This window comes from Streptomyces sp. MS06 (assembly GCF_047200655.1).
In the GTDB taxonomy this organism is placed as follows: Bacteria; Actinomycetota; Actinomycetes; order Streptomycetales; family Streptomycetaceae; genus Streptomyces.
In genome coordinates, this window is the sequence record NZ_JBJZOJ010000046.1 from 1 (window position 1) to 57,671 (window position 57,671).

Consider the following 57,671-nt stretch of genomic DNA (forward strand, 5'->3'; position numbering starts at 1 on the left):
CCCCCACCCCCCACAACAACACCCCCCCTACTCCACACGAGCTACACACACCACCACCAAACCCACCCCAACCAGCAATTCCGACACACCCTCGAGATCGAGCGAACCGCCAGCAACATGGCACGGGCCCCACCGGCCGACGCGGCCGCTCTCTCACCGGATCAACCAGCGCGCCGAAGGATCTCGACGCACCTCTCCCACGCGCGCCGTCGGCACCGCCCGCATCTCCCTGACGGCTCGGTGCCGCCCTTCCGGCGGTGTCGCCACGGGGCCGGGCTCCGCACAGGCATGCGGGCCGCACGAGGGCCCGTCGCACTGCCGAGGCGTCGGGGTCGGTACGGCGGCGGCGTTCCGGTCGGCGCGGAACGCCCGGTCGTTGACATCCGGGCGCCGGACCGGCCACGTGCGAGGGGGCTCGTGTGTGTGGCCCGGGAGAGGCGGCCCCGGGAGTGGCGTGCGTGCTGTCGGCGCCCCTGGTGCGATCGCACCAGGGGCGCCGGCTGCGCCCGGCTGCCAGGCCGCCCCTCTACGGGCAGGGCCGAGCCGATCGGGGCCGGGCGTGCGGCTGAGCCGCCCGTTCGCCGGGCCCGGGGCCGGCCCCGTCCTCAGCAGTACCCGACCGTGGTCTGGTGGTCCACGAGCGAGGAGTGGATGTAGTACTGACCGCTCACGTACGGCGTGCCGACCTTGAACCAGCGATCGGAGGTGTAGTCGGAGTCGGGCGGCGACACCGTCTGCCCGGTGATCCAGCAGTACATGTGCAGGGGTGTGCCGTTGTACAGGTAGTTCATCTTCTGCCCGCTCAGGTTCGGGGCGGCGCGCCACCAGGCGCCTCCGGAGTTGGAGGCGACGACAGAGGTGTAGGGCACGTCCGCTGCGGCCGGAGTTGCCACCACGGCGGTGGTGATCACGGCCGCCACCGCCGCGGGGAGCGCGAACCGGAGCAGCCTGTACGGCGTCCGGGAGGGCCGGGCGGCGCGCGCCGTGGTGCCGGCGCTCTCGCTTCCGGTGCTGGGCGCCGACCGGGTGTCGGCCGGGTGATCGGGGGCGACGCCGAACCCTGCCCGGCGACGCGCCGCGCTGAGCAGAGTCCTGGTCCCGGCCTTGGTCCTGGCAGCGTTCACTGGATGTCTCCTTGAGTCTTGTGGCCGAATGCGGCAAGGGAGTGCGGGATGGGAAGGGAAGAGCGAGTGGGCGGGCGCTACGTCGCGGCCGCTGCCGCCCGGTTCGGGGCGGCACCCGATGCCGCCTTCTCGTAGTCGATGTCGATGATCCGGCCGGCACCGGGCCGGTTGACGATCGACCGGGCGAGATCGCGGGCCACGAAGCCGCGCAGCAGCCACCGGTCCCGGCCTTCCCCGTGCCGAATGAAGGACGTACGGCCGTGGAAGGCGCTGTGGTTGTCGACCAGCAGCAGGTCGCCGGGGCACAGGCGCACCGCGTGCGCCGAGGCGCTGGCGGCCTCGTGCAGAGCGCTCACCGCCTCTCGCGCCAGGGGGTCGGTCCCCTTCGTCTCGGCGAAGTCGCATCGCATCCTCGGGTGGTCCGCGCTTCCGCCCAGCAGACTGATCGGCCCGACGGTCACCGGGCCCGGGATGCCCGAGCCACGCAGGAAGGAGCCGTCGACAGTGGTCACGAACCGCGGTTCGCGCAGCAGTTCCACGGTGGCCGGCGCGAGCCGGGCCAGCGACTCGCGTACCGGGCTGACGAGTGTCGCCGCGCGCCGCTCCGGGTCCGCGCGCAGACACAGCAGCGCGACGAAGTCGGCCCGGGACTCGGTGAACGCCGTCTCGCAGTGCAGCTCCAGCAGTGCTCGGCTCGATATCGAGTGCTGGGTGTCCTCGAAGCCGCTGACGGGCAGGATGTCCTGCACGATCCGGCCGGACAGTTCGGGCAGGAATCCGAACTGCTCGCCCACCACGCCGACCACCAGGCTGAGCACGTGGGCCGCGAGGAGACGTAACCCCCCGCCGCGGTCGGCGTCTTCGGGGGTGGGGGGCACCTGGCCCAGCGGCAGGCCTCGCAGCAGGATCCCGCCGCGTGCGTCCCCGTCCTGGCGGAAGCGGAGCAGCGCCGTGCGGACGCGTGCGGGCAGTCCGGCCGCCAGCAGCTGGGCCTGCAGGACGTACCGCCCGACCTCCGTGTCGGGATCGGTACCCGACAGTTGTGCCGCCAGGTGCTCGATCACCTTACGGTCCGCCGGGGAAAGGCGGACCGTCGCGAAGTCCCGCGGGGCACACTCGTTCACGGCGGGACGGTGTGCAGTGGGCCGGGGCCGCGTCGGTGGTCCGAAACTCGCTTTCGACATGCCCGTCATCGCCAACTCCTCCGGCTGTCAGGGACGGTTCGTCGACACGAACCGTGTGCGTTCCAGGAAGGTAGGCCGGGCCCGGGTGCCCCGGGCGCTTTATTGCACGCCGGCCCAACTCCTCGCACTTCGCCACAGTCCAACCCAACACGCGCCGAACTGCCTACAATCGCCCCATGGACGGGCGTGGTTCAGCGCGGGCTCCGAAGCGGCGCGGGCGGCCGCCTCGCGCGCACCAGGCGGACTCGGGCCCGGGAGCCCTGGCTCCGCGGCTACGGGGCGCCTGGCTGCTCAGGGTGAACCGGCTGCATCGCGAGAAACCCGCCTGGCCGAACCTCACGGCCTTCGCGGCGGCGTTACCGGCAATCGGCGCTCGCCGCCCGCACGCGGCGACCGTGTCGAGATGGGAACTGGGTACCGCTCCCGTACCGTACGACGCGGTCATCGGCTACGAGACGCTCCTGGAGCTGCCGCCGCACTCGCTGAGTTCGGTGTTCGACACGGTGCTGCGCTACCACGCGCCGACGGTGCGTGCGGGCCTGCCGCTGGCGCGATCGCATCCCGCGGAACGCATCGCCTGGCCCAGGACCGAGGGACTCCTGCGGCAGGCCGCGCAGGGCGCGCCCATGAACGGCTCCGGCTGGGACGAGCTGACCGCTCTGGTGACGCACGGGCCGCGTTTCTCCTACGGTACGGACGACCTCTGGGCGGCGGCGGCACATCGCCTGCTGACCGAGGTCATGGTGGCGGACGGCGTGTCCTGGATGCGGCGCTTCGAGGCGTTCAACCGCCTGCTCGCGCACCCCGTCCTGCAGATCGAGGCGCTGGCCGCGGTGCGTGACGCGGTAGCAGACCGCACGGTGCAGAGCCTGGTGGGCACCGCCTGCATGTTCGACTCCTGCGCGCACGCCGAGGCCACCACCCAGGTGCTGCGCCAGCTGCGCTCTCCGGGCGACGACCGGGTCTTCAAGGGCTCGCTCATGGCCTGTGTGCGAAAGATCGACTACGGCCATTTCACCCCCCATCACCTCTCCACGCTGTCGCACTCCCTCGCCGACGTCCTGTCGGGCGGCGCCGGCGACATCGGTCCGGACGGCCTCGGGGAGGACACGCTCGCGCTGGCCCGTTCGGTGCTCCGGCAGATCCCGCCGCGCCTTCAGCACCGACAGGCGGCGAAGCTGTTGCGTGCGTTCGCCACCCGCGATCTGGAACGGCACCACGCTGTCGTGAAGGAGAACCGGCTGGCACCGGAGGCAGGCGCCCGCATCGTGGCCCGGCGTCTGGCTCACGAGACCGCTGCGCGCCTGTCCACACCCGCCGACGGCTACGTCGACGACGTACTGCCCGTGCTGTTCGAGGAGACGCTGTTCCACCCCGTGTTCGACGTGCGCCTGTACGCGGCCTCGCTCCTGCATGCCAGCCCCTACCGGACGGCGGCGGCCAGGGTGCTGGCGGAGGAGCTGACCTCGACATGGCGGGCAGGGGAGGAGATGTGGCTCACCACGCTGCTGGAAGCGCTCCGCAAACTGGGCGGCGACCACGAGCGACGCAGTGTCGAGCCCCTGGTCCTGCACCCGTCGGCCCCGGCCGCGATCGCCGACGTCGCCGCGTACGCGCTCGGTCACATCGGGGGCACCAGCCCGCACCGCTTCTGGCAGCGGGCCGTGACCCGGCACGCCACGGCATGGGTGGCCACCCGTCGGCCCGCCCACGCCTCGGTCCTGGACCGCCTCGTGTACGCGATCGGCAGAGCCGGCCACCGCGGGCTCCTAGCGGAGGTGCGGGACGATCCGCGGTTGCCGGCACCGGTCAGGTCGTCCGCACGCTGGTGGCTGCGTCATCCCGGCGTACAGGACTGATACGGCGCTCCGGACACGCGACGGCGGTTCCGCGTCTGCGGAGGACACTACGGGGACGCCGGTCGGCCGTCCTCTTTGCGGCATCGCGTCGTGAGGGCCGCGCGGCCCTGCCCCGCAACCGGAGGCCGTGATCGCGTGACGCAGCAGGGAAGCCCCTGTGCCGGCGGTCACGTAACTCCCCCACTGCTGTGGTCACACAATTCCCCAGGTAGTGGGCCGTCGTGTTGCATGCTGTGGAGCGGGTCCGCTTGCTTGTGGCTGCTCCATCGTGGCCCCTGCCGCCGCCGGTGGCGGCTGTCGCGGCAGCGGTCTGAGAAGTAGTCCGAGTCGGCACGGGCCGTTTGGCGGGACATTAGAGGTGCACCGCGACGATCATCCGGTGCATCTTCCGACCGCGCTGTCGCCGGAGCGGGTCGCTGAGATCAACGAGACTCGGGCTGGGCGAACCGATCCGCACCCAGTCCGCGGGGACCGATCACAGAACGACGCTATCGAGTGTGCTCCCGCGGCCGTCAGGTGACCCGCAGTGTCTGCTTGGCGAGTTCGTACGCGGGCAGCATCGCCTCGTGTTCCTCGCTGTCCAGCCCGCCGAGGTGCAGGACGACCGGGCCGTCGGGCGTGGCGACCGCCAGCGCGCGCTGCTTCCTGGTCTCGTCCAAGAGCTTGCTCGTCGTGACGTATTCCGCCTCGACGCCGGACAGACCTGTGGGTGTCGTGAAGGTGTGGTACCTCTCCTTGCTGACGTCCTCCTCGGCCGCGACGAACGCGCGCAGCACGGCGCGTGCGTCCGTGTCGTCCGGCCCGCCGGTCCACACTCGCAGGAAACCGATGTGGCCGGCCGGCTTGGCGTCGATCTCGCAGGCGGCGGTGACCGGCCCCTGACGGAGGAAGAGGTCGGCGAGCGATGCGGACAGATCGCCATCCGGCCCGCTCGAGGCCTTCGCCAGTTCCGTCTCCGCGTCGACGCCCTTGGCCTTCCAGTTCTTGGCGAGGGCGAAGGTGACGGGCAGTTCGCAGGAGGAGCCGGCAGTACCGACCGTGCCCCCGCTCGCTGCCGTCCGTACCATGGCCGAGGCGCTCGGGTGCGCCCTGCCGTCCGGCGCGTGCGACCCGTCAGGTCCGGCGCACCCGCTCAGCACCGCCGCCAGCAGTGCGGCACCCGCAGCGGTGCCTCTCGCCCTGTTCTCCACGATCCCCACCTTGACCTGCACTGTCCTCTCCCCATCGGTCCGGCCCGACACTCTAGCCGAGCGGCCGCGCGGGCGTGCCCATGGTGGCCTTGGGCCTGCCCGCGCCGCGGGCGGGAAAGCTCGCCCGGGTCAGGTGCGCAGGCGCGAGAGCCAGCAGCCGCCCTTCTGGTCGGGCACGGTCTGCTCCTGGTCCTGGCCGGTGGCCGTCGGCGGTCCTTCCGCGCGGTGGTCACCGCGTGGTGCCCGCAGCCGTTGCAGAGCTGCGGGTGGAAGTCCTTCGGAGTGCCCCGGTCCGTCTTCTACGACGCGTCCCACCGTGCGTCGGTGAACTTCGCCCCGACCGATGCAGACGGGGGGCGGGCCTCGCGTTCTGCTGCCTTCCTCGCTGCCTGCTCCTGCGCCGCGCGCCGTAGCCGTGAGTGCGCCATTCTCCAGGCTGAGGGCGCCGGAGACGTAGGCGGCGATGTTGTCGCCCTGCGCCGGTCGAGGCAGCCGCCGAGCCCGCAACCCGCGGTCGCCCCGCGGATGGCCACGGGGCCGACGCCGTGCTCCAGCGGCCGGAAGGATCGCGGATCGGCGGCCGGGGGAGGCTGGCGGCCCACTCCGACGACGGCGACCGGTTCGACGGTCGGGACCGGTTCAGCAGGCCCGCACGCCCCGGGCTTGCCGGGGCCGATGCCGTCGAAGGAGAAGCGAAGCCCTTCGACGGCATCGGGCCGCACCGCTGACAGGATCTGACGGCCCATGTCCGCGTCCCCCCTCTCTGTCTCGACCGCCTCCTAGCCTGAGTCGCGCCGTGTCGGTGGCTTCGCGGAGATTTCCGGGAACCCGCACTTCACGGGAGGGACAGGGTCCTCGCGCAACGGGCGCCGCGGGAAGCGATGGTGGGGTGCCCAGCCGTCACGGGGCGGCAGCGGACGTCCCGGCTCGGGGAGTGGACGCTACCGGACCACGGTCTCGTCGCTCCTCCCCGCGATGGCCTCGCCGGCCGTCGCGTGGGCGCTGCTCGTCGTGGCGGAGTTGATCAGGTAGCAGATGAGAGCGGCGCCGGTGAACAGCGCCATCGACAGGGAGCGGACCTCCTTGCCGCTGTCGACGAAGGCGGCGCCGCTCAACGCCGCACCCACCATGCACAGCAACCCGAAGACCGAGGTACCCATCAGCAGCGGCCGGTTGGTGCCTCTGGCGGTCATGAGCGTGTGGAGGGCACCGCCGACGATCACCAGGCCGAGCCAGGCATGAATGACCAGCGCGGCAGGCGTGCTGGTCAGGGCGTGCCCGAAGGCGTTCCACATGCCGTTTCCGGTGGGCGGCCGCCCATCGTAGGAGTTGACCCACATCCCGAAGCCGTACTCGACCACGAGGACCACGGCGATGCCGAGGCTGGTCCGCCGCAGCGCCGCCAGGGCTTCGCCGGGGGTGCGGTCGCTGCCCATACCCATGCTCATCACGATGTCTACGTCCTGTTCCGTGTGATCGACTGACGGGTGTTCACCGGCAGTGCGGTCCGGTTGCCTCCCACGGCCCGGATCGCCCGCTGTGCCGGCAGGGGATCGGCGAGACGGGCCGTGCTCAGGTGCGGCGCCGGTAGGCGCGTACGGCCAGCGGGGCGAACACCAGCAGGGCACCGGCGGACCAGGCCAGCGTCAACAGCACCGGCTGCTCCACCGCGCCGCCCAGCAGCAGTCCGCGGCAGGCGTCCATGGCATGGGTGGCCGGGTTGATGTTCACCCACGCCTGGACCCAGCCGGGCATGCTCTCGGTCGGCGTCAGCAGGTTGGTGCCGAACGCCAGCGGGAAGATCGTCAGGATCGCCACGCCCTGCACACCGCTGGGCTCGCGGATGACGACGCCCGCCAGCACGTAGCCCCAGCTGAAGCAGAACGCGAAGACGGCCACGAGCAGGCACGCGGCCAGCGCGTGCCAGCCGGCCGCGTGCATCCGGAAGCCGATCGCGTAACCGAAGCCGAACAGCGCGGCGAGCGCGACCGCATAGCGGATCATGTCGCCGAGGACCGAGCCGATCAGCGGCGCCGAGCGCGCGATGGGCAGGCTGCGGAAGCGGTCGAAGACGCCCTTCTTGATGTCCGCATTGAGGTTGATGCCGGTGGCCATCATGCCGGCCATGACCACGGTCATCACCATCGCCGCGGGGAAGATCGTCTCCAGGTAGTCGTGCGTCGAGCCGGAGACCGCGCCTCCGATCAGGTAGACAAACATCACCAGGAAGATGATCGGCAGGAAGATCGCGTCGGCCAGCCCCTCGGGTGTGCGGGCGATCTTGGTCATGCTGCGGCCGGCGAGGACCAGGCTGTGCCGGACCAGCCCGCCGGAGCGCTGGGCGGCCGGCTCGGGCCTCGTTGTGACCGCGCCGCTTTGCGCCGCGGCGTCCACAGCCCCGCCGGAACCCGCCGGATGCATCGCCTCGGTCATGCTGTGCTCCTCCTTGTTCCCCTCTCCGCCCGGCCGGCGGACGTCCCGGTCGCCTACCGTGCCGGCCGCGGCCGGCACGCGCTGCCTCCTCATGGGGCCTCCTGCGTCGCGGCCTGCTTGTCGGTGTGGCGGCCGGTGAGCGCGAAGAACACCTCGTCCAGGCTCGGCAGCCGCAGGGCAGTCTCGACGACCTCGATCCCGGCCTCGCCGACCCGCTGCATAACCTCGTGGAACATCGCCTCGCCGTCGGCCGGCGCGATCACCGCCCCGGCGCTGATCTCGGCGTCACGCCGGGTCACCTCGCCGACAATGCGCGCGGCGTCGCCGACGCGCCCGGTGTCGGCGGGCCGCAGCGCGATGGTCTGTCTGCCGGCCCGCCGCTTGAGCTCCGCCGGCGTCCCCTCGGCGATGACCCTGCCCTGATCGATCACGGTGATGGAGTCGGCGAGGGCATCCGCCTCCTCCAGGTACTGCGTGGTCAGCAGCACGCCGACACCGTCGTCGGCCAGCGAGCGGATCAACCGCCACAGATCACCCCGCTTGGACGGGTCCAGCCCGGTGGTCGGCTCGTCCAGGAAGATCACCGAGGGGTGGCCGACCAGACACGCCGCGAGGTCCAGTCGGCGCCGCATGCCACCGGAGTACGTCGCCACGCGCCGCCCGGCGGACTCCCCCAGCCCGAACTGCTCCAGCAGTTCCTCGGCCCGCGCGGCGGCCTGCGATCTACGCAGGTCCAGCAGCCGGCCGATGAGCACCAGGTTCTCGGTACCGGTCAGGTCCTCGTCCACCGAGGCGTACTGCCCGGTCAACCCGATCATGCGCCGTACTTGCGGCGCCTGCCGTACGGCGTCCAGACCGCACACCGTGGCGCGTCCCTCGTCAGGGCTCAGCAGTGTGGCCAGGATCCGCACCGCCGTCGTCTTCCCGGCGCCGTTGGGGCCGAGCACGCCCAGGACGGTACCGGGCGCGGCTGCCAGATCCACGCCGTCGAGCGCGGTCACCTTCCCGAACCGTCTGACGAGGCCTTCGGCACGAAACGAATATTCCATGCACCGCAGCCTCGTCCCTCCCGCTCACAGACCGCACACACACCGCTCCCAGTCGGCCGGCACCCGCTCACTCAGGATGTGTGCGGAGTTGCGGTGTACGTTTGCCGCGCACCGCCCACACCCCTCCACAAACGAGGTGATACGCCGCTACGACCTCACGGAGGTGGGGCGTCTGGAGCGGGCCGCAGGGCTGCTCGAGGGCACCACCGCTGACATTGCGTTCGCCCCCGTTGGGCGAGACGACCTTGCGTTGGACGACGGAGAAGTAGATCTCGATCTGGTTTAGCCAGGAGGCGTGGACCGGGGTGTGCACCATGACCGCGTTCGGGAAGGCTGCGGTCAGCCGGTCAGCGTCCTTCTTGCCGTGGTGGGAGGAGCCGTTGTCGACGATCCAGTGCACGCGTTTGGCACTGGCGTAGGGCTCTTGCGTCATGCCCTGGGCGACCAGGTTCGTGAAGGGGTCGATGCCGGTGGTGGGCTCGGTGTGTCCGAACACCTTCGCGGCGTGGACGTTCGTAGGCGGCCAGGTAGGCGAGCGCGCCGCCGCGGCTGTAGGTGTGGTTGACGCGCATGGCTCTGGCCTGGCCGGGGGCCAGGGTGGGGTGGCAGCGGGCCTGGATCGAGGTCTTCTCGTCGGCGCTGATGACGTACTCGTCGGGGCTGAGCGGCTGGCCTTGCCAGGTGCGGGCGTACAGGTCCAGCACGCGCTGGGCCTTGGGGCGGAAGTCGGGGTCGCTGATGAAGATCAGGACTGGTGCTGCCAGGACTTGATCGCGTCGTCCTTGAGCCAGCGGCGCAGGGTGGAGGCGGAGATCGAGCCGGCGATCGCCCGGGCGACGGCCCTGCCGGCCAGTTCGGGGCACGTCCAGCGCGCGAGTGGCACGCCGGTCTCGGCGGGGAGCTGACAGGCCAGGGCCTTGACCTGGGCCGCCTGCAGCGCGGTGAACGACGTCAGCCGTCCCGACCGCTCGCGGTCGGTCAGGCCGCCCAGACCGTGCTCGGCGAACCGGCCACGCCAGCAACGGACCGTGTCCGGGTGCAGGCCGGTCTCGCGGGCGATGCGCGCGTTGGAGCGTCCGCGCGCGGCATGCAGTACCACCTGTGCACGCGTCCGCAGCCGGTACTCGATCTTGTGGCCGAAGGCCATCTTCTTCAGCCGCTCGCGCTCGGCGGTGCGCAGGGCTATCGGGCGGGCGGCGGCAATGGGCAAGGCATGCAGGCCGATCGGGAGAAGTGGATCACGACAGACCGAAGCCTGCCGTAACCGGGGACCGGCCTGTCGGGCAGGACGGGCGCCATGCCCACGCCTTCGGAACACACCCGGCTCCCACTGGAGGCGCGCCTCGGTGAGCACGCCCGCACCGCCTGGCCGCAGCTGGAGCAGCTGCACGTCCGCCACCGCGGAGCCTTCGCCTACGTGGAGGCCGAACTGGCCGACGGCGAACGGGGCAAGCTGATGCGCCTGCGTTACACCGGAGCCGTCGGCAGGTGGGGCTTCGCCCTCCACTGCGACAGCAGTGATCGCCACGAGGGCTCCCTGCTGCCCACCGGCAGCCCCACGGGCACCGCCGCAGACGCACTCGACCGTGCCTGCCGGCTCCGCCTCGCCGCCCCGGGCATCTGACCAGCTACCAGCCATGGCGCCGCCTCCGCACTCAGCCCTGAAGGACCTCCGGAGCTGACCACTAATGTGATCGCTATGGATCTGACTCAAGTGCGTTTGATAGTCGAGGACTTCACCTCCTGCTTCCGCTTCTACCGGGACGTGCTGGGGCTCAAGCCGCAGGTGGACGACGAGAACGGCCCGTACGGCAAGCTCAGCCTGCCGGAGGGGACGGCCGCGATCGCGTTGCAGCAGCGCCACCACCTCGTACAGGAACTGCCCTGGTGGAGGTCGGGCACCGGCGACCGCGCGCTGGTGGTGCTCAAAGTGGCCGACATGGACGAGGCGGTACGCGGCGTCCGCGAGCGCGGAGGGGAGATCGCGGACGGGCCGCGCACCCAGTGGGAGCGGCTGCGGGTGGCTTACTTGCGTGACCCGGAGGGCAATGTTGTCGAACTGCAGCAGTGGCTCGCGCCGCGCACCTGACGGCTGACTGATCACCCACGCGGAGCCGGTTGTCGGAGTAGTCGGCGACGTGGCGAGCGCCCCGAAGCCGCCCTGGACTGCATCTGCGGCCTCGACCTCGCCATCCCGACACCTGGCCAAACGGCATTCAGGACAGAAGCTCCCAAGTCAACCCCGAAGGACTTTCGGAGCCGACCACTAAGCTGTAGCACCAGTCGGGTCACCGGGCAGACGTCAATGGGCACGCACACGCGGCCGGCCCCCGCCGCAGCCGGTGGGCGGAGCACCGGCCGCGGACGACGGGGGTACTTGCGATGAGGATCGACATCCTCGGGCCTTTGCGGGTGGCCGTGGACGACCGGCCGGTGAACATCGGCGGTACACGGCTGCGGACCCTGCTGGTCCGGCTCGCACTCAGCGCCGGCCGGGTGGTGGCCGTGGAAACCCTCTCCACCGCACTGTGGCCGGACGGAGGACCCGCCGACCGGGCACACGCCCTGCAGTCACTCGTGTCCCGGCTTCGCCGCGCGCTCGGCGGCCCGGCACCCCTGCGGTCGGTCGCCGGCGGATACCGCCTCGACATCCCCGCCGACGACGTGGACGCACTGCGCTTCGAACGGCTGACCGTACGCGGCCGGCGACTGCTGCGCGAGGGCGACGCACGCAACGCCGAGGCCACACTGCGCGAAGCACTCGGACTGTGGCGCGGTGATGCACTCAGCGGCCTGACGAACGCACCCTTCGCCGCCGAGGCGGCCGCGCGCCTGGACGAGATCCGCATCAGCGCCACCGAACACCGCATCACCGCCGAACTGGACTTCGCCGGAGACCTCGGCCACACCGTCCCCGAACTGCAAGCGCTGATCACCCGCTTCCCGCTGCGCGAACCGCTGCGCGTGCTGCTGGTGCGCACACTGCACGCGGGCGGCCGACAGGCCGAAGCGCTGGCCGCGTTCGAGGAGTATCGCCTGATGCTGGCCGAGGAGTTGGGCACCGACCCCGGCCCGGACCTACGCGACGCCCATCTGGCCGTGCTGCAGGGCACCCTCACGCCCCGATCCGCCCCGGTGACCCGCCCGGTGGGCAATGTCCGCGCCTCACTGGACAGTCTGATCGGGCGCGCCGAAGAGACCGCACAGGTCACCGCACTGCTCACGCGAGGACGACTGGTCACCCTGGTCGGTCCGGGCGGTGTGGGAAAGACACGCCTGGCCACCAGCGTCGCCTCCAACCTGCGCGACACGGTCGCGGGCGGGGCCTGGCTGGTGGAGCTGGCACCGGTCACCGACGGACGAGACCTGGTGCCCGCGGTGACGGACGCACTCGCACTCCGCTCTCAGACGTCACACGACGCGCACCGCCCGACCGACCCGCTGGAGCGCGTAGTGGAAACACTCTCCGCCGCGGACGCGGTACTGGTACTCGACAACTGCGAACACCTCCTGCCCGAGGCAGCCTCGTTCACACACGAACTACTGGGCCGCTGCCCGCGACTGCGGATGCTCGTCACCAGCCGCGAACCACTCGACGTCCCCGGCGAGTCGCTGTTCCCCCTGCGGCCACTGGGACTACCCGAACCCGGCACCAACGCCACACAGGCACTCACCCACCCCGCCGTACAGCTCTTCGCCGACCGGATCACCGCCGTCCGACCCGACTTCACGATCCATGACGACAACGTCGCCGCAGTGATCGAGGTATGCCGCCGCCTCGACGGTCTGCCCCTGGCCATCGAACTGGCCGCAGCCAGACTCCGCACGTTGCCACTCGAAGAACTCACCAGACGGCTCGCCGACCGCTTCCGCCTTCTGAACAGCGGCAACCGCACCGCGCTACCGCAACACCGCACACTCGACGCAGTCGTCGGCTGGAGCTGGAACCTGCTCACCCCGGACGAACAATGGCTCGCCGCACGACTCGCGGTCTTCCCTCAAGTGATCACCCTCGAAAGCGCCGAAGGCGTGTGCGCCCTGGGCGGCATGGCCACCGAAGCCCCGCTCGACCACATCTCGGCGCTGGTCGACAAATCACTCCTCCAAGTGATCGAAGGCCCCCACGCCCGCTACCGCATGCTCGAAACGATCCGCGAGTACGCCCTCCAACAGCTCACCGAGACCGGCGAACTACAACACGCCCGAGCACACCACGCCAGCTACTTCGTCCACTTGGCCGAACAAGCCGCCCACCCCCTGCGCGGCCCTGACCAGCTCCCCTGGATCGCCCGCCTCACCGAAGAACACGCCAACCTGCTGGCCGCGCTCCACCACCTCACCACCACCGAGAACGCCGCAGACGCCGTACGACTGGCCGCTGCACTCGGCTGGCTGTGGACGCTCCAAGGCAATCACGCCGACGCAGCACAACGAATCTGGCAGGCACTCCGCATCCCAGGCGACACCCCCCTGCCCGAGCGCGCAACGGCCACCGCCCTCCACCTGTTCAACCGCGTACTCGCCGGCGGAGCCGCGACCACCGACCTGGGCCTGGAACAGGCCAGATGGATCGCACAACACGTCCCCGACCACCAAGCCCACCCCGCACGCGCCCTCATCGAAGCAGCACTCGCCCTCACCACCGACGACGCCACCGCCGGCACCCGCGCCATCGACCGCGATCTCCCCGAATGCACCCCCTGGGCGCGCGCGACACTCCTCCTCATGCGCGCCTTCCTCCGCGGCAACCACGGCGACATGACCGGCATGCGCGAAGACCTGGCCCGCTCCGCCACCGCATACCGCATCTCAGGCGAACGCTGGGGACCGTCCGTGGCGCTCACCGCACTCGCCGAGGCAGACGCCGTCCTCGGCGACTTCGACGCCGTCATCGACGAACTCACCCAAGCCATCGCGCTCCTGCGCGAACTCAACCCGCACGACGAGGCGATCCCCCAACGCGCCGCCCTCGCCACCGCACGCGCCAAACGCGGAGACACAGAACAAGCCCGCACCGAACTCAGGCACATGCTCCAACCGGGAACCACCACCGCCCCCCGCCAGCTCCTCTTCGCCCGCATCGCCCTCGGACACCTCAACCGCACCACCGGCGACCTCAACGAGGCAGCCCACCACTACCGCGCTGCACAAGAGGACCTCAAACGACTCCCCGCCGCCCCCCTCCTCCTTCACGCCGTGCTCGACGCCGCACTCGCCCACCAGGCGCTCGCCGAAGGCGACCCCCAACGCGCCGCACACCACACCAAGAAGTCATTCCACCTCGCCAGCTCCATCCCCGACATGCCCGTCGTCGCCCTGGCGACCGTCGCAGCGGCCCGCCTCACCCTCCACCACGGCGACCCCACCACAGCAGCCACACTCCTCGGCGCAGCCGACGCCCTCCGCGGCGCACCCGACACCCACAACCCCGACGTCAAACGACTCCTCACCGACATCACCGCAACCCTCGGCACACCCCACCCCACCACCCACTACATGCACGGACACACGCTCAACCGCACCACAGCACACGCCTACATCCAACAACACCTCCCATGACCCACCCCACACCCGAGCGTGAGGTCGTCGACGTCACGCACCCCACACCCGCCCGGGCCGCCGGCAGACCGCAGAGACCGCCAGGAGCGGAGAGACGGCGCGCCTGTGGTCACCGACTCCCACGCTCACGCCGCGCCCGCCCGGCCCGGTCGGCCGGTGTCGACGTCCTCCCCGCGCAGGGCCGCCCGACGGGCCCGTAACAGCACCTCGCCCGGGGCCACCCCCAGGTCGTCGGTCAGACTCCGGGCGGTGCGCTCGAACACGGCCAGGGCTTCGGCCCGCCGGCCGTCACACCGCAACGCGGACATCAGCGTCGCGGCGACCGATTCGTTCAGCGGCTCCTCCAACGCCAGTGCCGACAGCCCGCTGATCGCCTCCATGCGCCGGCCCAGCCTCAACTCCCAGTCCGCCTTACGCTGAGCCAGAGCGACCCTGCGCTGGGCGAGCCGCAGCCGCTCCGCCTCGGCGAACGGCCCGGGCAGTCCGGCCAGCGGCTCTCCGCGGAACAGTTCCAGGGCCCGGGCACCCAGCCGTACGGCCTCCAGCAGGTCACCGGCGCGCTCGGCTTCCCCGGCCCGGACGACGAGTTCCTCCATACGAAGTGCGTCCACCTCGGCGACGCCCTGGACCAGCCCGTATCCGTACCTGTCACGCCGGATCACCGAGTCCGGGCGCTCGCCCAGTCGCAGGACCTTGCGCAGCCGGTACACGTAGACCGGTACGACGTTGCCGTCCGGCATCTGTCTCCCCCATACGCTCTCCAGCAGCTGCCGCCGGCTGACGGAGCGGTTCCGGCACAGTGCCAGCGCCGCCAGGACAGCCTGCTGCCGCACGGGCCCCACGTCCACCGGCCGGCCCGCGAGCATCGTGTGCAGCGGGCCGAGCAGCGACACCTCAAGCCGGGCACCGGGGGCTGTGCCCGGGCCGTGTCCGGCAGTGCTGCCCGCCACCGGCCCGCGCGGGCCCTGCCCCGGCACCACCAGACCGCAGTCGAAAGCGTGCACGATGGCTGCCGCCCGGTCGCGCAGCCCCAGCTTCCCCAGGACCTGTCCGAGCCGTTCGGCCACCGCTCCCTCGGGCAGGGCCAGGACATCGGCGATCTCGGAGTCCCTCAGGCCGCAGCCGAGCGCGTACAACACTCGGCGTTCCTCGGCGGTGAGGTCCGTGACACCCCGGTCGCACCGCACCACTGTCGTCGTCGGCATGGCCGCTCCCCTGTTCCAGGACCGGCCGATCCCCTCGCACCGGTCGTCCACCTCGATGTCCTCGAGGCTGGCCGCCGTGCAGGGGGCGTGGACAGCGCATTCAACCCGTCATATCTGACCGGTGCCCACGAAGAAGCCCCCGCCTGCAGAAACGCCACAACTCAAGGGCGCGTGCCGTGTCACTGCAGCCCGCAGGTCCGGTGCGGTGCCGCATCGACGAAGACCCCGTCAGAAGCACGGTCGATGGCCACCCGCACTCCGGTTCCCTCGTCCGCCGTCTTCCGGCACTTCGCGATGAACCGCTCGGCGCGCGTCCGCTCGGTCCACGCCGGAGAGTCCCAGTAGCGCAAGGGGTGCGCGATCGTGGCCTGGGTCATCGCCTGTGCCCACTCCTCGTAGGCGGGACCGGAGCAGAGGCCGGCGGCTCGCCGGTCCAGGTGCCGCAGCACGGCGGACCGGGCCATCGTCTGGTCCGGATCGGTGAGCACGCGGCTGACCAGGTCGACTTCGTCCCGGTCGGCGACATGCGCCAGTTTGTCGAGGTAGGCCGCGAAGCGGCTGTGCCCGTCCGGGTCCTGCAGGATGTCGTCGATGTTCATGCCGTGTGCTCCTCGCGCTCCATCGGGGCGCCGTTCTCGAATCGTGGGCCGAGGCGGTCCGAGGACACCGGATGGGCTCCGGCGGTCGCGCGCCATCGTGCCGACCCGGCTCGACCGGCTTGAGCGCCATCGCGGGCGCGGCCACCGGGAAGTGCAGACCCCGCACGCGCTCCGGGCGGGCTGAGCAGCATCGCGGGGGCGGCCGCCGGGCTGTCCGCGCCTCGTGTGGCCTTCGCGCGGAGTTCAATCGGGGGGAGTGTCGGCTGCGCTCCTGGGGGGTGGGCTACCGGCCGACCGTCTCGGGGGTGCCGACCGGGCGGACGGGGTGGGCGGGTCCGGCGAGTCCGGCCGCCCGGTGGACCGACTCGGCTGAGGCGGCCAGCAGCGGCAGCCGGACGGCCGGGCTGGGAATGCGGCCCTGGGCGTGCAGCACCCCCTTGATCACGGTCGGGTTGGGTTCGGCGAACAGTGCGCCGGACAGCCGGGCCAGCTCTGCGCCGAGACTGCGGGCGCGGGCGACGTCGCCGCGCTGCCACAGGGCGATCAGCTCGGCGTAGTCGCGGGTGCGCACGTTGGCCGATGCCAGGATGGCGCCGTGGGCTCCCGCAGCGAGCAGGGGCGAGATGACGGCGTCGTCGCCGCCGAGGACCGAGAAGTGCGGCGGCGGCGAGCCGAGCAGTTGCATCGCGGCCGCGTCGAGCGCGCCGGTCGCGTACTTGACCCCGACGACCTCCGGCAGGCGACCGAGCGTGTCGAGTGCAGCGGTGCTGAGGGTCTGGCCGGTGCGGTAGGGGATGTCGTAGACGACCAGGGGCAGGCCTCCCTGCTCGGCCAGCGCCGTGAAGTGGGCGAGGGTTCCGGCTTCGCCGGGTCGGGTGTAGGGCGGGGTGGGTACCAGTGCCGCGGCGACGTCACCGCCGTCGGCGAGTTCCCTCAGCGACGTGATGGCCGCGGCTGTGTCGTTGGTGCCGACGCCGACGATGAGCGGGGCGCCGTGCGCCCGGCACGCGGCCGAGCAGACACGCACCACGGTCTGCTTCTCCTCGGCGGTCAGGGTGGCGGCCTCCGCGGTGGTGCCGAGGGCGACGAGTCCGCGGGCGCCACCGGCCGACAGCGCCTCGTCGGCCAGTCGGGCGAGTGCGTCGGGGGCAAGACGCAGGTCGTCGGTGAACGGGGTCACCAGGGGAACGAACAGGCCGGTGAAGAGGGCATCGGGCTTCATGCTCCCAGCCTGGCCCACACCAACCCGGTAGATCCATTTCTTATATCTACGCTCATACGTAAGCTCTTCTTATGCTTGATGTGCGACGTCTGCGCCTGCTGCGCGAACTGGACCGGCGCGGCACCATCGCGGCCGTGGCCGAGGCCCTGAACTTCACCGCGTCCGCCGTCTCCCAGCAGCTGGGAGTCCTGGAGCGCGAGGCGGGGATGCCCCTCCTGGAACGCAGCGGCAGAAGGGTGGTACTCACACCCGCGGGCCGCACCCTGGTCGGGCACGCCGACGCCGTGATCGAACGCCTCGAACTGGCGTCCTCCGAGTTGGCCGGGGCCCGCGAGGGCATCGGCGGACCGCTGCGCATCGGCACGTTCCCCTCCGCCGGCCACGCGATCGTGCCCAGCGCGCTCGCTGAACTGGCCAGGTGGCATCCGGCCCTGGAACCGATGGTGCGGGAGATCGACTCGGCGCGGGTCTCGGACGGGCTGCGGGCCGGCGAACTCGACGTGGCCCTGGTCCACGACTACGACTTCGTGCCCGCCTCACCCGACACCACGGTCGACCAGGTCTCCCTGCTGGAGGAGCCGATGTACCTGGCCACCGGGGTCACGCCCGCGACCGGCCCGGCCTCCCGCGGCGAAACGCTGGCCGAACTGCTCGGACCGTGGGCCGCGTCGCCCTGGATCACCGCCCGGGACGGCACGACCGGGCACGCGATGGCCGTGCGGGCCTGCCAGGCGGCGGGCTTCCAGCCGCGCATTCGGCACCAGGTGAACGACTTCCGTACCGTCCTGGCGCTGGCGGCCACCGGGCAGGGCGCCGGGTTCGTACCGGAGATGGCCGCCTCCCGACCTCCCGGGGACGTCACCCTGACGCGCCTGCCGCTCTTCCGGCGCTCCAAGGTCGCCTTCCGCGCCGGCAGCGACACGCATCCGGCGATCGCCGCGTTCGTGACGGCTGCACGCAGCGCGGCGGACGCGCACGTCCATGCCACCGGGCCCGCGTTCCGGGGGCCGCTCGAATAGAGGAGGTCGCGCCCGAAGAGCAGGCCCGGTCCTGCGCTGCCCGTCGTCGGTGCCGACCCTGACGCACCCTGCCGGCCCACCACCGGCTCCGGGGTGAACCACGGCAGGCGCTCAGGCGTGACCCGTCTGCTCCCTCGAACGGTCCTGATCGGGTCAGGTTGCGGGCCGCTCCACGAAGACGCGCTCCAGCAGCACGGACAGCGTTTCCCTCTCCTGCACGTCGAGCCGTTCCAGGCCCGCGACGGTGTGCTGCATCCTGCCGCGGATCGTGTCGATGACCCGCTCACCGTCCGCGGTCAGGGCGACGTTCTTGACGCGCCGGTCGGACGGGCTGGGTTCGCGGCGCACCAGGCCCCGCTTCTCCAGACGGTCGACGATTCCGGTCATGTTGGACGCGTCGCAGGTCAGGGTGGTGGCGAGAGCGCTCATCGACGCGGCGCCCCGGCGCAGCACGGTGAGGGTCTTGCCCTGACTGGCCGTGAGGTTCTCGCTTGCGGCCGCGACCGTGAACTCGCCGTAGTAGGAGGCCAGCGAGACGGACAGCAGCTCCATGAGCTGGGCCGTGTCGGTGCGGGCGGTTCCTGTCATGCGCGTCACCCTACGCCAGGAAACTTGACCATCTCAAGCAATGGTGGCTACGGTCCCGATTGCTTGATGTTCTCAAGTATCAATGTCCTCAAATAGTTGATCCGGGTTCTGAAGAGGCTCACCGGATCATGAACAGGGAGACTCTTCGTGTCTCAGGCACAGCAGACGGTGCCTCCACGGCGTTCTGGAGACACCGTGGTCGTCCTGGTGCTCGGGCTTGCCGCCATGGTCGTCTCGATGATGCAGACCCTGGTCGTGCCGATCCTCGGCATCATCCAGCACGACCTCCGGGCGACGACCGCCGACGTCAGCTGGGTGGCCACGGCCACGCTGCTTTCGGCGGCCGTGTTCACCCCGCTCTTCGGGCGTTTCGGCGACCAGCACGGCAAGAAGCCCACCCTGGTCGGCGTCCTGCTGGTGATGGTGGCGGGTTCCGTGCTGGCCGCCACGACCACCTCGCTGACCTGGCTGATCGTCGGCCGGGTGATGCAGGGTGCGGCGACCGCGATCTTCCCCCTGGCCCTGTCCATCCTCCGTGAAGAGGTCCGGCCGGAACGGCTGCACGGCGCGATGGCCCTGGTCAGCGGCACCCTCGCGTTCGGCAGTGGACTCGCCCTGGTCGGTGCTGGACTGCTCACCAGGGGCTCCGCCCCGGACTACCACCGGGTCTTCTGGCTCGCCCTGCTGCTCGCGGTGGTGGCACTGGCAGGCGTGCTGTTCGCGGTGCCGGCCTCCCGGACGAAGACGGGCGGGCGCACCGACTGGCTGGGCGCCCTCACACTGGGAGCGCTGCTGGTGCTGCTCCTTCTGCCCGTCTCGCAGGGGCACCAGTGGGGATGGGCCTCCGGTCGCACCCTCGGCGCCTTCGCGGCGGCGGTCGTGATGGGGCTGGTCTGGGTCGCCGTCGAACGCCGTGTCGGGGAGCCGATGGTCGACCTGAAGATGTTCGTCCACCCGCCGGTCCTGTTCACCAACCTGGCCGGGCTGATGCTGGGGTTCGCGATGTTCGCCCAGTTCCTCGGCGTCTCGTATCTCGTCCAGATGCCCGAGGGGCTGGTCGGGTACGGCTTCGGCGCCTCCGTTCTCGAGGCATCCGTGGTGTATCTGCTGCCGACGGCGCTTGTTTCGCTGGTGGGCGCGCAGGTCGGCGGCGTGCTGGTGCGCCGTCTCGGCGCGCGCGTCACCCTGGCCGTCGGGGCCTGCTGCGGCGTGATCGGATTCACCTGGCTGAGCGGCGCGCACGACACCACGGCTTCGGTGATCGGAGCGGGCATGGTCATCGGTCTGGCAATCAGCTTCGGCTACGCCGCGATGCCCGCGCTCATCGTGGCCGGCGTCCCGCCCCACCAGACGGGCATCGCCAACGGCATCAACTCGATCTCCCGCTCGGTCGGCAGCGCCGTGGCGAGCGCGGTGATCACCTCGCTGCTCGCTTCCAAGACCGTCCCGCTGCCGCACGGCATGCCCGCGCTGCCCGTCGAGAGCCGGTTCACCCTGAGCTTCGTCATCGCCGGAGCGGCCTTCTTCCTGGTCGTGGTCATCGCGCTCCTCGGACTCAGGCCGGACCGCGAGTCCCGCTCCGCCGGGCCGCGTGCTGCCGCTGAGTTCCCGGGGGCGCAGGAACCGGAGGCGGAATCCGCCGCTGCGGCCGTGTGAGCCGTCCTGCCCCGCCGCCGTCCCGCGCCCGCCCCACCCGGCGCGGACGGTGAGACGGTTGAACCACTCCTCACCGAAAGGCATGTGACGTTGAGTATTTCGGAACCTTCCGGCCACCACCCCGTCCGCTCCCAGGTGGACCACCGGGCGGCGGTCGCGGCCGAGACCGCCCGGTTCGTCGCCGCGGTCGAGGGCGCGGACCCGGCAACCCCCGTGCCCGGCTGCCCCGGCTGGACGCTGAACGATCTGATCAGGCACACGGGCAGCGTCCAGCGCTGGTTCTCGGTCCTGCTGCGGAAGCGTATCCAGCAGCCGCCGAGCACGCGCGACGTGGAACTGCACCTCCCGGACCGGGAGGACGAATACCCCGGCTGGTTGGCCGCGAGCGCGGAGGTGGCGGCCGACGCGTTCTCGACCACCGGGCCGGACCTGCCGATGTGGGCCTGGGGGGCCGACCAGCACGCCCGCTTCTGGGCGCGCCGGATGTTCTTCGAGACCCTGCTGCACCGGGCCGATGCCGAGACTGCGCTCGGCCGGCGGCCCGTTGTCGACCGCCCGGCCGCGGTGGACGGAATCGACGAGTTCCTGGTCAATCTGCCCTTCGCCGCCTTCTTCGCCCCCAAGGTGGCCGACTTGAGGGCCTCCGACCGTACGGTCCTCTTCGCCGCGTCCGACGGGGACGAGCGGTGGCTCGTGCGGCTGCGTCCCGACGGCTTCGGGCTCGACCCCGCGCACGCGGCCGCCGATGACGGCGACGCTGTCGTCCGGGGGGCGGCCGCCGACCTGCTCCTCCTCGTCTACGGACGGGTGTCCCTCGACGGCGGACTCGTCTCCGTCGAGGGGGACGGGGAGCTGCTGGAGCACTGGTTCGCCAACTCGGCGTTCTGACGCGGCGCGGTCCGGCCGCGCCGAAGCGCATGCCACCGGTGCCGGACACGGTGCCCGGCTCGGCGCGGACGGGTCGGCGCGGGCGGGTCGGCGCGGACGGGTCGGCGCGGGCGTCGGGTCCGTCGGCGACCTCGGCTGCTCGGGCCCCGTTCGGTATTCGCCATCGGCAGACCGGAGCGGAGCGGTTCCGGCCCGCGCTCCCCCGTACCGGCGGGGGCCCGGTTCGTTCTCCGAGCGCCCCTCGACCAGGTCGGCCCTCACATCACACGTTCGTGTGAAAGAGGGTCTCCGGACATGTCCTGCCGCATAGCCCGCACAGCCGCGGGGATGACTCCCCCAGCAAGCCGAACCCAGCGGGTGAGTGGGGGCCGTCTGTGAGTGAAGTCGTCTTCGTCGCTGATTTCACGTCCGAGAGCCAGTGGGTCGCGGGACACTCCTGGGCCTATCCGAACGGCGGCCCCACCAACCCCGGGGACGACAAACTCGACCACCTGACCGCGGACCCCGGCTACAGCCGCACCGGATGCTTCCGCGCCACCCGCCGGGCCGACGGCTTCTGGGACACGGGTCTGCTCACCACCGAGGAGAGCGCGGACGGCTTCACCGTGCGCACCGGAGACCGCCTGGACGCCAGAGTGCGCCTGCCCGTCGGGGTGGGAGCCTGGCCCGCCATCTGGACGTGGCGGGACGGCGGCAGCGAGGTCGACGTGTTCGAGTACCACCCCGACAATCCCGATCTGCTCGAACTCACCAACCATGTGCACCACGCCGGCCACTACGTCCGGGACGGCGCCGTGCGCCCGGGCGGGGTGATCGACCTGAGCGTCACGTTCGGCAGGCACAACGTCGTCTGGTGGCTGAACGGCGCGGAGGTCTTCGCCGACCACCGGGGCGTCGGCTCGTACTGGCGGGCCTACCTCATCGTCAACCTGTCGGTGTGCGCCGGCCGCTATCATCCCTCGCCGGACACGGACGTGAACGAACTGTCGTACGAGGTGGAGAGCCTGGTGGTCCGACGCCCCTGGTGAAGGCCTCCCCGCACGGTGCGCCGGCTGCCCGGTCGACGTCCCGCGTACCGCTGCGGCTGCGGCTGCGGCTGCGGCTGCGGCTGCGGCTGCGGCTGCGGCTGCGGCTGCGGCTGCGGCTGCACGGGGATCCCGGACCGGGGCTCGCAGGCACAGCTGGATCCAGCTCTTGATCGTCTTGGGCTGCGGCACCTGGTTGAAGTGCGGCACCGGTTCGTCCGCCGGCGGCACCCGGGCCTCGGGATCATCCGGCCGGTCCTCCGGATGCAGCGGGCGGCCCGTCACCCTGTCCCGGAACCGGGCCGGTTCGTAGGCGTCCGCACAGTCGATCGCCACGTTCCGCACTGTCGAGACAGTGCGCGCAGGCCTTCCTGATGTCCACTGCGGACGCCACCTGGTCGCGCTCGTTCTCCACGCGCCACGCCGGACTCCCGACACCCATTCCCTCCCAGGGGCTACCGAGGGGTAACCGGCTTCTCCTAGGCTGCTCCCAACTCAGTACCTATCAAAGGGAGTTGCCAGATGCGCGTGGTTCGTTCGGCAAGACGGTCGGTGGCGCTGCTCGGTGCAGCCGTCATGATGCTGCTGATCCCCGGTCAGGCCGACGCGGCATCGCCGTCGTTCGCCCACACGACGGCCATCGGCACCCACAACGCGTACGAGAAGTCCAAGTACACGTACTTAGCGCAGGCGCTGGACTCCGGTGCCTCGCTGCTGGAACTCGACGTGTACGTGGACAGTCTGAGCCACCGCTGGCGGGTGAGCCACAGCAACCTGTTCGGCAACGACAACAACTGCGAGCACGCGAACACGCCCGACCAGCTCTACAGTCAGCGGCGCAACCAGGACCTGGGGAGCTGCCTGGACAACATCGCGGCCTGGAACCAGCTGCATCCGGAGCACGCACCGATCGTCTTCAAGGTGGAGATGAAGGTCGGCTTCAACGACAGGGGCGGCCTCGGTCCCGACGAACTCGACCGCCTGATCGCCTCCAAGCTGGGCAGCAGCGTCTACAAGCCCTCCGACCTGCTCGGTGGGAAGTACACCTCGCTCGACGCGGCGGCGAAGGCGGACGCGTGGCCCTCGCGGGACGCGCTCAAGGGCAAGTTCCTCTTCGAGTTGATCCCCGGCACCGTGGAGCAGGCCAACCCCTTCGACCACTACTGGACGGACGAGGAGTACGGCGACCACCTGCGCGACCTGTACGCAGCCGGTGAGATCTCCTCCGCCGAGGCGTTCCCGGCGGTGCTGGGCGCGGAGAACGGCGACCCGCGGGTGAGCCGCTACGACGCCTCGATCCGCCCCTGGTTCGTCTTCTTCGACGGCAACGCGGCGACATACGTCGACAACGGCTACGCCACGTCCTTCTACTCCGTGAACCACTACATCCTGATCATGACGGGGGCGGACGGAGTGTCCCCCGCGATCTCCTCCACCGCTCCGACGGACGCCCAGGTAGCCGCCCGGCTGTCCCTGCTGGCCGCCGACCACGCAAGCATCATCACCTCCGACTGGTCGGCCAAGTCGGCACCGGTACTGGGTTCGGTGGCCACGCGGGGCTGAGAGTGCGGCCCCAGGTGCGCGCCGTGGCACCAGCCCCTGTCCGGGGCACCGGTGACGGCGCGCACCGGTCCGTCCGACGCCCACGGTGCGAGCGGTTCTCCTCCGCCGACCTCGGCGAGGCGCAGGAGGACCGTCTCGTGGTGGGGCACGCCGAGTTCGCGGCGGCAGCCCCGCACGGACCCGAACCCGGGCCGGCGCGGATGCGGAGTCGGCATGCCGGGGAACGGACGGTGCTCGATCCGGTGGTCGAGCCCACCCGGCATCGCATCCGAGCGGCCCGCGGCGGGCGTTGCGGGAGGTCGGCGCCCGGTGTCGCAGGAAGTCGGGCCGTTCGTCGCCGGTGAGTGTCCGCATGCCCCCTCGAACGGCGGCGACCGCTTCATCGAGCGGACGGCGCGGTGCGGCGCCGGGCGGCGTCGCGGCCTGGGTCCGCGGCGCCGGCGCCGCCGCTCGCCCGGACGGCGCCTTCAGGGCCCTACCGGGTTCGGCGCTCACCGGATCGGGACCGCAGGTGAGAGGCCGTGATCGAGTTGCCCCCGGCGCGTCGAGGAGGACGCTGGAGCTGTGGGGTGCGTCAGGTGGAGGCGACCGGGAGGCCCCGCACCGGGCGGGCCCCTCCCCCGCCTCCGGTCCCGTACCGGAAGCGCCGTGCACCGCCCTGGTCGCGGCGCGGGGGTGACGCGGTCGCGCTCGGCCCGGCGGCGCGCACCCGGGTTCGCCTCCCCACCAGGCGGACCGGGGTGACAGGCCCACTGCCACCGGCGTCCTCCCACCCTGCTCCGGAGGTGCCCGGCGTCCTCCACCGGAGCCCGGCCTGCTCCGCAGGAGCCTCGTCCGCTCCCCTACCCGCCGGCCGGGATTCCCACGAAGGAGGGCCCCGATGAGCAGCACGTCCATCGCCGCCGCGGAACCGATGACACTGGAGGACGCGCAGGTCCTGGCGCTGGAATCCGGGCCGATCCGGGGTCACACCCTCAAGGTGCTGCTCGTCGGGGACGCACCGGACCGCTCTCCTCTCCCCGCCCTGTGCGACGTGGTCGAGTCCGGGCTGGAGGTGCTGCCGCGCTGGCGGCGGCACCTGGTCCCGGCTCCCGGCACCCCGGCCGGTCTGGCCTGGCAGGACGACCCGCGGTTCCGTGTCGACCGGCAGGTGCGCGAGGTGGGCGGCGGCGCGGTGGACGAGGCCGGTCTGCGGCGGATCGTGGCCGCCGTCATGACCGATGCGCTGGACCGCTCCGAACCCCTGTGGACCCTCGACGTCGTTCCCCGACTGACCGACGGGCGATGGGCGCTGATCTGGAAGGTCCACCACTGTCTGGCGGACGGCATGACGATCATGCACGCGGGAAGCCGCCTGATCTGGGCGTCGAGCCCGTCCGGGACACCGGAGTCCGCCGGCGGGGGCGCAGCCGCGGGTGCGGGCCCGCCCACGGGCGCGGACCCTGGGCGGCCACCGGCAGGCCGGCGGCCTGCGCCGGGCCTGCCCGCGCAGCTACGGGCAGGCGCCCGGCTCGCCAGGGCGGCGGGGTACCGGGGGCTGGCGCTGCGCGAGTTCGGGCCGCTCGGCCGGCTGTCGCCCTTGGCCGCGCCCGTGGGCGGTCGGCGAGTCGTCGCGTTCGCCCGCTGCGAGCTGGCCGATCTGCATCGCATCGGGCGGGCGTCCACACCACACGCCACCGTCAACGACGTACTGCTCGCCGCCGTCGCCGGTGCGCTGCGCAACTGGCTGCTCACACGCGGGCCCGGCACGGCGATCAAGGCCGAGGTCCCGGTGAGCATGCACCACGGGCCGGTCGCCGCCGAAGCGGCGGGGAACCGGGACTCGTTCCTGCTGGTGGGTCTGCCGGTGCGGGAGCCCGATCCGCTCGCGCGTCTGCACGCCGTCTCCGCCGCGACCGGTCTGCGCAAGAACCGGCACGACGCACGAGCGGTCTACGCGCTGGGGCGAGCCGCCGCCCGGGCGCCGTCACCGGTGCGCAGGCTGGTGCAGCACCTGGTGCACAGCCCCCACGAGTACTCGTTGAACGTGTCCAACGTGCCGGGGCCTCGCACGCCGGTGTACGTACTGGGCCGACGGGTGGACGGCCTCTGCTCGATCGCGGAGGTCGCGCCGCGGCACGCCCTGAGGGTCGCCGCCGTATCCCTCGCCGGCACGCTGTTCGTCGGCCTGTGCGCCGATCCGGGGGCCATGTCCGACGTCGACGGGTTCGCACGGGACGTCGAGCTCGAGGTCGGGACGCTGCTCGACGCGACCGGAGCGTGAAGGAGCGCGGAAACCCGCGGAAGAGAGCGGAAAGGCCGGCAGGTACGCCCACCGCCTCGGCGGAGGGCGCGGCACCCGTGCCCCGGGCTCAAGGTTGCCCTCCTTAATCAGACGGACTAGTCTGTTCGATTAAGGAGGTGCTGTCATGGCGACACGGATCAGGAAGACGCAGTCGGAGGAGAGGATCCTCACGGCGGCAGCCGAACTGTTCTACGCGAACGGGCTGCGCGGAGTCGGCATCGATCAGGTCATCGCGGCGTCGGGCGTCGCGAAGTCGACGCTGTACGCGCACTTCCGCACGAAGGAGGAGCTCGTCGCGGCCTACCTGCGCCGGACCGACGACTCCTGGATGGCGCAGCTGCAGGACGCGGCCGCACGCACCGGGACCGGCCCCCGCGAGCAGCTCGTCGGGCTTTTCGACGCACTGACGGACGCCTTCGACCGGCACGGCTTCTTCGGATGCCCGTTCGTCAGTGCGGCCGTCGAGGCGGACCTGGACTCGGAGGCCAGGGCCGTCACCGTGCGTCACACGCAGCGCCGTCAGGAATGGCTGACCGAGCTGGGTGAGAGGGCCGGAGCCGCTGAGCCCGACGCACTCGCACGGCAGATCGGCCTCCTGATCGACGGCGCTCTGGCCTCGGGGCGGCTGCTGCAGGACCGCGCCGTCGTGGAAGAGGCGAAGTCCGCGGCACGTCGGCTCGTCGCCGACCGCACCTGACCGCGTTCGAGCACGCCCGCGGTCCCCGGGCCGCGGCATCCCGCTTTCCGGGCGGCGCTTCCCGCGCCGCACCGGCCCCTGCACATCAGGCAAGACAGAACGGAGACACCGTCATGCGCGCAATGGTCCTCGAGGAGTTCGGCACCCCGCTGGTCTCCCGTGACATCGACACCCCGGCCGTCACCGCCGACCAGGTTCTGGTCAGGGTCGAGGCCAGCGGTGTGAACCCGCTGGACACCAAGATCCGGGCCGGGAAGGCGGCCCACGCCAAGCGCACCCTGCCGGCCGTCCTCGGCCTGGATCTGGCGGGCGTCGTCGAAGAGGTCGGCGCGGACGTCCGCGGCTTCGCCCCGGGCGACGAGGTCTTCGGCATGACCGGCGGAGTGGGCGAGGTGCAGGGCTCGCTCGCCGAGTACGCGGCCGTCGACGCCCGCCTGCTCGCCCACAAGCCGCGCTCGCTCACCCACCGCGAGGCCGCGGCCCTGCCCCTGGTCGTCATCACGGCCTGGGAGGGCCTGGTCGACCGCGCGCAGGTCCGCGCGGGGCAGAAGGTCCTCATCCACGGCGGAGCCGGCGGGATCGGCCACGTGGCCGTGCAGATCGCCCGGGCCCGCGGCGCCGAGGTCTTCGCCACCGCTTCGCCCGCCCGGCTGGAGACCGTCCGGCGTCTGGGAGCCACCCCGATCGACTACACCGCCACCCCTGTGGACCGGTACGTCGCCGAGCACACCGGGGGCGAAGGCTTCGACGTCGTCTTCGACACCGTCGGCGGGTCCGTGCTCGACGCCTCCTTCACAGCGGTCCGCACCTACACGGGCCACGTCGTGAGTGCTCTGGGCTGGGGGACGCACAGCCTCGCGCCGCTCTCCTTCCGCGGCGCGACCTACTCGGGTGTCTTCACCCTGCTGCCCCTGCTGACCGGGCGCGGACGCGAGCACCACGGCGAGATCATGGAGGCGGCGGCAGCGCTCGCCGACGAGGGTGCGCTCAGGCCGCACCTGGACCCCCGGCGCTTCGCCCTGACCGATGTCGCGGCCGCCCATGCGGCAGTGGAGAGCGGCACCGCGGACGGCAAGATCGTGATCGACGTCGGGCGACGGTGACGTCCGGAGCGCGGGCCCGGGCGGCCTCCGGGCGAGCGCGGCGCCCACGGCAGGGGGCGGCGTCGGACGGATCCGGGTGTCACTCCCATTCCCAGCGGATCCCGGCGTGCCCGGGCTGCTGGTCCAGTGAGACGAGATGGGCGCTGGCCGAGGCGCCGAGCCAGAGCCGGTCGCGCACGCGGTCGTCGTCGGCGCCCGGCTCACGTTCGTAGCGGTAGCAGTGGGCCGGCGCGGCGCCCGGGGTGAACTGCACCTGGAGCACGTACTGCCGCACCGGTACGGCGAAGCGGCGACCGTAGCAGGTGGCCGGGCTGTTGGCGGTCAGCCGCACCTCGTATTCGAAGACGGCGGTGTCGCCGAGGCCCAGGGGGACGTCCAGCAGGAGTTCCGCGGCGACTATGCGGGCCTGCGACTGCTGGCGGACCCGGCCGAGGCGGGCGTGGCGCACCGCGCCGATGCGGGGGATCTCGTCGGTGTCCTCGTCCGCGGCGTGGACGACCAGGCAGCGGGACACGCCGTTGGCGGTGGCCCGTACCACCTGGTTCATGCGCAGCACGCACTCACCGTCGTGGGACGACACCTGGAAGGTGTCGTGGATGCCGAGCCGCTCCAGACCGTCGCCGGGGGTCACCTCCAGTTCCTCGCAGACCTCCGCGAGCCACTGCTCCCCGGGCCAGAGATCCGTGGGGTGGAGGCCTTCGGCGGCCGTAGGGGCCGCCGGGGCCATCGCGTAACGGCCACGTGGCCGGGGCGGTCCCAGGAGCGCGCCGAGCGTGCCGGTCGGCAGGTCCAGGATGTCCTCGAGCAGTTCGACGGCGCGCATCGAAGCCGCCCGTTCGGGCTGGCTGCGGCCGCGGCGCCAGTAGCTGAGGGTGGTGACGCTGATGCGGACGCCCCGCCCGGCGAGGGCGTGCCGGATGCGGTCCAGGCTGAGGCCGCTGGCCTCGATCGCATCGTGCAGGACGTCGGCGAAACCGGCCTGGGAGGGCAGACGCGGTCCCAGCGGCTCCTTGAGGTGCTGTGGCGGCGTCATGCGGATCACTCTCCCCGTCGGTGGACTGGCACGGCACCGGTCCTGTTCCGGCCCACGCCACCGAGTTGGATGGACAGTACGCAACGGGAGGCGCCCGCGTCACCACATGCCCAGTATGAGAGTGCTCACGACAAAAAGGGGCACCCGCCGGGGCAGGCGGTCGAAGCCTTCCCCGGCGGGGCGTCGAAGGAGAACGTCAGGAGACGTTCAGGGCGGTGTCGTCGACGACGAAGCTCGTCTGCGCCGAGTAGTCCTCGGTGCCGGTGAACTTCAGCGTGACCGTCTGGCCCGCGTAGGACGACAGGTCGAACGACTTCTGCACGTAGCCGGAGGCCGCGTTCAGGTTGGAGCACGTGGCCAGGGTGCCGAGCACCGAGCCGCTGGAGTTCAGCACCTGCACCCGGAGCTTGTCGTAGGCGGTGCTGCTGGTGTTCTCCGAGGTGTCGACGTGCAGCCAGAAGGAGAGGGTGGCCTGGCAACCGGAGGCGATGGACGCGCTCTGGGAGAGGGTGTCGGTGTGGCTGCTGCCGTAGCCGTCGAGCCAGGCCTTCCAGGAGCCGCTGTGGGCGGCCTCGGAAGCGGAGCTGTCGACCACGCCCGAGGAGGCGGACCACGGGGAGGCGCTGCCGGTCTCGAAGCCGGCGTTGCCGAGCAGCTGCGCCGGGGTGCAGGTGCCACCGCCACCGCCACCGCCACCGCCGGTCCCGCCACCGGTGCCGCCCATCAGCGCGTCGGTGAGGCCGTCGGCGATCGGCGAGCCCCAGCCGGTGACCCGGTCGTAGCCGGTGCTGGTGCTGTAGTCCTGGTTGCCGCCCGAGGTGACGTCGTGCAGCGACGAGGAGTAGCTGCTGCCGGTCGCCACGGCGTAGATCTTCGGGTTGGCCTCGCCCAGGGCGCTCTTGCCGGCGGCCGCGGCCTTCTGGTTGTAGAGCGCCGTGTAGCCGGCCCACAGCGGGGCGGCGGCGCTGGTGCCGCCGTAGACCTGCCAGCCGCCGGCCGTGTAGATGGCGAACCCGGATGCCGGGTCGGCGTCCGAGGCGACGTCGGGCACGGTGCGCATGGTCGCGGTGCCGGTCTGCCAGGAGGGCTTGGAGAAGACGGTGGAGATGCCGCCGCCGCTGGTGCTCCACGCGCTCTCAGAGCTGTAGGACGTGCCCGAGACGGACAGCTTGGTGCCGCCGACCGCGGTGTTGTACGGGCTGGAGGCCGGGAAGTCCACGGCCTTGACGGAGGATCCGCTGGTGCTGCGCGTGCAGTCGCGGGAGCCGTCGTCGCCGGAGGCGCTGAAGATGCTGATGCCCTGCGCGGCGGCCTGCTTGAAGGAGTTGTTCACCGAGGTCATCGAGGAGGACGTGGTGTCCGGCTCGCAGGAACCCCAGGAGATCGAGATCACCGAGGCGCGGTTGTCCGACACGATCTTGGCGGCCATGTCGACCTCGCCGGCGTCCGAGTTGGGCGCCTCGTAGATCAGCTGGGTGGCCTTGGGCGCGACGCCGCGGACGATCTCGCTGTCGAGCTCGACCTCGCCCTGGCCGCCGCCGGGCGAGCTGTCGTAGTTCGCGCCGTCGACCGAGACGGTGCTGACGGACGGACCGCTGAGGCCGAACTGGCTGTCGTAGGTGGAGAGGTTGGTCTTCTTGTAGCCGTCGAACTCCCAGAGCGCGACGGTCTGGCCGGTGCCGTCCGCGCCGAGCTTGTCGAAGCGGTACGCGCCGTCGTACTGGCTGGGGCCGAGGCCGCTGGGCGTCGCGGCGGGGTTGGCGGCCGCGTGGACCGCGTCGTGGTGGCGCACCGTGTGGCTGTCGAGTCCGGAGATGCCCTGGACCACGGCCGCGAGGTCGGACGGCAGCGTGGCCGCCTTGTCGTTGGCGAAGAAGTGGCGGTGCTTGGCGGTGTCGACGTAGTTGGTCTCGCGGGTGCCGAAGGCCGCGTTGACCTTCTTCGCCGAGCCGGTGGCGGACACGACCTGACGGTTGCCGCTGACTCCGGTGACGGTCAGGCCCTGGGCGCGCAGGTAGTGCCGGACCCGCGCCACGTCGGCCTTGGTGGGTGCGAAGCGGGCGGCGAACTGCGCCGGGGTCAGGTAGTGGCCGTACTCGGGCGTCCCGGGGGTGGAGACGGCGGCGAGGAAGCGGTCGAGTCCGGCGGAGTCGCGGAGCTTGAGGCTGACGGAGACGGAGAGCTGCTGCGCGGCGGGGACGTCTCCGACGCGCTGCGAGTTCGCGACCGCGGGGCTTTCGGTCTGGGGAAGCGGGACCCGCGGGTTCGACGCCGCGCTGGCACTGGTGGCGCCGAGTGCCGTGATGCTCAACGGCAGGAGCGCGAAGGCCACCGCTGAGGTGGCGATATGACGGGGTATCACGTGGGGGTTCCTCCTGGGGTGTGCGTCCCGGGGAAGGAGACGCACGGATGAACCTCGCAGAGACCCGCGCTGAACTTGACCATGCACCGACAAGCATTTGCCAAAGAACAGTCAAACGTTCACATACACAGTGTGCCAACATCGCTGTTGGAAGGCCTTGTTGACGTCCGTCCGCAGGGGCACGCGGGACCGGCGGCGCGGAGTCGGCGGACCCGGCGCCTTCTCCCGGCAGGGGATGCCGGGAGAAGGCGGAACCCCTCCCCCGGTCACCGGCCCCTCGGAGTTCCGGCCGCGATCCGGCCGAACGGGTGTCGGGCCCCGAGCACCGAGGGCCCGTCACTTCCAGGTGTCGTCGAGGGTGACCGATCCGGAGGAGCCGGTGGCGTAGCTGCGGTTGTCGCCGCTCTCCCAGGTCACGTCGCCGGAGCCGTCCTTGACGATGTACTTGTACTCGAAGTACGTGTTCGGGGCCATGCTCACGGTCGCGGACCAGACCGGATAGGCCGCGGAGGAGAGCGGGACGGCCTGGCCGGTGTCCCACGTGCCCAGACCCGCGGTGCTGCCGACGACATAGACGTTCTGGCCCGGCACGGTGGCCTTGTTCTCGTCGAACGTGACGCCGACCGGGGCGGTGGACGTGCTGCTCCAGGTGTTGCTGAGCGTGCCGCTGCCGGAAGTACCGGTGGTGGCGGAGTGGTTGGCGCCGCTCTCCCACTCGATCGTGCCGTCCGGGTCCTTCTTGATGTACTTGTACTCGAAGTAGGTGTCCGCGGGCAGCGTGACGGTCGTCGTCCAGTTCGGGGCGGTGCCGCCCATGGAGACGGCGTCGTCGGTGTTCCAGCCGCCGAGTGCGGGGACGGAGCCGACGAGGTAGACGTGCTGCCCGGTCCGGACGCTCGCCTGCTCGTCGAAGGACTCGCTGACCGTGGTGCTGCCGCTGCCGGAGCCGTTGTATACGTCGGTGAGCGAGGCGGTGCCGCCGGATCCGGTGGTGGCGCCGTGGTTGTCGCCGGGCTCCCAGGTGACGCTCCCCGAGGAGTCCTTCTGGATGTACTTGTACTCGATCCCGGTGTTCTGCGGCAGGTCGACGGTGACGGTCCAGGTGGAGCCCGACTTTGTCATCGGGACGGCTGCCGAGGGGGACCAGCCGCCGAGGCCGGGGACGGAACCGGCCAGGTAGACGGGGGAGCTGCCGGGGGCGCCGTTGACGGTGAACGTCTCGGCGACCCGGCCCGCGGTCGGGGAGGAGGAGGGGGAGGGGGTCGGGGAGGGGGTCGGGGAGGAGGAGGGTGTCGGGGAGGGGCTCGGGCCGCCGGCGACGACCCCGTAGAGCGCGACCGCGTCCTCGGCGGCGACGGAGACGGTGGCGTCGCCGGCGCCGTCCACGGTCACGGTCGGGCCGCTGCAGGTCCCGGCCGCCGCGTCGTAGTCGCCGTGGATGACGTCGCAGTAGGTGCCGGCGGGCAGGCCGGTGGCGAAGGTGTGCGTCCGTGCGGCCGCCTCGTTGTTGATGGCCACCCAGGCCCTGCTGCCGCGGGAGAACGCGATGAGGTTGCTGCCGTCGTCGTACCAGTGGGCGACCGGCCGACCCATGGCGGCGTTGTGCCAGGCGACCATGTTGGCGATGCCCTGGTCCCGGTCGGTGCAGGTCCAGGCGCTGCCGCAGACGGTGTCGGTGACGTGGCCGTCGGCGCTCGCGGGCGGCGAGTCGTCGTTGGTGTCGAAGGTGAAGGCGGAGTAGACCTGCGGGGTGCCGTAGTCCCAGGCCAGTTCGAAGATGTTGGCCAGGGTGTAGGTGTCGCCGTTCTTGTAGCTGAGGGTCTGGCCGTTGCGCTCGGTGTCGTGGTTGGTGACCATCACGGTCGACAGGTCGCTGGGCTCGAGGTTCCAGCTGCTGTCGCCGAAGGTGCGCAGATTGGCGATGCTGCCGGTGAACTGGTTCTTGAGCTGGTTGGCGTAGGTGAACTCGATGACGCTGCCGTTGCTCTCGAACGCTCCGGGCGACAGGTCCGGGTTCTGCGTCGGTATGACCTCCTGGGAGATGTACGGGCGGGCACCCCACAGGGTGTCGTCGAGCTTGTCGAGGACGGCGGCGAAGTCGGTCTGCGCGATGTGCTTGGCGGCGTCGATGCGGAAGCCGTCGACGCCGATGCCGATCAGGTCGTTGAGGTAGCCGGCGATCGTGGTGCGGACATGCTCCGACTCGGTCCTGAGGTCGGCCAGGCCGACCAGGTCGCACTCCTGCACCTGCCGGACGTTGTCCCAGTCGTCGATCGCCAGGTCGGCGTTGGGGCAGTCGGCCGGGTAGCTGTGGAAGTCGGCGGGCGTGTAGCCGATGGAGGGGTAGTCCAGCGCCGACTCGTCGAAGGAGGCCCCGCCGTAGGAGTCGGTGCTGGTCTGGTTGGTGCCGGCGGTGTGGTTGACGACCGCGTCCACGTAGACCTTGACCCCCGCGTTGTGACAGGCCGTCACCATGTCGACGAACTGCTGCCGGGTGCCCATGCGGCTGTCGAGGTCGTAGCCGACCGGCTGGTAGACCTCCCACCACGGATGGCTGGACCGGTCCAGGCGGATCGAGTCCTGCGGCGGGGCGACCTGAACCGCTCCGTAGCCCTTCGGGCCGAGCACCGTGGTGCACTCCGCGGCGACCGACGGCCAGTTCCACTCCCAGAGGTTGGCGATGACGTCGCCGCCGTTGGGCGAGCCGGCGTGCGCGGTACCGCTGGTGAGGGTGAGCGGCAGCAGCGTCCCGGCGACGAGTGAACCGGCGGCGGCGAGCAGGGTGCGTGTACGTCGCGGCCGGCCGCCGGACCGCGGGCTTCGGGTACGACCGAACTGGGGCATGGCGCGACATTCCTCCATGGGTACGGCCACCGGGACCGGGGGCAGGCGCGCGGGCGCGCCCGACGGGGGCCGTTGCCGGCAGCAGGCGGGGTGGGACGGGGATTGCGGCGATCGTCAGATGCCGAGATCACGGTGGTCGCGCGTCACCACCGCCCGGCCGTCCACGGTGCCGTTCGGACACCACGGCCGCCACGGTGCAGCCGCCCCCGGGCCCCGGAGCAGCTGCGCGGCATGACCATCCCCCCTGGGAAAGCACGCGTCAAGAGACTGCGCAGGCAACGATTGAAAATTGCTGCAATTCCTTGCTCGACAGGGCCGCCAGAGCGGGGGAAAACGGACCGGATGCTGCCGCTGACGCGACGCCAGGCGCGACGCCTCCGCAGCAGACGAGCACCCGCCCTCCTGCTCGACCTGATGAATGAGACCTGCCACGACCTGCTGTGCTTCGGCCCAAACCCAGGCCCGGAAGGGCGTACCGCCGGCGCCTCCCCTGGCTCCTCAAGCCGCCCTGCAAGTCAGCGAAAAGAACTGCAAGAGGGTTGACTCGGATCCCCGCGAGCGGGATCGTCTCGCCCACGGAACGGGTTCGTCGACAGGCCGTTCCCACTCCCCTCCTCCCACCGGCCCCGGTACCGAGGTGTCGGTCGCGGTTGCGCGCAGCCGCAGGTCGGTGCTCGGGCATGTCCAGGAAGCAGTCCTCATGAGCCGCAGACCCCACTTCCGTCACCGTCGCCACCGAACGGCCGTGCTCGCAGTGGCAGTCGCGCTGCTGGGCTTCGGCACCGTCTCACTTGCCGTCCCCTCCGCGAGCGCCGCCACCACCGCGGTCAGCCTGCCCGGCACCTTCGACACCGAGATCGGTTGCGCGGCGGACTGGCAACCCGACTGCTCCCAGGCCGAAATGGTGCAGCGCGCGGACGGCAGGTGGACCGCCTCGCTGAACCTCCCCGGCGGCAGCTACCGGTACAAGGTCGCGATCAACGACACCTGGGCCGAGAACTACGGTGCGGGCGGCGCTCCCGACGGCTCCGACATCAGCATGACCGTCCCGTCCGCCGGCGAACGGGTCACCTTCGTCTACGACCCCGCCACCCATGTCGTCACCGACGACTCCGACCGGCCGGTCGTCACCGCCGTCGGTGACTACCAGTCCGAACTCGGTTGCGCCGGGGACTGGTTGCCCACCTGTCCTGCCACCGAGATGTCGGACCCCGACGGAGACGGCGTCTACACGTACTCCACCACCGCGGTCCCCGCCGGAAACTGGAACACCAAGGTCACCATCGGCCGGTCCTGGACCGTCAACTACGGTGCCGACGGGGTCGCCGCCGGTGCCGACATCGGCTTCGACGTCCCCTCCGACGGCGCCACCACCACCTTCTCCTACAACTCCGCCACCCATCTGATGACCGTGGTCAGCGTCAGCGGACCCACCGCTCCGCTGAACACCCTCGGCGCCCTGTACACCCCCACCGCCACCACGTTCCGCCTCTGGTCGCCGGACAGCTCGAACGTCACCGTGAACGTCGACGGCGCCGGCCACCCGCTCACCCCGACCACGCTCTCCGGGTACTCCGACGTCTACCAGGCGGTCGTCGGCGGTGACCTCAAGGACCGGACGTACCAGTTCTACGTCGGCGGAGTCGCCGTCCCCGACCCCTATGCGCAGATGGTCGAGCCCGGAACCACCCGGGGTGTGGTCGTCGACACCGCCGCCGTCCTCCCCACCGACGGCACCTGGTCGCCGCGCCCGGCCCTCGTCCACCGGGAGGACTCGGTCGTCTACGAGCTGAGCGTCCGGGACTTCACGATCGACCCCAGTTCCGGTGTCGAGCCGGCCGAGCGAGGGAAGTTCCTCGGTCTCGTCCGGAGCGGGACCACCTACGACGGAGTGAAGACCGGCATCGACCACCTCAAGGAACTCGGCGTCACGGCAGTGCAGCTGATGCCCTCCTTCGACTTCGGCAGCACGGTACCGAACTGGGGCTACGACCCGGTGGACTACAACGTCCCCGAGGAGCAGTACTCCCAGTTCAGCCAACCCGAGGACCGCATACGCGAGTTCAAGGACATGGTCAACGAGTTCCACAGGAACGGAATGCGCGTGATCATGGACGTGGTCTACAACCACACGCACAGCAAGAGCGTGTTCGGCGACATCACCGGCAGGTACTACACCGCCACCGACCTCTCCGGCACCGGCGACTCGATCGACGACGGCACCCCCATGGTCGCCCGGATGATCCGGGACTCGCTGGAGCACTGGGTACGCGACTACAACGTCGACGGCTTCCGCTTCGATCTGGTCGGCGTCCACCACTACGACAACGTCGCCTCCTGGGCCGACTACCTCAACACCGCCTACGCCGGACGCAAACTGCTGATGTACGGCGAGCCCTGGAACGGCGGCGCGTCGGACCCCGACGAGGCGGCGAAGGTCCGCTACGGGACGGTTCCCGCCCTCGCTCCCGAGCACTTCGGCGTCTTCAACGGCGTCTATCGGGACGCCATCCGCGGTGGCACCGACTCCGACACCATGGCCTACATGGGAGGTTCGGGCAATCCGGGCGCCATCGCCTTCGGCATGCGCGGTTCACCCACCGACGCGGACAGCACGGCACCCCTCTCGGACCTGTGGAGCCCGGCCTTCGCCGAGGACCCCGAACAGACCGTGAACTACGCCTCGATCCACGACAACCTGAACCTCTACGACAAGATCACGTACTCCGGCGCCGGTGGTGGAGCGACCGGCACGGCCGGCCGGATCGACCGCTTCGCCACCGGAATGGTGCTGACCTCCCAGGGCATCCCGATCATCGCCGAGGGCGACGAATTCCTCCGCTCCAAGGTCGTGAACGGCGACTACACCACCGCCATGAACTCCTACGACGCACCCGACGCCGTCAACGCGATCCACTGGGGCGACAAGGTCGCCCACGCCGATGTCTTCCGCTACTACCGGGACGCGATCGCCTTGCGGAAGTCCACCGCGGCCCTGCGCCTGACGACCTGGGGAGCGGTCCACCACCAGCTGACCACCCAGGTGGACGGAGCCGTCGTGATCGGACGCATCAGCTCCGATCCCGACGACCCCACCGGCTACGACACCGTGGTCGTCGACAACCCCACCGGCAGCACCTACGGCGTCGCGCTGCCGCCCGGCACCTGGACCAAGGTGCTCGACTCCTACGGCTCCACCGCGACGACGGGCTCGGACTGCGGCCCGCAGGCGGTGAGCGTCTTCCGCCGGAGCTGACCCGCCGGCCGCCCGGGCGGCGCCCGGGCGGCGGGCCCTGCACACGGGCCCTGCACAGGCGACAGGGCTGTCCCCGTGGACTGCGGTGACGTCGGAGGGTCCGTGGTCCGCGCCGGTGCTGCGGCACTCACTCCAGGTACCGGGCGAGTTGCTCCAGCGAGGAGGCCATCCCGTCGGCGTGATCCTGCGCGCTCACCGCGTCGGGGACTCCGGCGGCGGTGACGTCGACGCGGGTTCCTCCCTCGACCGCGGTCATCTCCCAGGTCATGGTCATCGGTTCGGCGTAGGCAGGGTCCTCGGAGACGAAGTCCACCGCCTGGACGACGCGTGCTCCCGGTACGAGTTCGAGGAAGCGCGCCTCGACGACGTCCGCGTTCGGAGCCGACTTGCCCCGGGATCCCCGGGCGTCCGGCGCGTCCGGCGCGTCCGGCGCGTCCGGCGCGTCCGGGTAGGTGAGCACCATGCGGTAGGAACCGCCGGGACGCGCGTCGAACCGCTCGACCGAGCCCGACATGTCCCCCGGCGGCAGCCATGCCTCGAGGGCTTCGGGGTCGAGGAGTGCGGCATAGACCCGCTCACGCGGGGCGGCGATGAGCCGGGACGCCTTGTCGGTGCGGGGCATCGGCCGACTGTAACGCGGCGTCACGCCCCGGTGCCGCCCCGCAGCACGCCGTGTAGGCCGTTCGGTCGCACCGGGTTCGAGGCGGGCCGAGCCGTCACGCGGCCGGAGCGGCGGCGAAAGTGGAGCGACCCGGGCGTCCCCGGCCCGAGGCCCACCGGCTGCGGGCTCAGGTGCCCGGGATGATGCGGCGGGTCTCGTAGGCCCACATCGCGATCTCCACGCGGTTGCGGGCGCCGAGCTTGGCCATCAGGCTCGCGAGATGGGTCTTCACCGTGCTCAGGCTGATGTGCAGGGCGTCGGCCGTCTCGGTGTTGGTCAGTCCGCGGGCGACGGCGAGCAGCACTTCCTCCTCGCGGGGGGTCACCGGGGAGATCGGCTGCGCTGCGGGCCGGGCTGCCGGAACCTCCGCGAACGCCCGCAGCAGGCGCACGGTGACACTCGGCGCGATGAGCGCCTCCCCGTCGGCGGCCGAGCGGACGGCCTGCGCCAGCAGTTCCGGTCCCGTGTCCTTGAGCAGGAATCCGCGGGCCCCCGCGCGCAGCGCGCCGTAGACGTACTCGTCCAGGTCGAACGTGGTGATCACCACCACGGCCATCGGGTCGTCCACGTCCGGACCGGCGATCAGCCGAGTGGCCTCCAGTCCGTCCAGCCGAGGCATCCGGATGTCGAACAGGCAGACGTCGGGGAGCAGGTCGCGGGCGAGGCGTACCGCCTGCCGGCCGTCGGCGGCCTCGCCGACCACCTCGATGCCGGGCTGGGCGTTCAGCATGATCTGCAGGCCGGTACGGATGATCGCCTGGTCGTCAGCGACGAGAACTCGGATGGGCACTTCTGTCCGCCCTCCCCCGTGGCAGCTCGGCTTCGACGCTCCAGCCCCGGTCGGCGCCCGGGCCCGCCTGCAGCCGGCCGCCGAGCAGGGCGGCGCGTTCCCGCAGTCCGGCAAGACCATACCCGTCGCGCCCGCGGGCGGTTCGCGCCCCGTCGTCCCGCACGGTGACCCGCACGCCGTGCGGCTCGCCGGTGACCCGGACGACGATCTCGGTCGCGTCGACCGCGTGCCGCCTGGCGTTGGTCACCGACTCCTGCACGATGCGGTAGACCGCCGCGTCCACGGCCGGCGGGAGCGCGTCGAGTTCGCCGTCGAGCCCGAGATCGATCCGCAGTCGGCCGACCGGCACGCGCATCAGACGCTCGAGGTCGGAGATTCCGGACAGCGGCGTGAGTTCGGCGGCGCCCCCGCCGTCGCGCAGAGCGGCCACCATGGCCCGCATCTCCTCCAGTGTGCGGGCGCCCTCCTCCTCCACCCCCAGCAGCGCCTCGACGGCCGCGACCGGATCCCCGGCCGCCTGCACCCGGCCGGCCTGTGCCCGGATCACCATGGCCGAGACGTGGTGGGCCACGGTGTCGTGCAGTTCCCTGGCCAACTGCTCGCGCTCGCGGGAGCGCGCCCGGTCCAGCCGCCGCTCCCGGGCGGTCGCCCGGAACCGGACGGTCGCCCCGATCAGCGCGGGCAGGAGCAGGAAGGCGAAGCCGACGAACTGGTCGACGGCCGCGGTTGGGTCGGCGAGGGCCGACAGCGTGAACGCCGCGAGGATCAGCGCGCTCCCGAGGACGATCTCCCTTCCCGATCCCCACCGGGGCAGCGCGTACACCAGGACGAGTACGACGACCCCGGTGTACAGGCCGACCGGCTCGGGCGGCTCGGCCACCAGGGAGGCGATCTGGAGCAGCGCCATCGCACCGAAGGCGAGTGCGACGACGGCCAGCGGGCGGGTCCGGCGCCACAGCGGCAGCACGCACAGCCAGAGCGTGAACACCACGGCCACCGGCCGCCAGACGACGTCCTCCCGCAGGGTGCCCTCCAGGACCGCGCCCACCAGGGCTGCGGCAAGCAGCATCCAGTCCCGGCGCACCCTGACGGGTGCGCCGGACGGGCGTGGTTCGCTCCACAGGGCTCGCAGGTCGTCTCGCAGCACGGCTCCCAGCCTAGAGAGCGCTTCGCGCCGCACATCGGTCAAAAGTAGGGGACGCCCGTCGTCCCCCGGGCGGACGGACCGGCGGCTCGCGGGCCGATGTCCGCGGGCGCCGCCCCGGCGAACCTCTCTGCATCGGCCGGCCGTGCAGAGGCGGCCGGCGAGGCGGTTGGAGGACCGATGCTCTCGAAAGCCCTCTCCCGGGTGGGCGCAGGCGCCGCTCGACACCCCTGGCGGGTGATCGCGGCATGGCTGCTCGCTGCCGCCGTCGCGCTGGCCGCGGCGCTGCTCCTCGGGGGGCGGACCTCCGACTCGATGTCCGCCCCCGGACTCGACTCCCAGCGGGCCGCGGAGCTGATCGAAAGGGCCGGCACCGGACAGGACGGGATGACCGCGCAGGTGGTCCTCACCCCCGTCGGCCAGGAGGCCACGTTCTTCGGCGACGGCGCGGCACGCGCCGCCCTCGGTCGGGTGGAGGCCGAGATACGGCGGCTGCCGCACGTGCTCGGTACGGGCGACCCGGCCGGGGCACTCGAGTCGGACCCGGACGGCGCCGTCCGGGAGAACCTGGTGTCGTCCGACGGGCGGGTCGCCGTCGTCCGGGTGCAGTACCCCGACCAGAGCCGGCTGTCCGACCGAGACCTGCACGACCTCGTCGACCTGGGCGACCGGCTGCGCGGCGAGGTGCCGCTGCGGATCGAGATGGGCGGGGACCTGTTCTACGCGTTCTCCGACTCCGGCGGCGGGGCGGGCGAGCTGATCGGCATCCTCGCCGCGGCCGCGATCCTGTTCCTGTCGTTCGGCTCGCTCGTCGCCGCCGCGCTGCCGATCGGCATGGCGCTGTTCGGACTCACCGTCGGAAGCGCCACGATCACGGTGCTCGCGGGAGTGACGGAGATCCCCGCCTTCGCACCGGTCCTCGGCGCGATGGTCGGGCTCGGGGTGGGGATCGACTACGCGCTGTTCGTGCTCGCCCGGCACCGCGAGCAGCTGGCGTGCGGCGTCGGGCCCCGTGAGGCGGCCGGGCGGGCGGTGGCCACGGCCGGGCGGCCCGTGGTGGTCGCCGGCGGCACCGTCGTGGTGTCGATCCTCGGCATGGCGGTCGCCAACGTGCCGTTCCTGACGGTGGGCGCGATGGCGGTCGCGATCGTGGTCCTGATCATGGTAGTTGCCTCGGTGACACTGCTGCCGGCCTTCCTCGGCGCCGCGGGCCCGCGTCTGGTCCGGCCCGGACTGCTCGGCCGGGCCCGCCGTGCGGGGAGAGCGGGACGGCGCGTCCGGCAGGACGGGCTCGCCCGGCAGGGGGCCACCGGCGGGGCGGACTCCTCCCGGGCGTCCCGGTGGCGGGGCTGGATCACACACGTCAACCGGCATCCGGTGGCGTACACGGTCGCCGCGACGGGGCTGCTGCTGGCCGCGGCGCTGCCTGTGCTGGGGCTCCGTGTGGGGCTGCCCGACGACGGGTCGCTGCCGCCCGACCGCACCGAGCGCCGCGCCTACGACCTGGTGGCCCGGGGATTCGGCCCGGGAGCCAACGGCCCCCTCGTCATCGCGGCGGACCCCGCCGGTGATGCGGGGATGGTGGAGCGGCTCGCCGCGGCCGTCTCCCGGGATCCGGGCATCGCGTCGACCGCACCGGCGCGCGTCGACCGGGCCACGGGAATCGCGACCCTCGTGGCCTTCCCGACCACCGGCCCGCAGGAGCGGGCCACGGCCGACACCGTCGCGCGACTGCGCGCCGACGTGCTGCCGTCCGCGGTCGGGGACGGTCCGGGGACGGCCCATGTCGGCGGTGCCGCGGCAAGCCTGTCCGATGTGGGCCGGCGGACCAGCGAGCGGCTTCCGGTGTTCGTCGCCGCCGTGCTGGTGCTGTCCTTCCTCCTGCTGATGCTGGTCTTCCGGTCGGTCCTGGTGCCGCTGAAGGCCGTGCTGCTGAATCTGCTGAGCATCGGCGCGGCGTTCGGCATCCTGGTCGCGGTGTTCCAGTGGGGCTGGGGCGGTGCGCTGATCGGGCTGGAGGCGACGGTGCCGATCGTGTCGTTCATCCCGATGTTCCTGTTCGCGATCCTGTTCGGCCTGTCCATGGACTACGAGGTGTTCCTCCTGTCGCGGGTGCGCGAGGAATATCTGCGCACCGGCGACAACGGTGCGGCGATCGTGCGGGGCGTCTCGGGCACCGCCCGGATCATCACGTCGGCGGCTCTGATCATGGTGGCGGTGTTCCTGTCCTTCGCCGTCGCCGAGGACCCCTCGACGAAGATGTTCGGGTTCGGTCTGGCCACCGCGATCTTCGTCGACGCCACCGTCGTGCGGATGGTCCTGGTTCCGGCGACCATGACGCTCCTGGGGCGGGCCAACTGGTGGCTGCCGGGGTGGCTGGACCGGGTGCTCCCGCGGGGACCGGTCGGTGCCGACTCCGCCGCGGTGACCGGGCCCGCGGACGGGGACGGCCCTGCCCGGGCCCCGCTCCCCGGCGCCGGTGCTCGGCTCGGCGGGCGCACGGCAGAGCGGACCTGAACGACGCGGGCGGCGGGGCGGAGCCTGCGTCGACCGCGGGATCGGCGGTCCCGGCCGGTTCTGCTCTTGGGCCGGCTGACTGCGGCGGCTGCGGCGAGGCCCGGCCGCCGCAGCCGTCAGGCCGTCGGGCGGGCCGCCGGCTCGCCCTGCTCCAGCAGTTCGCGGATGGGCCCCAGTGCACTGTCCACGCTGACCCGGCGCGCCACCACGTCACGCGCCCTGGTGATCAGGTGCCCGCTGCGGAACATCAGCCGGGCGAGCTGGCGGGAGTTGTCCTGGGCGCTCTCCACGCGGGGCCGCTGCCCGCGCTCGTAGGCACGGAACGCGGACGGGACAAAGTCCGCGTCGGCCGCGGCCAGTTCCCGGGCCAGCGCGGCCGCGGACTCCATGGCCATCGCCGCGCCGACGCCCGCGGTGGGCAGGAAGCCCGCGGCGGCGTCGCCGAGCAGGACCACTCGTCCGTGGCTCCACGCCGAGGCACGGACGTCGGACATCTTCCAGTAGTAGGCGCCCGGTGTGTCGGCGACCGCTCGCAGCGCCCCGGCGCACCGCTCGTCGACGGTACGCAGGCTCTTCCGTACCCGTTCGGCGAACGCGGCCGGCCCCTGGTCGGTGAGTCGGTGGGGTCCGCCGACGAAGACGCCCGTGCGGTCGAGGACGGGGTAGAGGCCGACGAACGAGCCGGCCCCCCAGGTCTCCTCGTAGCGGCTGCTCGCGTCGCCGGTGTCGGCGTCGGTCCAGGCGACCCAGCCGCCCCAGCCGGTGTCGTAGGTGTGCACCCGGCCGGGGTCGAGCACCAGCGAGCGGGTGGCCGAGTGGAGGCCGTCGGCGGCGATCACGGCGTGGACCTCGATGTCCACGCGCTGCCCCGCCTCGCTCAGCGTCACGTGCACCCGGTCGCCGCTCTGGACGAGGCCGGTGACCGTGGTCCGGTGGGCCACCGGCGTCTCCTGGACGCCGAGTACGCGGAGCAGGTTCGCCCGTTCGATGCCGCGGTAGTGGCCGAACCGGCCGATCGCCTCGTCCAGGGAGTACTCGTTGAGGATCGCGCCCGACGCACCGCGCAGGCGGTACTCGTGCATGGCGACACTGGATTCCAGGTAGTGGTCCAGTACCCCGAGGTGGCGGAGCACCGGGTCGACGAAGGGCATCAGGCCCAGCATGTAGCCCTCGTCCCCGTCCGGGCCCGCCCGCTCGACCAGCAGCGGATGCAGGCCGTCGGCGCGCAGCAGCCGCGCGGCGGTCACGCCCGCCACCCCTGCGCCGACGATCAGCACCCGGAGGCGGTCCCCCCGGGCGCGGTCGAGTTGCGCCTTCACGTCCAGCGTTGTCCGCATCCGCCACCCCACATGTTGTACCGGCTGGTCCACAGCGACCGTAGCAGGGTTGGACCGGCTGGTACACAACGGGTAGGCTGCCTCGCATGCCAGCAGGTGAACTCGCGCCGGACCGCCGCCGACGGCTGCTCGAGACCGCCGCGCGGGAGTTCGCGGCCGAGGGGTACGAGCACGCCTCACTCAACGCGATCATCCATGCCTGCGGAATGGGAAAGAGCTCCTTCTACCACTACTTCGGGTCGAAAGCGGTGCTGTTCGACACGGTGGTCGGCGAGGCACTCGGCGAACTGGCCTCCATGCTCGACATCCCCGCCCCCCGGGACCTGGCCGGCCCGCACTTCTGGGACCGGGTCACCGACCTTCTCCTCGACCTGCTCGGCATCGCCGGCCGGGGCACCTGGCACGCCGAGGTCGGCAAGCTCTTCTACCTGCCCGACGCACCCACCGGCCACAGTCCGGCGCTGCGCGAGGCGTGGGAGTCGATCCGCTCATGGCTCGACCGCACGCTGGCCACCGGCCGCGAGTGCGGCGCGATCCGCGCGGACCTTCCGCCCTCCCTGCAGGCCGCGCTGATCGGCGAGGTGCTGCAGTGCCTCGACCGCTGGTCCCTGCGCCACCTGCACGAGTACCCGGCCCGGGAGCAGGAGGACCTCGCCCGGGCCCAGGCCGACGCGCTCCGTCGCCTCCTGGCGCCGTGAAACGCCCTGCGGTGGCGCCCGCCCGGTCGCACGGGCGGGCACTTTCCGCGGCACCCCGCCTCCCGGGGTGGACCGCACGGCCGCCGTCCCAGTGAGGAGCGCGCGGCGGCGGGGGCGCACTCCACCGCTCCGGAGACGGAAGTCCCGTTCCACGCCCAGCGCCTGACGCCATGTCGGGCGTGCCGTCGCCGCCGGAGAGCTCGAGTCTCCGCCTCCCCTTCCCGGTGCCGACGCCGACGCCGGCACCGGCCGCGGCGCGAGACGGGCGAGGGTGACGGCGAGCGAGCCGTGTGCGCTGTAGGAAGGGGGAGCCCGGCAGTCACTCTGTGGCCCCTGATGGCCAACGGGACTATTTTTGGCTTTCGTTACGTATGTTAGGTAATAAAATTGCTGTAAGTCACTGGGGTGCGACCGGAGAACGGCAGTACGGTTCCGGCACTCGGCAGTAGGAGTTCTTGTGCGGCCGTAGGGGCGGTCGCCACTCACGCCGAAGAAGCCGGAGACAGTGCATGCGTGTGTATTCCGCACGGCGCAGACCGCGCCGCAGCGCGGAGAGGAGCGGTCGGGCGGCTCTCGCCGCCGTCGCTGCGGCACTCCTGATAGCGGGGACGGGACATGTCACCGCCTACGGGGCTGACGAAACGGGATCCGGGTCCGGCCGCCACGACGTGGCCGGCGAGGAGTCCCACGAACTGATGGAGTCGCTCGACGCGTTCGACGAACCGAGGCTCTCCCCGAGCGGGCAGATCGACTCGGGGGCGTACGCCGACGCCTGGGCGCACATCACCCACATGCCGGTGGCGTCCGGCAGTTGGAACGAGGTCACCACCTCCCCGTACAACGAGGACGCGCTGCACTACCGCGACCACTCGGCCTCCAACTCGGGTGGCGGCGCCGGACATTCCGCAGGTCGCATCGCCGCGCTGGCGACCGATCCCACGCACCGTGGCGTGGTCTACGCGGGCGCCGCGGGCGGAGGCGTGTTCCGCTCCACCGACGACGGCAGCACCTGGGCGCCGATCGCCGACCGGTTGCCCGCCCTGTCGGTGGGCGCCCTCGCGGTCGCCCCCGACGGCTCGCTGTGGCTGGCCACCGGTGAGGCGACCACCGCGTCCGACAACTACCTGGGCAGCGGCGTGTACCGCCTCGCCGACCCGGTCACGGGCACCTTCAGCGAGAGCGACAAGGTGGGCGGCACGGAGCTGGACTCGGCCTCCATCCACACCGTCACCTTCGACGAGGCCGCGGGATACGTCTTCGCGGCCTCCTCGCACGGCGTCTTCCGGCGCGCGCTGTCGGCCGGCCCGTCCACCGCGTGGACGAAGGTCCTGGCCCCCTGCGCAGGCGTCGGCATCAGCGGCGTCGGCTGCGGGGTGGACGGCCACTACGCGGACATCGCCAACGACATCGCCGTACGGCCCGGCAGCGACGGAACCGCGCTCCTGGCCAACGTGGCCTGGCGCAGCGGCGCCGACTACAACGGGTTCTACTACTCGGACGACGCCGGCACGACCTGGAAGCGGGCCAACCCGACCGGCGCGATCAACCCGGCCGAGATCGGCAACGCCTCCTTCGCCTACGCGGCCGACGGCAGCAAGCTGTACGTGTCGATGGAGTCGCCCAAACTCCTCAACAAGGCCTCCGGATCGGGTGTCTACTCGGTCCTCGCCGGCGTGTACGTCAGCGGCAACGGCGACGCCGCAGGACCGTTCAAGCAGATCGCGACCTCCTCGTCCCTGTCGACGAGCGGTTCCGCGATGAAGGTCAGCGAGATCGGCACCGGCTACCAGCCCGGCACCCAGTCCTGGTACGACCAGGTCATCGCGGTCGATCCGAGCGATCCCGACCACGTCTACCTGGGCCTCGAGGAGATGTTCGAGTCCCGGGACGGCGGGGCAACCTGGAAGTCGATCGGCCGGTACTGGGACTTCGGCATGCCGTGCTTCTCGTACGACCCGGCCGAGAACTCCTGCGACGGCGACGTGATGCACTCCGACCAGCACGCCCTCGCCTTCTCCGGGTGGAAGGGCGGCACGCCGGAGGTGTTCGTCGGCAACGACGGCGGCGCCTACGCCCGCCCCACCGCGCAGACCGGCACCGGCTGGCGCAACCTCAACGCCTCGGGCACCCTGCGCGACCTGCAGTACTACTCGGTGCGTGCGGGGAGGATGACCGACGGCAGCGGCGACGCGGTCTGGGGCGGCCTGCAGGACAACGGGGTCTCGCTGCTGGCTCCCCGTGGCGCCACCTACCAGGGCCGGCAGCTGAATCCGAACGGTGAGATGGTCTCCCCGTTCGGCGGGGACGGCGGCGACCAGCTCGTCAACCCCGACAACGGCTGCCAGACGGTGGGCGAGTACGTCGACCTGGCCCTGCAGATCACGAACAACTGCGGCTACACGGCCAGCGACGACGGGTCGGAGGACGTGATCACGGACATCGCGCCCGGCGACCCGGGGGCCCGGTTCATCGCGCCGTTCAGCGCCGACGAGACGGACCCGAACGGCCTGTGGGTCGCGGGCGGCCGGTACGTCTGGGGCAACACCAAGACCTGGGACAGCACCTCGGGCGCCGACTGGACCAAGCTGTACGACCTTGGTGCCGGCCACTCGGCCTCGGCCGTCGCCAGCCGGAACCACGTGACGTGGGCGGCCTGGTGCGGCCCCTGCTACACGGTCACCGAGGCCTTCGGGCGCGGCATCGCCACCGACTACGGCGGCACCTGGCACCAGGTGAGCCTTCCCGAAGCCTTCCCGAACCGCTACATCTCCAGCCTGGCCATCGACCCGTCCGACGCCTCCGGCAGCACGGTCTACGCGGTGGTCAACGGCTTCTCGCGGCACTGGAACGAGGGCCCCGGCGCCGGCTACGGCCACGTCTGGAAGACCACGGACGGCGGCAGCACCTGGGCCGACGTGAGCGGAGACGCCTCCGCCTCCGACTCCTTCCCCGACGCCCCGGCCAACGCGGCGCTGATCTCCGGCGACGGCACCCTCGTCGTCGCCACCGACCTGGGTGTGTTCACCAGCACCTCGGCCGGCCACTGGGCCCGCCTGGGCACCGACCTGCCGACCTCGCCGGCGGTGTACCTCTCGCCGAGCCCGGACGGCTCCCAGGTGTACGTCGCCACGCACGGCCGCGGGATCTGGAAGACCCGGATGCCGTAGCACGGCGCGAGGCACCACCCCGGCGTCCGCCGGGACGCAGCCCGGGTGCCCCCGGACCGGGACCGGTCCGGGGGCATCGGCGTCCGCCCGGCCCGTACGCTGCCGCGCAGTACGGTGGTTCACCACCTCCTGGCGGCTGCGCGGATCCGGTCGCGGACCGCGGCGACGTCCGGGTTGGGCGAACCGCCCGGCCGCTGCACCAGGTAGGCCGTGTTGATCGGCGGGTCCTCGGGCTCGTGCAGCAACTGCACCTCCCCGGAGGCCAGTTCGGCTCGGCAGAGATAGCCGGGCAGGACGCTCCAGCCCATCCCGGCGACCACCGCGGCGACGACTCCCCGCAGATCGGGGACGGTGACCGCGGCCTGGCTGCCGAGGCGGCGGCCGAAGACATGGCGCCAGTAGCGGCGCGCGATGGGCAGATCCTCGGCGTAGGAGACCAGGGGCGCGCTCTCGAGCGCCACCGGCAGGTCCCGGCCGCTCAGGGCCTGCGCCCAGCGGGGAGCGGCGACGAGGACGAACTCCTCGTCGGCCAGGGGCTCGGACTCGAGGGTCCGGCCGCGGGGACGCTGAGTCGCGACGACCAGGTCGTGGCGGCCGGCCCGGAGTTCTTCGAGCAGCGGCTGGGTCAGGCCGGTCGCCACACGCAGCCGCACTCCGTCGGCCACCGGGGGCCCGAGTGACGGGAGCAGGACGGTGCACAGGAACTCGGCGGGGCCCGCCAGCCGCACCGGCTCCGCGGCCCCGCCCGACGCCCCGGCGGTGAGCCCGGTCAACCGGTCCAGGGCGCCCGCCACCTGAGCGGCGACGTCGCGGGCGTACGGGAGCGGGGCGACCCCTCGGGCGCGGCGCTCGAACAGTTCCCGGCCCAGGCGCTCCTCCAGGGAACGCACCTGCGTGGTCACCGTCGACTGGGACATGCCCAGTTGCTCCGCGGCGGCGGTGAACGAGCCCGACCGGTACACCGCCAGGAACGTGCGCAGCCAGTTGAGGTCCACCGGCCGTGGCACGGGGGCAGCGCGATCGTCCATGGCGGCGAGCCTACGGGAACGCGGCGTTCCGCCCCGCACCCGCACCGCCGGTCGCCGCGCCCGGGCGGGGTGCCGGACGGCGGCCGGCCCGGGGAGCGGGATGCCGCCTCGCACCGGCCGGCGCCCGTGCCGGCATCGGCGCCCCACGTCCGCGTCGGCGCCCCAGGTCGGCGTCCGCACCCCGCCGGGCCCGGCAGTCCGGCGAAAGCGCAGGTCGGCGCCTGGAGGTGTGGCCCGGCCTCAGGCATCGGCAGGCCGATACCTCGTATCGGTGTGCTCATTGGTCGCCTCGCCGGGAGCGGGTCTACGGTCGATCACACGGACGCACTGACGATCCGGGTTCGGAACGTCAGTCCGTCAAGCACCCGACTCGGAGAGACCCCACCATGGCCAAGAAGATCCTTTTCGTGATGACCGGCGCCGACCACTGGACGCTCAACGACGGTACCAAGCACCCGACCGGCTTCTGGGCCGAGGAGGCCGTCGCCCCGTACGAGGCGTTCAGGGCCGCGGGCCACGAGATCACCGTGGCCACGCCCGGCGGCGTCGTACCGACGGTGGACAAGGGCAGCCTGGCGCCCGAGGTCAACGGCGGCGACGAGGGCGCACGGAGGATGGCCGACGCCCTCGCCTCCCTCACGGAGCTCGCCTCCCCCGTCCGGCTGGAGGACGTGAGCCTCGACGACTGGGACGCCGTCTTCTACCCCGGCGGGCACGGCCCGATGGAGGACCTCGCCGTCAACGCCGACTCCGGCGCGCTGCTGGCCGAGGCACTGAGGTCCGGCAAGCCGCTGGGCGTGGTCTGCCACGCGCCCGCCGCGCTGCTGGCCGCCGTCGACGAGGACGGGAGCAACGCGTTCGAGGGACGCAGGGTCGCCGCCTTCTCCAACGCCGAGGAGACCCAGGCAGGCCTGGCGGACAAGGCGAAGTGGCTGCTGGAGTCCCGCCTCGTCCAGGCCGGTGTGGACGTGCAGGTCGGTGAGCCCTGGGCGCCGAAGGTCGTCGTCGACGGCAACCTGGTGACCGGCCAGAACCCCGCCTCCTCGGCCCCGCTGGCGCAGGAGCTGCTGAAGAAGCTGGCCTGAGATGCCCGTTGCCGATCGCACCGACGAGGTCCTCGACGCCGCCTACACCTGCCTGACCCGGTACGGGGCGCGGCGCACCACGATGGACGACATCGCGCGGGAGATGGGCGTGTCGCGGTCGGCGCTCTACCAGTACGTCCGCAACAAGGACCACGCTCTCCGGCTGCTCGCCGGGCGCCTGCACGAGCAGGCGCTCGCGCGGGCCCGGGAGGCGGCCGCCTCCCGGGATCCGGTCGCCGACCGCGTCCACGGTGTGCTGGAGGCCAAGCTCGATCTGGTGCTGGACCTGGCCGGGGACTCCCCGCACACCGCCGAGCTCCTCGACGCCGAGGCCCGGCTGTTCGGCGACGTCTGCGCCGACTTCACCGCCCGGTTGCGCACCCTGCTGACGGCTCTGCTCCGCGAGGCCGCGATCGACGAACCGGAGGACGCCGCCGACCTGTGCATCGCCCTGGTGGGCGGCCTGGAGGACCGCGCCCGGGCGAAGCCGCTGCTGGGCCGCGCCACCGCGGCGCTGGTCACGGGGCTCGCGGCGGTGCCGGCCTCACGCACCCCGCCCGCCTCATGAGCGGGCGGTGGCAACCGGGGGCCGCCCGGCTGCGGGGCGGGAGCTCGGCTGCGGGGTCCGGCGTACCCGGTCCGGGCGTCGGCCGTCGCGCGGAGGTGATCAGTCGCCGACGGCCGCCGCCGCTTTCCCGTGCCGCTCCAGGGTCCGGTAGGCGACCAGTTTGATCGGATCCAGCAGCAGGAACTCGAGCACCGCCCAGCCCCAGGCGAGGCCGACCAGGCTCCACCCGATGGGCTGCATGAGGAAACCGGTGAGTGCGATCGCGGTGGCCAGGATCTGGGTGCCGACCACTGCGCCGAGCAGGATCCAGGACGGCCGGTACGACCAGAACGGGCCGCGGGTACGGGCGAGGAAGACCGTGAGGTGCCCGCTGACCGACAGCTTGAGGTAGATCAGGGTCCGTACGTCGCCGTCCGCCAGGTCGAGCGGCAGGTGCGTCACCCACACCAGCACGAACGTCGACACCAGGCCGAACAGGCCGAGGACGGCGGCGATCGACATGACCTCGGTCAGGTCCCAGCGCTCCGGTCTCGAGGAGGGCCGCACCCGGTCGTAGGCGATGGACAGGATGGCCGCGTCGTTGAGGATGGCGAGGAGGACCACCTGGATGGGCGTGACCGGGAAGAAGGCGAACACCACGATGGTGGCGGTGACGAAGAGCACCACCCGGATGGTCTCGGTGACCCGGTAGATCGCGTAGTTCTTCATCCTCCGGAACACTTCGCGGGACCGGTGGACGGCCTCGACGATCGTCGAGAGGCCGGGGGCCAGGAAGACGATGTCGGAGGCCGCGCGGGCCGCGTCGGTCGCGCCGTACACCGCGATCCCCGCATCCGCGCGGTGCAGCGCGGGAGCGTCGTTCACCCCGTCGCCGGTCATGCCGACGATGTGCCCGTGCTCCTGCAGGGCGCTCACGATGCGGTACTTGTCCTCCGGCACCACCTCGGCGAAGCCGTCCGCCTGCTCCACCGTGCGCGCGAGGTCGTCCCCTTCGAGCCGTTCGATCCGGTCCGCGTCCAGTACGTCGGTGCCCAGGCCCACCCGGGCACTGATCTCCCGGGCGATCTCCACCCGGTCACCGGTGACCATCCTGACCTGGACACCGAGTCGGCCGGCCTCCTCGAGCGTCGCGCGGGAGTCGTCCCGCGGCGGGTCCTGCAGCCCGAGGATCCCGGTCACCCGCCAGCCGCCGCCGTCGGCGCACGCGACGGCCATGGCGCGGAACCCCCGGCTCGCGAAGTCGCGCGTCACCTCCTCCACGCGCTGCGCGACGGAGGAGTCGGCCTGCGCCAGGCCGACGACGGCCTGCACCGCTCCCTTCGCCACGGCCTGTTCCGGTCCGGGCCCCCGCACCTCGGCCCGGGCGAACTTGCGGGCCGAGTCGAACGGGGTGAACCCGGTCGTCCGCCAGCCCTCGAGCCGGTCGGCGCCGCATGCCTCGAGGATCGCCTGGTCGATGGGGTCGGAGCCGCCCGGCTCCGCGGTGAGGGCCGCCTGCAGCAGGACCCGCTCCTCGTCCGTCCCTTCCTCGAGCACGACGACCCCGGCGACGGCCAGCTCGTTGCGGGTGATGGTGCCCGTCTTGTCGGCGCAGAGCACGTCCACCCCGGCCATCTCCTCCACGGCCGGCAGATGGCTGACCACGGCCTCGCGTCTGGCCAGGTACCGCGCACCGACGGCCATGGTCACCGACAGCACCGCCGGCAGCGCGACGGGGATCGAGGCGATCACCACCACCAGCGCGAACTCGAGCGTGCGGGCCACGCTGTTCCCGCGCAGCAGCGACAGCACGATGATCACGGCCACCAGTCCGAGCGCGAGCAGGCTCAGGTACTTGCCGATGTCGACGACCGCGCGCTGGAAGTGGCTCACCGGTGCGGCCCGGCCGGCCAACTGCGCGGTACGCCCGAACACGGTGCGGGCCCCCGTGGCCAGCACGCGCATCACCGGCCCGCCCCGGGACACCGCGGACCCGGAGTACATGTCGTCCCCGGGGCCCTTGGGCACCGGCAGCGACTCCCCCGTCAGGGCCGACTCGTCCGCCTCGCCCTCACCCCGCACCACGGTCCCGTCGGCGGGCACGACATCCCCCCGGCCGATCCGCACCAGGTCCCCCGGAACCAGTTCGGTGGCGGGCACCGTGGTCCACACCCCGTCGCGTTCGACCTGTGCCACCTTCGCCAGCCGCTCCTTGAGCGCGGCGATGGCGCTCTGCGCCTGGTGCTCCTCCCAGAACCCCACGACACCGTTGAGGAGCAGCAGGGCGAGGATGATCGCGAAGTCCGCCCACCGGCCGGTGGCCGCCGTCAGCGCCAGCGCGGCCTCGATCATCCACGGGATAGGACCCCAGAAGTGGGACAGGAACTCGACGAGGACGCTGTGTTCCTCCTCCTCGAGGGAGTTGGGTCCGAACCGTTGCAGGCGCGCGGCCGCCTGCGCCGAGTCCAGTCCCGCGTCGGCGCCCGCGCGCGCGTCCGCCCTGCGGTCCTCCTCGGTGCGCTGATCACGAACCGCCCGGCCGACGGCCCCGCGCTCGTGAGTCTCTGCGGACTCGTCTCCCCCGGCAACGGAACCAGGCACCCGTGCAACCTCCCGTCCCCGGGCCTCTCCCCCGGCGCGATGGCACGCCCGGGACCCGGGTACGGGCCACCGGGTCGCCTCGCGCGCCGTCCGGCGCGCGGGCGCGTCGCCGGGTCGACCGGCGGTGGTACCCCGGTCGGCGTTCCGGCGGGTCGGGGAGGCGCTGGTGCCTCCCCGACGCGATCCTCTGCCAGGTAACGCCGACGGATCGGAGATCGCAACCGCCCATTGCGGCCATCCCGGGTGCCGGCGGGAACCTGGCCGATTTCACCCCGTTTCCGGGGGTGCCGGACGGCGTGCGGCCCGAGGTGAGCGCCCGCCGGACCGGTCAGACACCGTGCAGGAACCCGTCACCGTGGGCGGTGACGTGGGCCTCCAGCGCGGCAAGTGCCTGCTGCGTGGCATCGGGGGTGCCGCTGCCGCGGTGTTCGGCGTAGTACGCCGCGCCGAGCTTCTTCAGCAGGTCGCCCCCGGCACGCCGTGCCTGGACCTCGTCCACCTTGTGCCGGCCCTCCTGCAGAGCCTGCTGGGTCTGTTCCTTGGCCCGGTCGAGAAAACCCATGATGCCTCCCGTCTCGTCCCTGGCATCGCTTCCCGCACTCCCGCCGTCTGACCCGTGGTTGCCCCCGATGGGCTACAGCATCGTCGGCCCGTCTGCGGCGGTCACCCCTCTGCCCCGTGCCCGTGGGACTCCCCGGGCCTGCGACCACTCCCCGCCCCACGACCGGAGCCCGCCGCCGCCCTCCCCGCGGCCCGAGTGGCCCCGGGCGGCCGAGGGCGGCCGAGGGCGGCCACATGCCGTGGCCGGGTGCGCCCGTCGCCCGTCGGCCGGGGCTCATCCGGCGGTGGGAGCCAGGTCGTCCTCGGAGACGGCGGCCGGGGTCTTCCTCCGGCCGGTGCCGAGCCTGAGCAGCAGCGAGGCCCCCGCGAGGATCGCACCGAACCAGAGCACGCTGGTGACACCCAGGTGGTCGACGAAGAGTCCGCCGAACAGCGCTCCCAGTGCGATGGAGGTGTTGTAGGCCATGGTGTTGAGTGACATCGCCGCTTCGAAGGTCTCCGGTGCGGCGGACAGGGTCATGTTGACCTGGGCCAGTTGCACCGCGCCGAAGGAGAGTCCCCACAGGATCAGCGCGATGACGGCGCCGGTCTCCGCGTCGCCGACGGTCCGCAGCAGGAGCAGCGCGGCCAGCAGCGAGATGACGCCGACGACGAAGGTGCCGCGCAGGGACTTGTTGACGGTGTGGCCGGCGATGAAGTTCCCCACGGCACCGCCGACACCGAAGATGATCAGCACGGTGGTGATGAAGGTGGAGGTCGCGGAGGCGTTCTCCTCGAGGTACGGCCGGACGAAGGTGTAGGCGCCGAAGTGGCCGAGCACGAAGAAGATGACGATGAACAGCACGGTCCGCAGCTGTACGTTGCGCACGGGGAGCCCGAAGACCTCGCGGACCGAGACGGCGTTGTCCGAAGGCAGCGACGGGATGAGTGCGGCGACCGCGAGGAAGACGAGCAGGCTGAGGCCCGCCCAGATCGCGAACGTGTTCCGCCAGTCGGTGTGCGCTTCGACGACGGTGCCCAGCGGGATGCCCACGACGGTGGCGATCGAGATCCCGGACATGACCACCGCGGCCGCCCGGCCGGCGTGGCGTTCCGGCACGATCCGCATCGCCATGCTGACGCCGATGGCCCAGAAGACCCCGCTGGCGAATCCCATGCACAACCGGGTCGCGAGGATGAGCGGGTAGTTCGGGGAGACGGAGGTGATCAGGTTCCCCAGGGCCAGCACCGCGAGCAGGGTCGACAGCAGGGCGCGCCGGTTCACTCGGCGGGTCCAGGCCACGATGAACGGCACGCCCAGCCCGGCCGCGACACCCTGCGCGGTCACCATGAGTCCGGCCACGCCGGCGGAGATGTCCAGGCTCTCGCTCAGCGGGGTGAGCAGGCCGACCGGCATCAGCTCCGTGGTGAGGAAGACGAACAGGCTGGCGGTGATGGACGCGACGCCCAGCCACGCCTTCGCCTCGGACGACGAGCGTGTTTGGTCCTGTACGGACATTGCTTCTCTCCAGCAGGGCACTCGGGTGGACATGTGTGACGAGGCGTGGGTGACGAGGACCGTCAGCGACGGCCCTCGCCGTGGCCGACGGCCGGCCGGGGCGCGCGGGTCGAGGAGTCCCCGCCCGCGGCGGGCGTACGGACTCCGCCGGAGCGCTTCGCGGGGCGGCCGCAACACCTCGGTGCCGTAACGCTGTTCGGCGATGCGGGCGGCGCGCGGTCGTCCGGTCGGAACGGCCCCGCGCCGGGCGCTTCCTCATGGTGGCCCGCCTGTCATCCATGAGTCCAACACATGTTTGTCATCTCATTGATCGCGATGCACGATGGATCTCATGGAGCTTCAGCAGATGCGCTACGTGGTCGCCGTGGCCGAGACGAACAGCTTCACCCGGGCCGCCGAACGCTGCCTGGTCGTCCAGTCGGCGCTGAGCCACCAGATCGCCCGCCTCGAACAGGAACTGGGCGCAAGACTGTTCGAGCGCACCACGCGGCGGGTGAGGCTGACTCCCGCCGGCGCGGCCTTCCTCCCCGCTGCGCGCCAGTGCCTCGACGCCGCCGAAAGGGCTGTCGCGGAGGTCGCCGCCGCCGTGGGAGAGGTACGCGGGCAGCTCTCCGTCGGTGTCATCCCGTCCGTCGCCGCCGTCGACATCCCCCACACGCTGCGGGAGTTCCGGAGCCACTACCCGCAGGTGCGCATCAGCCTCCGGGTCGGGGCCAGCGACGAACTCATCGAACAGGTCAGACAGGGCGCCGTCGAGGTGGCCTTCCTCGGCCTGCCGACCACCGAACGCCCCGAGGGGGTCAGGGTGCGCGAACTGGCCCGGGACCGGCTCGTCGCCGTCGTCGCCCCCGACCACCCGCTGGCCCTGGAACCGGCCGTGGACCTCCGCAGGCTGGCCACGGAGGTGTTCGTGGACCTCCCGGCGAAGACCGCGGGCCGCATCCAGTCGGACCTGGCTTTCACCGCCGCCGGCCTGACCCGTGATGTCGCCTACGAGGTCACCAACGCAGACTCCTCGCCCGGCTCGTCGGTCACGGCCTCGGCGTGGCCATGCTTCCCTCCGCCTACGTGCCCCAACTCAGCGGCGTCACCACGATCAGGGTCCTCGACGCACCCGCCCGCGTCGAGTACATCATCTGGACACCGCACACTCCCACGCCGGCGGCAACCGCCTTCCTCGACACCCTCGGCGTCCTGGACGACCCCGCCGCATCCACCCGGTGAGGCGGCAATTCACCACTGCCCCCGGTACTCCAGGGCGGTGCCGAGGATCTCGCACCGCCGGGGCCAGTCGTCCTGCGGACCGGCGACGAGCACCTGGCACCCCGTCCCCTTCGTCGAACCACTGGGTGATGGCGCAGTCGACGGCAGTCCGCCGGCTGCCGTCCAGACTGTCGTACGCGGAGAGCCCCAGCACTTCTCCCATCGCGTGATCCGCTCGCGGGCATCATCCAGGCCCGGGGGCGGGCCGCGGGCGCGCGCTTCACGAGGTCCCGCGCTTCACGGAGACCACGTGCCGAGCTGTGCGGTGAACACCGTGCTGCCGTTCTGCGTGGCCCTCACCTCCACGCGCGAGCGGCCTCCCCCGGTCGGCTCGCTCTCGGCCTCGATCCAGCAGGGGGCGTCCAGTTCGGCGAAGCGCAGGAACCTGCTGTCCATGCTGAGAGCAAGCACCGGCGCGTGGTGAACGGCCTGGGCCGCCTGGCGCGCGGCTTCCATGAGCACCATCCCCGGTACGTGGTCGACCGGATGGTCGAAGAGGATGGGATGCCGGGTGTCCACCTCCAACAACCAGCGGTGCGGGGGGTGAGCGATGTCCTCGGGCTCACGGAGTACCACGTCGGAGTGGAGCAGCCGGCCGACCGACGCCGGTTCGACCACACCGCCGGGTCCGGTGCTCGCGCTGGTCGGCCTCTCTCCCCGCAGTCGCCGGTAGACCGCGGGCGACATGCACTTGAACTCCGCTTCCGCGAATCCGACCGGCCGCTCCTCGCGCAGCAGCGTCGTCCGGTAGCGCATCGCCACCAGACGACCACCTCGCTCGACGACATTGTGGCAGGTCACGCGCAGTGCCACCTCGGTCGGGATCAAGGACGTGGCGAGTGCTTCCGGCGTGGCGGTGTAGGAGAGGCCGCCCATCAGGAACTGATGGCCCAGCGGGACGCCGAACTCCGCGTGCGCCAGCAGCACACCGGCCTGGCGTACGGACTCCGCCAGCAGCAGGGGGTCCTGGTATCCGGCGCGCGGCGCGAAGAACGAGTGGCCGCGCGGCCACTGCGCACTGACCAGGAAACC

General features: G+C 71.8%; 42 protein-coding genes and 3 pseudogenes (1 of these 45 running past the window's edge). 20 read left to right on the plus strand and 25 right to left on the minus strand.

Annotated features, from left to right (window positions below; genetic code table 11):
• Positions 1-605: 605 nt before the first annotated feature.
• Positions 606-1,124: a hypothetical protein gene (locus tag ACL02U_RS22995; RefSeq protein WP_412792792.1), complete on the minus strand. Its 519-nt coding sequence runs from the start codon at positions 1,122-1,124 to the stop codon at positions 606-608.
• A gap of 77 nt (positions 1,125-1,201) precedes the next feature.
• Positions 1,202-2,248: a TauD/TfdA family dioxygenase gene (locus ACL02U_RS23000; protein WP_412792793.1), complete on the minus strand. Its 1,047-nt coding sequence runs from the start codon at positions 2,246-2,248 to the stop codon at positions 1,202-1,204.
• A gap of 455 nt (positions 2,249-2,703) precedes the next feature.
• Here ACL02U_RS23000 and ACL02U_RS23005 point away from each other — a divergent pair, with 455 nt between their 5' ends.
• Positions 2,704-4,167, plus strand: coding sequence for a hypothetical protein (locus tag ACL02U_RS23005; RefSeq protein WP_412792794.1), 1,464 nt, complete (start codon positions 2,704-2,706; stop codon positions 4,165-4,167).
• A 512-nt stretch (positions 4,168-4,679) separates the two neighbouring features.
• Here the strand turns inward: ACL02U_RS23005 and ACL02U_RS23010 are convergent.
• The 6 genes from ACL02U_RS23010 to ACL02U_RS23035 form a co-directional block, all read right to left on the minus strand.
• Complete coding sequence (locus tag ACL02U_RS23010) at positions 4,680-5,378, minus strand: lipoprotein (RefSeq protein WP_412792795.1); 699 nt, start codon at positions 5,376-5,378, stop codon at positions 4,680-4,682.
• Between the two features lie 920 nt (positions 5,379-6,298).
• Positions 6,299-6,799 carry a hypothetical protein gene (locus tag ACL02U_RS23015; RefSeq protein WP_412792796.1) on the minus strand — a complete coding sequence of 167 codons (501 nt, stop codon included), beginning with the start codon at positions 6,797-6,799 and terminating at the stop codon, positions 6,299-6,301.
• Positions 6,800-6,929: 130 nt separating this feature from the next.
• A complete protein-coding gene (locus tag ACL02U_RS23020) occupies positions 6,930-7,883 on the minus strand; it encodes an ABC transporter permease (RefSeq protein WP_412792797.1) in 954 nt (317 codons plus the stop codon).
• Positions 7,880-8,839 carry an ATP-binding cassette domain-containing protein gene (locus ACL02U_RS23025; protein WP_412792798.1) on the minus strand — a complete coding sequence of 320 codons (960 nt, stop codon included), beginning with the start codon at positions 8,837-8,839 and terminating at the stop codon, positions 7,880-7,882. The genes ACL02U_RS23020 and ACL02U_RS23025 overlap by 4 nt, the downstream gene beginning before the upstream one ends.
• Positions 8,840-8,906: 67 nt before the next feature.
• Positions 8,907-9,335, minus strand: a complete 429-nt coding sequence (locus ACL02U_RS23030) for a transposase (RefSeq protein ID WP_412792799.1) — start codon at positions 9,333-9,335, stop codon at positions 8,907-8,909.
• Between the two features lie 249 nt (positions 9,336-9,584).
• A complete protein-coding gene (locus ACL02U_RS23035) occupies positions 9,585-10,049 on the minus strand; it encodes a helix-turn-helix domain-containing protein (protein ID WP_412792800.1) in 465 nt (154 codons plus the stop codon).
• A gap of 87 nt (positions 10,050-10,136) precedes the next feature.
• Between ACL02U_RS23035 and ACL02U_RS23040 the strand changes: the two genes are divergently transcribed.
• From ACL02U_RS23040 to ACL02U_RS23050, 3 genes are all read left to right on the plus strand, one after another.
• Positions 10,137-10,463: a hypothetical protein gene (locus ACL02U_RS23040; RefSeq protein ID WP_412792801.1), complete on the plus strand. Its 327-nt coding sequence runs from the start codon at positions 10,137-10,139 to the stop codon at positions 10,461-10,463.
• A gap of 75 nt (positions 10,464-10,538) precedes the next feature.
• Positions 10,539-10,928, plus strand: coding sequence for a VOC family protein (locus tag ACL02U_RS23045; protein WP_412792802.1), 390 nt, complete (start codon positions 10,539-10,541; stop codon positions 10,926-10,928).
• A 293-nt stretch (positions 10,929-11,221) separates the two neighbouring features.
• Positions 11,222-14,398 carry a BTAD domain-containing putative transcriptional regulator gene (locus tag ACL02U_RS23050; RefSeq protein WP_412792803.1) on the plus strand — a complete coding sequence of 1,059 codons (3,177 nt, stop codon included), beginning with the start codon at positions 11,222-11,224 and terminating at the stop codon, positions 14,396-14,398.
• 125 nt (positions 14,399-14,523) lie between these two features.
• Here ACL02U_RS23050 and ACL02U_RS23055 read toward each other — a convergent pair whose 3' ends face one another.
• The 3 genes and pseudogenes from ACL02U_RS23055 to dapA form a co-directional block, all read right to left on the minus strand.
• A complete protein-coding gene (locus ACL02U_RS23055; protein ID WP_412792804.1) occupies positions 14,524-15,603 on the minus strand; it encodes a BTAD domain-containing putative transcriptional regulator in 1,080 nt (359 codons plus the stop codon).
• A 215-nt stretch (positions 15,604-15,818) separates the two neighbouring features.
• A pseudogene (locus tag ACL02U_RS23060) lies at positions 15,819-15,959 on the minus strand (GNAT family N-acetyltransferase); the annotation flags it as partial.
• 526 nt (positions 15,960-16,485) lie between these two features.
• Entirely contained in the window at positions 16,486-17,424 is a 939-nt protein-coding gene (gene dapA, locus ACL02U_RS23065; protein ID WP_412792805.1) for a 4-hydroxy-tetrahydrodipicolinate synthase, read from the minus strand.
• 71 nt (positions 17,425-17,495) lie between these two features.
• On the opposite strand from dapA, the gene ACL02U_RS23070 reads away from it, so the two are divergent.
• Positions 17,496-18,443 carry a LysR family transcriptional regulator gene (locus ACL02U_RS23070; protein ID WP_412792806.1) on the plus strand — a complete coding sequence of 316 codons (948 nt, stop codon included), beginning with the start codon at positions 17,496-17,498 and terminating at the stop codon, positions 18,441-18,443.
• A gap of 153 nt (positions 18,444-18,596) precedes the next feature.
• Here ACL02U_RS23070 and ACL02U_RS23075 read toward each other — a convergent pair whose 3' ends face one another.
• Positions 18,597-19,031, minus strand: coding sequence for a MarR family winged helix-turn-helix transcriptional regulator (locus ACL02U_RS23075; RefSeq protein ID WP_412792807.1), 435 nt, complete (start codon positions 19,029-19,031; stop codon positions 18,597-18,599).
• A gap of 147 nt (positions 19,032-19,178) precedes the next feature.
• On the opposite strand from ACL02U_RS23075, the gene ACL02U_RS23080 reads away from it, so the two are divergent.
• The 4 genes from ACL02U_RS23080 (at position 19,179) to ACL02U_RS23095 (ending at position 22,773) form a co-directional block, all read left to right on the plus strand.
• Complete coding sequence (locus ACL02U_RS23080) at positions 19,179-20,687, plus strand: MFS transporter (protein ID WP_412792808.1); 1,509 nt, start codon at positions 19,179-19,181, stop codon at positions 20,685-20,687.
• Between the two features lie 84 nt (positions 20,688-20,771).
• Positions 20,772-21,575: a maleylpyruvate isomerase family mycothiol-dependent enzyme gene (locus ACL02U_RS23085; RefSeq protein WP_412792809.1), complete on the plus strand. Its 804-nt coding sequence runs from the start codon at positions 20,772-20,774 to the stop codon at positions 21,573-21,575.
• Positions 21,576-21,949: 374 nt separating this feature from the next.
• Entirely contained in the window at positions 21,950-22,603 is a 654-nt protein-coding gene (locus ACL02U_RS23090; RefSeq protein WP_412792810.1) for a beta-glucanase, read from the plus strand.
• Positions 22,600-22,773: a hypothetical protein gene (locus tag ACL02U_RS23095; RefSeq protein WP_412792811.1), complete on the plus strand. Its 174-nt coding sequence runs from the start codon at positions 22,600-22,602 to the stop codon at positions 22,771-22,773. Before ACL02U_RS23090 ends, ACL02U_RS23095 begins: the two co-directional genes overlap by 4 nt.
• Here ACL02U_RS23095 and ACL02U_RS23100 read toward each other — a convergent pair.
• Positions 22,727-22,945, minus strand: a pseudogene (locus ACL02U_RS23100) (VOC family protein); the annotation flags it as partial. The gene ACL02U_RS23095 and the pseudogene ACL02U_RS23100 sit on opposite strands and share 47 nt — an antisense overlap.
• 177 nt (positions 22,946-23,122) lie before the next feature.
• Here ACL02U_RS23100 and ACL02U_RS23105 point away from each other — a divergent pair.
• From ACL02U_RS23105 to ACL02U_RS23120, 4 genes are all read left to right on the plus strand, one after another.
• Positions 23,123-24,163 (plus strand): phosphatidylinositol-specific phospholipase C domain-containing protein, encoded by a 1,041-nt coding sequence (locus ACL02U_RS23105; RefSeq protein WP_412792812.1) that lies wholly within the window; start codon positions 23,123-23,125, stop codon positions 24,161-24,163.
• Positions 24,164-25,043: 880 nt separating this feature from the next.
• Entirely contained in the window at positions 25,044-26,426 is a 1,383-nt protein-coding gene (locus ACL02U_RS23110) for a wax ester/triacylglycerol synthase domain-containing protein (protein ID WP_412792813.1), read from the plus strand.
• A 145-nt stretch (positions 26,427-26,571) separates the two neighbouring features.
• Positions 26,572-27,144, plus strand: a complete 573-nt coding sequence (locus ACL02U_RS23115) for a TetR/AcrR family transcriptional regulator (protein ID WP_412792814.1) — start codon at positions 26,572-26,574, stop codon at positions 27,142-27,144.
• A 113-nt stretch (positions 27,145-27,257) separates the two neighbouring features.
• A complete protein-coding gene (locus ACL02U_RS23120; protein ID WP_412792815.1) occupies positions 27,258-28,247 on the plus strand; it encodes a zinc-dependent alcohol dehydrogenase family protein in 990 nt (329 codons plus the stop codon).
• A gap of 79 nt (positions 28,248-28,326) precedes the next feature.
• Here the strand turns inward: ACL02U_RS23120 and ACL02U_RS23125 are convergent, their stop codons facing one another.
• From ACL02U_RS23125 to ACL02U_RS23135, 3 genes are all read right to left on the minus strand, one after another.
• Positions 28,327-29,280, minus strand: a complete 954-nt coding sequence (locus ACL02U_RS23125; protein ID WP_412792816.1) for a hypothetical protein — start codon at positions 29,278-29,280, stop codon at positions 28,327-28,329.
• A 196-nt stretch (positions 29,281-29,476) separates the two neighbouring features.
• Complete coding sequence (locus ACL02U_RS23130; RefSeq protein WP_412792817.1) at positions 29,477-31,642, minus strand: protease pro-enzyme activation domain-containing protein; 2,166 nt, start codon at positions 31,640-31,642, stop codon at positions 29,477-29,479.
• Positions 31,643-31,978: 336 nt separating this feature from the next.
• The gene (locus tag ACL02U_RS23135; protein ID WP_412792818.1) at positions 31,979-34,486 is read right to left on the minus strand and encodes a carbohydrate-binding module family 20 domain-containing protein; all 2,508 of its coding nucleotides are present in this window, start codon (positions 34,484-34,486) and stop codon (positions 31,979-31,981) included.
• Positions 34,487-35,231: 745 nt separating this feature from the next.
• Between ACL02U_RS23135 and ACL02U_RS23140 the strand changes: the two genes are divergently transcribed.
• A complete protein-coding gene (locus tag ACL02U_RS23140; RefSeq protein ID WP_412792819.1) occupies positions 35,232-37,742 on the plus strand; it encodes an alpha-amylase family glycosyl hydrolase in 2,511 nt (836 codons plus the stop codon).
• A gap of 127 nt (positions 37,743-37,869) precedes the next feature.
• Here the strand turns inward: ACL02U_RS23140 and ACL02U_RS23145 are convergent, their stop codons facing one another.
• The 3 genes from ACL02U_RS23145 to ACL02U_RS23155 form a co-directional block, all read right to left on the minus strand.
• Complete coding sequence (locus ACL02U_RS23145; RefSeq protein ID WP_412792820.1) at positions 37,870-38,364, minus strand: SRPBCC family protein; 495 nt, start codon at positions 38,362-38,364, stop codon at positions 37,870-37,872.
• 166 nt (positions 38,365-38,530) lie between these two features.
• Positions 38,531-39,193, minus strand: a complete 663-nt coding sequence (locus ACL02U_RS23150) for a response regulator (RefSeq protein ID WP_412792821.1) — start codon at positions 39,191-39,193, stop codon at positions 38,531-38,533.
• A complete protein-coding gene (locus ACL02U_RS23155; protein WP_412792822.1) occupies positions 39,168-40,340 on the minus strand; it encodes a sensor histidine kinase in 1,173 nt (390 codons plus the stop codon). The genes ACL02U_RS23150 and ACL02U_RS23155 overlap by 26 nt, the downstream gene beginning before the upstream one ends.
• Before the next feature lie 177 nt (positions 40,341-40,517).
• On the opposite strand from ACL02U_RS23155, the gene ACL02U_RS23160 reads away from it, so the two are divergent.
• Positions 40,518-42,854, plus strand: a complete 2,337-nt coding sequence (locus ACL02U_RS23160) for an MMPL family transporter (protein WP_412792823.1) — start codon at positions 40,518-40,520, stop codon at positions 42,852-42,854.
• Between the two features lie 116 nt (positions 42,855-42,970).
• Here the strand turns inward: ACL02U_RS23160 and ACL02U_RS23165 are convergent, their stop codons facing one another.
• On the minus strand, positions 42,971-44,191 hold the full coding sequence (locus ACL02U_RS23165; protein ID WP_412792824.1) for an FAD-dependent oxidoreductase: 1,221 nt from the start codon (positions 44,189-44,191) through the stop codon (positions 42,971-42,973).
• An 86-nt stretch (positions 44,192-44,277) separates the two neighbouring features.
• Here ACL02U_RS23165 and ACL02U_RS23170 point away from each other — a divergent pair, with 86 nt between their 5' ends.
• Positions 44,278-44,889, plus strand: a complete 612-nt coding sequence (locus tag ACL02U_RS23170; RefSeq protein WP_412792825.1) for a TetR/AcrR family transcriptional regulator — start codon at positions 44,278-44,280, stop codon at positions 44,887-44,889.
• Between the two features lie 509 nt (positions 44,890-45,398).
• The gene (locus ACL02U_RS23175; RefSeq protein ID WP_412792826.1) at positions 45,399-48,056 is read left to right on the plus strand and encodes a WD40/YVTN/BNR-like repeat-containing protein; all 2,658 of its coding nucleotides are present in this window, start codon (positions 45,399-45,401) and stop codon (positions 48,054-48,056) included.
• Between the two features lie 119 nt (positions 48,057-48,175).
• On the opposite strand, the gene ACL02U_RS23180 is transcribed toward ACL02U_RS23175, so the two are convergent.
• Positions 48,176-49,084: a LysR family transcriptional regulator gene (locus tag ACL02U_RS23180; protein WP_412792827.1), complete on the minus strand. Its 909-nt coding sequence runs from the start codon at positions 49,082-49,084 to the stop codon at positions 48,176-48,178.
• A 386-nt stretch (positions 49,085-49,470) separates the two neighbouring features.
• Here ACL02U_RS23180 and ACL02U_RS23185 point away from each other — a divergent pair, with 386 nt between their 5' ends.
• Positions 49,471-50,169, plus strand: a complete 699-nt coding sequence (locus ACL02U_RS23185) for a type 1 glutamine amidotransferase domain-containing protein (protein WP_412792828.1) — start codon at positions 49,471-49,473, stop codon at positions 50,167-50,169.
• A 1-nt stretch (position 50,170) separates the two neighbouring features.
• Positions 50,171-50,737, plus strand: a complete 567-nt coding sequence (locus ACL02U_RS23190) for a TetR/AcrR family transcriptional regulator (RefSeq protein WP_412792829.1) — start codon at positions 50,171-50,173, stop codon at positions 50,735-50,737.
• A 99-nt stretch (positions 50,738-50,836) separates the two neighbouring features.
• Here ACL02U_RS23190 and ACL02U_RS23195 read toward each other — a convergent pair whose 3' ends face one another.
• The 3 genes from ACL02U_RS23195 to ACL02U_RS23205 all read right to left on the minus strand — a co-directional run bounded on the left by ACL02U_RS23195 (position 50,837) and on the right by ACL02U_RS23205 (position 55,376).
• Entirely contained in the window at positions 50,837-53,317 is a 2,481-nt protein-coding gene (locus ACL02U_RS23195; protein WP_412792830.1) for a plasma-membrane proton-efflux P-type ATPase, read from the minus strand.
• 328 nt (positions 53,318-53,645) lie between these two features.
• Positions 53,646-53,882 carry a hypothetical protein gene (locus ACL02U_RS23200; RefSeq protein WP_412792838.1) on the minus strand — a complete coding sequence of 79 codons (237 nt, stop codon included), beginning with the start codon at positions 53,880-53,882 and terminating at the stop codon, positions 53,646-53,648.
• A 270-nt stretch (positions 53,883-54,152) separates the two neighbouring features.
• On the minus strand, positions 54,153-55,376 hold the full coding sequence (locus ACL02U_RS23205; RefSeq protein ID WP_412792831.1) for an MFS transporter: 1,224 nt from the start codon (positions 55,374-55,376) through the stop codon (positions 54,153-54,155).
• 331 nt (positions 55,377-55,707) lie between these two features.
• On the opposite strand from ACL02U_RS23205, the pseudogene ACL02U_RS23210 reads away from it, so the two are divergent.
• Positions 55,708-56,600: pseudogene (locus tag ACL02U_RS23210) on the plus strand (LysR family transcriptional regulator).
• A 276-nt stretch (positions 56,601-56,876) separates the two neighbouring features.
• Here ACL02U_RS23210 and ACL02U_RS23215 read toward each other — a convergent pair.
• A protein-coding gene (locus ACL02U_RS23215; protein ID WP_412792832.1) for a ScbA/BarX family gamma-butyrolactone biosynthesis protein crosses the window boundary here: on the minus strand, positions 56,877-57,671 show its 3' portion. Its footprint extends 183 nt past the window's final position; only the last 795 of its 978 coding nucleotides appear in the window; the start codon falls outside the window, past its right edge; the stop codon is at positions 56,877-56,879.

Coding starts and splice junctions, on each gene's coding strand:
- ACL02U_RS23135 (WP_412792818.1), bottom strand. CDS start 34,486: ATGCCCCAGTTCGGTCGTACCCGAAGCCCGCGGTCCGGCGGCCGGCCG.
- ACL02U_RS23180 (WP_412792827.1), bottom strand. CDS start 49,084: ATGGACGATCGCGCTGCCCCCGTGCCACGGCCGGTGGACCTCAACTGG.
- ACL02U_RS23110 (WP_412792813.1), top strand. CDS start 25,044: ATGAGCAGCACGTCCATCGCCGCCGCGGAACCGATGACACTGGAGGAC.
- ACL02U_RS23025 (WP_412792798.1), bottom strand. CDS start 8,839: ATGGAATATTCGTTTCGTGCCGAAGGCCTCGTCAGACGGTTCGGGAAG.
- ACL02U_RS23070 (WP_412792806.1), top strand. CDS start 17,496: ATGCTTGATGTGCGACGTCTGCGCCTGCTGCGCGAACTGGACCGGCGC.
- ACL02U_RS23125 (WP_412792816.1), bottom strand. CDS start 29,280: ATGACGCCGCCACAGCACCTCAAGGAGCCGCTGGGACCGCGTCTGCCC.
- ACL02U_RS23160 (WP_412792823.1), top strand. CDS start 40,518: ATGCTCTCGAAAGCCCTCTCCCGGGTGGGCGCAGGCGCCGCTCGACAC.
- ACL02U_RS23175 (WP_412792826.1), top strand. CDS start 45,399: ATGCGTGTGTATTCCGCACGGCGCAGACCGCGCCGCAGCGCGGAGAGG.
- ACL02U_RS23205 (WP_412792831.1), bottom strand. CDS start 55,376: ATGTCCGTACAGGACCAAACACGCTCGTCGTCCGAGGCGAAGGCGTGG.
- ACL02U_RS23120 (WP_412792815.1), top strand. CDS start 27,258: ATGCGCGCAATGGTCCTCGAGGAGTTCGGCACCCCGCTGGTCTCCCGT.
- ACL02U_RS23105 (WP_412792812.1), top strand. CDS start 23,123: ATGCGCGTGGTTCGTTCGGCAAGACGGTCGGTGGCGCTGCTCGGTGCA.
- ACL02U_RS23020 (WP_412792797.1), bottom strand. CDS start 7,883: ATGAGGAGGCAGCGCGTGCCGGCCGCGGCCGGCACGGTAGGCGACCGG.
- ACL02U_RS23075 (WP_412792807.1), bottom strand. CDS start 19,031: ATGACAGGAACCGCCCGCACCGACACGGCCCAGCTCATGGAGCTGCTG.
- ACL02U_RS23015 (WP_412792796.1), bottom strand. CDS start 6,799: ATGGGTATGGGCAGCGACCGCACCCCCGGCGAAGCCCTGGCGGCGCTG.
- ACL02U_RS23165 (WP_412792824.1), bottom strand. CDS start 44,191: ATGCGGACAACGCTGGACGTGAAGGCGCAACTCGACCGCGCCCGGGGG.
- ACL02U_RS23170 (WP_412792825.1), top strand. CDS start 44,278: ATGCCAGCAGGTGAACTCGCGCCGGACCGCCGCCGACGGCTGCTCGAG.
- ACL02U_RS23050 (WP_412792803.1), top strand. CDS start 11,222: ATGAGGATCGACATCCTCGGGCCTTTGCGGGTGGCCGTGGACGACCGG.
- ACL02U_RS23115 (WP_412792814.1), top strand. CDS start 26,572: ATGGCGACACGGATCAGGAAGACGCAGTCGGAGGAGAGGATCCTCACG.
- ACL02U_RS23190 (WP_412792829.1), top strand. CDS start 50,171: ATGCCCGTTGCCGATCGCACCGACGAGGTCCTCGACGCCGCCTACACC.
- ACL02U_RS23145 (WP_412792820.1), bottom strand. CDS start 38,364: ATGCCCCGCACCGACAAGGCGTCCCGGCTCATCGCCGCCCCGCGTGAG.
- ACL02U_RS23045 (WP_412792802.1), top strand. CDS start 10,539: ATGGATCTGACTCAAGTGCGTTTGATAGTCGAGGACTTCACCTCCTGC.
- ACL02U_RS23185 (WP_412792828.1), top strand. CDS start 49,471: ATGGCCAAGAAGATCCTTTTCGTGATGACCGGCGCCGACCACTGGACG.
- ACL02U_RS23040 (WP_412792801.1), top strand. CDS start 10,137: ATGCCCACGCCTTCGGAACACACCCGGCTCCCACTGGAGGCGCGCCTC.
- dapA (WP_412792805.1), bottom strand. CDS start 17,424: ATGAAGCCCGATGCCCTCTTCACCGGCCTGTTCGTTCCCCTGGTGACC.
- ACL02U_RS23055 (WP_412792804.1), bottom strand. CDS start 15,603: ATGCCGACGACGACAGTGGTGCGGTGCGACCGGGGTGTCACGGACCTC.